Here is a 54833-nt window from a genome sequence, read left to right as displayed (position 1 = left end):
GCGAGCCAGATCATTGGCCCGACTGGTGGCGCGCAGCAGCTCGAGACTCATGTCGCGATTGGCCTGCTGAGCCTCCAGTATCATGGGATGACGGGCCACCCCTTCCGGCTCATCTCGCACCGCCTGGGCAATGGCCTGCTCGGACTGCTCGCGTCGGCGGCGTTCGAGAGCCCTCTGCAGGGCCCGCACCTGGGCCTCGCTCTTCGCCACCCGGATCTGGAGCAGATCGCGACGCTGCTGGGCGAGTTCGCGAAAGCGTGAATTGGTGGCCAGCTCACGCTGGTGCAGCGCCAGGCGCCGCTCGGCAAGCTGCCGCGCGATGCGATGATGCAGTCGCTGCGGATCGTCGTCCGCCGCTTCTCGTACATCCAGCTGCTCTAGTGCACGGCGGTGCTCCTCCATCGCCGCGGTCGCCTCGGCGATGCCTTGCTGGGCGCGCTCCGGGAGGGTCTGGGTGCCCAGCAGTTGGGTCTCCACGTCGGCGAGACGATCCTGGGCCTCTTCCAGGTTATCGCTGGACGTCTTCAGCCGGGACTCCAGTGTATCCAGATCCAGCGCCTGAAGCGCTTCGTCGTCAGGCACCTGTTCCTGCGCATCCTGGGCGGCCGCCAGGGCCCGGCGGGTCTCCCCCAGCTCCTGGGGAGCCCGCTCCGCCCGCGTTTCCAGGTCGGCCAGGCGCGTTTCACTGTCGTCCAGCGCCTCGAGCCCCTTCAGCGCTGCCTGGAGTGCGTCGATATCGGCCTGAGTCGCCTCATCGACCGTTTCCCCCTCGGCGGGCTGCAGGGAGGCGAGCCGTTCCTCCAGCGCGGCGCGCTCGGGCAGCTCGGCGGCCGGCACGGTCATCGGCGCCAGCGTCAGCGCCAGTAACACGAGGCAAAGAATGTGAAAGCGGCCGAACCGCCAGGGACATGGAAAAGCGATCAAGGGCACCTCGTCAGCAGTGTTACCATGGGCTGTGTCCCGGATTCTCGACCGACCGGCGCGGCAAGGCAATCACCGAGTGCCACGCCCCGCCCGTTGACTTGCCCGACGGGCGTGATAGAACGACCTCTCAACCTCGACAAGGTAGCCGAAGCACCATGGCTTCATGCTCATTGCCCCGGCTGTCGGCGCTTGCGCTGACCGCCGCCCTGGCCAGCCAGGGGACGGCCCACGCCCAGACCAACGAACCCCTCGGCGATGCCGAGCGCCAGGCCATTCGCGATCGCATCGACTCGCTCCAGTCCGAGATCGGCGAGCTGCGCGCGCGCCTGGCCCAACAGCCCGCCGTCGAGGCACCCACGCCCGAGGTCGACGACTCGGAGGCCCAGCCCGAACTCGAGGCGTCGGTCGCCGAGCGACGCCTGCTCGAGGAGGAATCGGCCGCCAACCCCTTCGCCATCACCACCCATCACCGCAACTATCTGCTGCCGCTGAGCTATACCACCAACCCCAACGAGAACGGCTTCCGCGAGATCGACAACGATGCCGACCCCGACCGCCTGGAGGTGAAGTTCCAGTTCAGCGCCAAGTTCCAGCTCGCCCAGGACCTGATACTCGGCCACGGCGATCTCTATTTCGCCTATACCCAGCGCAGCTGGTGGCAGGCCTACAATGCCGACGCCTCGTCGCCCTTCCGCGAGACCAACTACGAGCCCGAAGCGTTCATCGACTTCGACAACGACTGGTCGCTGGCCGGCTGGACCAACATCAACAACCGCATCGCCATCAATCACCAGTCCAACGGCCGCTCCAGCAACCTGTCGCGCAGCTGGAACCGGCTGATCCTGACCAGTACCTTCATCAACGACGACTGGGCCGTCTCGCTGGCGCCCTACTGGCGCCTTCCGGAAGCCGAGGGAGAGGACGACAACCCCGACATCCACGAGTATCTGGGTTACGGCGACGTCACGGTGGCACGGCGCCTGTTCAACGACCACGAGGCCAGCCTGCTGTGGCGCGGCAACCCGGACCGCGGCCACATGGGCGCCCAGTTCGACTACTCCTGGCCGCTGTTCGGCAAGGTTCGTGGCCACCTCCAGTACTACCACGGCTACGGCGACAGCCTGATCGACTACAACCGCAGCGTTCAGCGTCTCGGCGTGGGCTTCAGTCTCAACCCACTGTTTTCCACGGGCAGTTTCGAGCAATGATGTGCCCTGGGTCATTACGGTAGGTGGAGACGGCTGCTATGCTGGGGCTGTCATATACCGTCAGAGGATGACCCAATGGCCGACCGTACGCCCCATACCCGTGAGACCACCCAGCAGCTCAAGGAAGACCTGCGTCATCTGTCGCAGACCGTCGAGGAGCTGGTGAACGCCACCGCAGACGATTCCCGCAACAACATCAAGGAACTGCGTGAACGGGCGGAAAAACGCCTCAACGAGACTCGTGCCCGACTCGAAGCCCGCGGCGAACGTGCCTACCACGACGCCCGCGAGACCGTGAACCACCAGGCCGATGCCTGCGACCGCTACGTCCACGACAATCCCTGGACCAGTATCGGCATCGGCGCCGCCGTCGGCGTGGTGGTCGGCATGCTGATCGGGCGGCGCTGATGGCCCAGAGCCAGGGACCGGCTCAGCGACTGTTTGGCGCCGGCAAGCGCCTGCTGGGCAGCCTGCTCGCCACCGGCGAGACGCGACTGCGTCTCGCCGTGCTGGAGCTGGAGGAGGAGCGCGCCAGACTGGTCACCCTGCTGATGCTGGCCGGGATCAGCCTGCTGCTTCTGCTGTTGGGGCTGGGGACGCTGACCGCCCTGGTCATCGTCGCTTTCTGGGACAGCCACCGGCTGACCGCCATCGGCGTCAGCGCCGGCGTGCTGCTGTTCGGCGGCCTGGGGCTCGCGGGCTGGGTGCTCCACCTGGCGAGGCGACGCACCCTGCTGGTCGACACCCTCAAGCATCTGGCGCTGGACCGCGAGCTGTTGGAGACCCACCGCGATGCGCAAGACTGAACGACGGGCACGCAAGGCGGCTCTCGAGGCCGCCATCGAGCAGCAGCGACTCGACCTGCTGGTGGAGGCACGGCGCTGGCAATCCGCGGCCCGTTCGCTGGAGGTCGGCTGGCAGGCCATGCAGCGCTATCGCCTGCCGGCGATCGGTGGCAGCGCCCTGCTTCTCTGGTGGTCTCTGCGTCATCCAGCCGCCGCCAAGCGCATCGCGAAGCGCGGGCTATTTACCTGGGTCACCGCTCGGCGACTTCAGCAACTGCGGCGTGTACTGCCCCTGCCCTGAGCCGACCTCATCATGTCAAGCCACCTGGAGCGCCCTGACCGTCGCGGAGCGCTCGTTATCATCTCGCCGTAACATCCCGATGTGTCAGGCCTGTTATGATCCTGTGTCCCCTCAATGACAGACTCACGACAGGACACCTCTACCATGCGCATGCTGGCGCTCTACAGCATCAAGGGCGGCGTCGGCAAGACCGCCTCGTCAGTGAACCTGGCGGCGGAGGCCGCGCGGGCTGGGCTTCGCGTACTGCTGTGGGATCTTGACCCCCAGGCGGCCACCAGCTTCTATCTACGCGTCAAGCCGCGCATTCGCGGCGGCGTCGGCAAGCTGGTCAAGGGCAAGGCCTCCTTCGACAAGGTGATCCGCGCCACGCAGGTCGAGGGGCTCGACCTGTTGCCGGCGGCCCTGGCCTCCCGCGAGATGGATGCCCTGCTCGCCAAGCGGGGCGCCAGCCACCTGCGCCAGATCCTCAAGCCAATACGCGACGATTACGACCTGGTGATCCTCGACTGCCCGCCGAGCCTCTCGCATCTCTCGGAGAACATCTTCTCCAGCGTCGACGCCCTGCTGGTGCCGGTAGTACCCACCGTGCTCTCGCTGCGCACCCTGGAACAGCTCGAAGACTTCCTCGACGACCGCGACATCGCCTGCCCTCGCTGGCCCTTCGTGACCCTCGCTGATCGGCGTCGCACGCTGCACCGCGAGGTGATGGCCAGCCTGCACGAGCAATGGCCTCTGCGGCTGTCGACGGCCATACCCGCGGCCAGCGTGGTCGAACGCATGGGCCTCGAGCGCGCTCCGGTGCGCGACTTCGCACCGAGAAGCGCCGCTGCCCGCGCCTACGCCACCCTGTGGCGAGAGCTCGACCAGCGCCTGAGTTGACGCTTTCCACTCAGCCACCGCGCATCGCCGCGACGGCCGCGGCCAACGTCTCCGAGAGTGCCGTTCCCCGTCGCGATGGGAGTGCAGCCTCCAGGGCCTGCTCATAGTGAGCCAGCCGCCGCTCGCGATTGCCCCGCGCCAGCCCCAGGAAGCCGCGCAGGTGTCGCGGTGCCGTCGCCCTGACCTGCGAACCGCGAGCCGCCAAGGCCAGGCGCGCCGCCGTCTCTTCCCCGGCATGGGCGGCGGCCGCGGCCTCGAGGGCCGGCTCGCGCACCAGGTCGTCGTGGAGTACGCCGAAGGCATCCTGGAAGGCTTTCATGGCCTTTTCCGCCTCCGCGAATACCTCACCCTCTTGCTGCCAAGGCCGTAACAGGTAACGGATACGCTTGCCAGTGATGCGCGGGCGATGCAGCGCCTCTCGCTCCTCGGGGGAGCCGATAGCGGCGATCTCCTCGTTCAACGTGTCGTGCAGGGTGGCCAGCTCCCGGGCCGTTGCTTCGCCGAAACGCGGCCCGCGGCCTCCTTTCTCGGCCAGCCTGGCGAGCGTCTCGCCGAGCCCACGCTCAAGCGCAGGGAAGCCCTCCGCCAGAGCCCGCCGGGCCTCGGCGTAATCAGTCTCGACCTGCGCCGCCAGCCGCTGGCACCACCAATCAATGGCGCCGCGCTCGGCATTGTCCTGCGCCGGCCGCTCGGCTTCGAGCCAGGCCAGCATCACCTCGCCGTCGCGCGCGTCATTGGTGGCTCTGGCCAGGTCACGAAGTCGACGGCGCTGCGACTTGGGCACCTCTATTCCCGGATGGTCACGATAGGCCTTCAGCCAGGAACGCAGGCGACGCAGCGCCACCCGGAAATCGTGCAGGCCCTCCGGATCCTCCGGGTCATCGATGCGCGGCCAGGCCCGACGCGCCTCTTTCAGCATGTCCAGGCCGACCCGCCCGACCACGCGGTTCAGTCGCTGCTTCCTCAATGGCTTCGGCATACAGGCGTCTCCCTCTCGAGATGAACGCCCCCAGTATAGGCCGGAGCCCGCCTACACCGACTGCCCGCAGGCCACACCGCTGGCCCAGGCCCACTGGAAGTTGTAGCCGCCGAGCTCGCCGGTGACGTCCAGCACCTCGCCGATGAAGCGCAGCTGGGGCAAACCGTTGACCTCGAAGGTCTTAGACGACAGGGCCCGAGTGTCGACACCGCCCATGGTGACCTCGGCGGTGCGCCAGCCCTCGGTGCCGGCGGGCTTGAGCCGCCAGTCATTGAGGTGGGCGGCCCAGGCCTCGAGTTCGGTATTGGAGCGCTCGGCCAGTGGGCCGTCGCCGCCATGCCACTCGACCAGCGACTGGGCCAGGCGGCGCGGCAGCCGCTCGCCGAGCCAGGTGGCGAGGCGACGCTTGGGTGTGTCCCGGCGGGCCGCCGCCAGGGCCTCGAAGGCCGATTCCCCGGGCAGCAGGTCGATGGCAAGCTCGTCACCCGGCCACCAGTGGCTGGACACCTGCAGCATCGCCGGCCCCGACAGACCCCGGTGGGTGAACAGCATCGGCTCCCGGTACTCGCCGTCCCGGCAGCGCGCCACCACTTCGGTGGACACGCCGGAGAGCGCTGCGGCCCGCGCCTTCAAGGCCGAGGTCAGGGTGAAGGGCACCAGGGCCGCTCGGGTGTCGGTCACCTCGAGGCCGAACTGGCGCGCGATGTCATAGCCGAAGCCGGTCGCTCCCATGGTGGGCACCGACAGCCCGCCGGTGGCAATCACCACCGCCCCGGCATCGATGCGCCCGCCGGAAGTCGCGATCCGCATGCCCTCGCCTTGGCGCTCGAGGCTTTCGACGCTCGTCTTCATCCGCAGCTCGACGCCTGCCCAGTCGCACTCGGTGAGCAGCACGGCCAGCAGATCCTTGGCCGATTCGGCGCAGAACAGCTGGCCCGGCGCCTTCTCCACGTACTCCAGCCCGTGGCGCTCGACCAGTTCGACGAAATGCTCCGGCCGATAGCGCTTCAGCGCCGAGATGCAAAAGTGCGGGTTGCTCGAGAAGAAGTTAGCCGGCGTGGCCGCCAGGTTGGTGAAATTGCAGCGCCCACCCCCGGACATCAGGATCTTCTTGCCGGGCCTGTTGGCGTGATCGACCACCAGCACCGAACGCCCGGCATAGCCGGCGGTCAGCGCGCACATCAGTCCGGCGGCGCCTGCGCCGATGACGACCACGTCGTATGTCATGCCTACCTCTCTTGCGGGGAATATACCGGAGCCACGCGTCGCGCTGGCCGGAAAAGGGCGACATGTTAGCAAAGCCAGCCGCGTCTATCCCCCGCGGTTGCAGCATCGACGACGAGGCGTTGCGACGGAGGGAACGAGTTGCGAAAACAATGTGCAACCCCCAGTGTCATAGCCACCCGAGGCTCCGGCTTCAGGCATGCTGTCGCTTTACGTCGACACCCTGCTGCCGAGGGTCACGCTTCCCTCTCTGGACACACGCTCATGAGTCACTCTCTCACCTCGCCTCGCCTCCAGGGTCGACGGCTCGGCCTCGCCGCCATCGCCGCCCTGCTCGGCCTGCTGTCGCCGAACGCGCCGGCCCAGCCGGCCGACGACCGTCCGCTCACCCCGGTGATCGGCGCCCAGGCCGAGCGTAAGGCCTGGTCCGACCCGCTGGAATCGCTGGGCACGCTCTCGGCCAACGAGAGCGTGACGCTTTCGGCCACGGTTACCGATACGGTATCGGCGATCAACTTCGAGGGCGGCGAGCGGGTCAAGCGAGGCGATGTGCTGGTCGAGCTGTCCGATGACGAGGAGCAGGCAGCGCTGCGCGAGGCCCAGGCGCTACGCGTCGAACGCCAGAATGCCGTCGACCGCCTTTCGCAACTGCAAAGTCGCAACCTTGCCCCCCGCGCCGACGTCGAGGACAGCCGCGCGCAGCTTCAACAGGTGGACGCCACCATTCAGGGGCTGCGGGCCCGGCTTGAGAACTACCGGGTCAAGGCGCCCTTCGACGGCGTGGTCGGGGTGCGCGATATCAGCGCCGGCAGCCTGGTGACCCCGGGCACCGAGCTGGCCACCCTGGACGACATGTCGCGCATGAAGCTTGACTTCGAAATCCCCGAGGTGCAGCTGGGTTCGCTGGCCCGCGGGCTTACCCTCAGCGCCACCACCGCGGCCTATCCGGAACGGGTGTTCGAAGGCGAGGTCGCCACCGTCGATTCCCGGGTCGACCCGGTCAGCCGCAGTGTCGCGGTGCGCGCCCTGCTCGACAACCCCGAGCGCCTGCTGCGGCCCGGCATGCTGATGCGCGTCACCCTCGACCGGCGCCCGCGGCAAGCGCTGGTGATCCCGGAATCCGCCGTGGTCGTGGAGGGGCGCTACCAGCGCGTGTGGATCGTCACCTCCCGGGAGGACGGCACGATCGAACGCCGCGACATCACCGTCGGGGCCCGTCGCCGCGGCGAGGTGGAGGTCACCGAGGGCCTGGCAGCGGGCGACCTGGTGGTCAGCCATGGTGCCGATCGCCTGCACGCCGCTGCCCGGGTCCGGCTGATCGGCATCGAGGACGACTCGACCAGCGTCAGCGATATCCTGCGGGCCGACCGCCAGGGAGATGACGCCTGATGCGCCTGTCCGACATCTCCGTCCAGCGCCCGGTGCTGGCCATCGTCATGGCGGCGCTGATCGTTGCCTTTGGCCTGCTGGCCCTCACCCGCCTGCCGCTGCAGGAGTATCCCACCATCGATCCGCCGGTGGTCAGTGTCAGTACCAACTACCCTGGCGCCAACGCCGAGGTGGTCGAGACCCGCATCACCCAGGTGCTGGAGGAACGCATCGCCGGTATCGCCGGCATCGAGGTAATCTCGTCCTCCAGCAGCGACGGCGAATCCGATATCAACATCGAATTCAGCCTCGCCACCGACGTCGACGCCGCCGCCAACGACGTGCGCGACCGCATCTCCGGGGCCGCGGACAACCTGCCCGACGAGGCCGACCCGCCCGAGGTGCGCAAGGAGGACACCAGTTCCGAGGTGGTGATGTGGCTGATGCTCTCCGGGGCGGGTTACACCACCGCCGAGCTCACCGACTACGCCGAGCGCTACCTGGTCGACGGTTTCTCGGTGCAGGAGGGCGTCTCCGGGGTATTCGTCGGCGGCGGCCGGGAATACGCCATGCGCGTGTGGCTCGACAGCGATGCCCTGGCCGCTCGCGGGCTCGCGGTCAGCGACGTGGAGGACACTCTGCGCGAAGAGAACGTGGAGCTGCCGGGCGGCGCCGTGGAATCCGCGGATCGCCAGTTCATTGTGCGCCTGCCGCGCAGCTTCGCCACCCCACAGGACTTCCGTGAACTGGTGCTCGACCGCGGCGAGGACGGCTACCTGGTACGCCTCGCCGACGTGGCCCGAGTCGAGCTGGGGACCGTGGAAGAGCGCTCGCTGTTTCGCGGCAACGGCGAGACGGTGGTGGGCCTGGGCATGGTCAAGCAGTCCACCGCCAACGTCATGGCGCTCTCCGAGGCGGTGCGCGCCGAGATGGAGCGCGTGGCACCGAGGCTGCCCGAGGGCATGAGCCTGTCGCTCAACTATGATGCCTCCAACTTCGTCTCCGATGCCATCCGTCAGGTAGTCACCACCCTGCTGATCGCCATCGGCCTGGTGGTAGTGGCGATCTTCGTGTTCCTCGGCAACCTGCGCAGCACCCTGGTGCCGGCGGTGACGGTGCCGGTGACGCTGATCGGCACCTTCGCCGCCCTGGCCGCCATGGGCTTCACCATCAACCTGCTGACCCTGCTGGCCCTGGTACTGGCGATCGGCCTGGTGGTGGATGACGCCATCGTAGTGCTCGAGAACATCCACCGACGCATGCACCTTTATGGCGAGACTCCACTGGTAGCGGCCTATCGCGGGGCCCGCCAGTTGGCCTTCGCGGTCATCGCCACCAGCCTGGTGCTGATTGCGGTATTCGTGCCGCTGAGCTTCATCCAGGGCGACGTGGGCAAGCTGTTCACGGAGTTCGCGTTGACCCTATCGGCCGCGGTGGCCATCTCTACGCTGCTGGCGTTGACACTGACGCCGATGATGGCCTCCAAGATCCTCTCGCCGCACCTGCACGAGGGCCGCCTGGCCCACTGGGTCGACGACGGCCTGCACTGGGCCCAGGGCCTCTACCGCCGCTGCCTCGAGGCGGTGCTCGCGCTGCGCTGGCTGGTGGTGGCCGGCTTCGTGGCCCTGCTCGCCGCCCTCGCCTGGCTCTACCCCCAGCTCCCCGCGGAGTACACGCCACGGGAGGATCGCGGCACCTTCTTCGTGCTGATCAACGGCCCGCCCGGCGCCACCTTCTCCTACATGGAAGACTACATGGACGAGGTCGAGGCCAGGCTGCTGCCGCTGCGCGAGGACGGCGAGGTCGAGCGGGTGTTGATCATCTCCCCCCGAGGCCGGGGCAATACCGAGAACTTCAACTCCGGTTTTGCCATCGTCGGCCTCGCCGACTGGGCCGAACGCCGCGCGGCCTGGCCGATCATGAACGAGGTGCGCCAGACCCTGGCCGAGCTGCCCGGTATCCGCGCATTTCCGATCATGAGCCAGGGCTTCGGCGGCGGCAGCGAGCAAGGCGTCCAGTTCGTGCTGGGAGGAGGCAGCTACGAACAGCTGGCAGCCTGGCGCGACGCCCTGCTGGAGCACATCCGACGGGACAATCCCGGGCTGCTCAACCTGGAAAGCGACTACGAGGAGAACCAGCCCCAGCTCAGCGTCAACATCGACTACACCCGGGCGGCGGATCTCGGCGTCACCGTCAGCGAGATCGGCAGCACCCTGGAGACCCTGCTGGGCGGGCGCACCGTCACGCGCTTCACCGACCAGGGCGAGGAATACGACGTGATCCTCGAGGGCGAACGCGGCGCCACGCCGACGCCGAGTGCCCTGGAGAGCGTGCGCGTGCGTTCGGCGCGCACAGGCGAACTGATCCCGCTGTCGAGCCTGGTCGAGCTCGAGACCTACGCCGGACCCAGCCAGCTCAACCGCTACAATCGCCTGCGGGCGATCACCGTCCAGGCGGACCTGGCCGACGGCTACTCCATGGGCGAGGCGCTGGCGTACCTCGAGAACGCCGTGGACGAGGTGCTGCCACCGGGCGTGCAGACCGACGTCAAGGGCGCCGCCCGGGACTACCGCGAGTCAAGCGGCGCTACCACCTTCCTGCTGGTCCTCGGCATCCTGGTGGTGTTCCTGGTGCTGGCCGCTCAGTTCGAAAGCTTCGTTCATCCGTTGGTGATCATGCTCACCGTGCCGCTGGCCATCGGCGGCGCCCTGCTCGGCCTGTGGCTCAGCGGGCAGTCGCTGAACATCTACAGCCAGGTCGGCCTGGTGATGCTGGTGGGTCTGGCAGCCAAGAACGGCATCCTGATCGTGGAATTCGCCAACCAGCTGCGCGACCAAGGCACCGCCTTCCGCGATGCCCTGCTGCGCGCCGCCATGACCCGGCTGCGCCCCATCGTGATGACCTCGGCCACCACCATCGCCGGCTCGGTGCCGCTGATCCTCTCCAGCGGCGCCGGCGCCGAGACGCGCCTGGTGATCGGCACCGTGATCTTCACCGGGGTGGCCGCGGCGACCTTCTTCACCCTGTTCGTGGTGCCGGTCGCCTATGACCTGCTGGCTCGGCGCACCGGCTCACCAGGAGACGTGGCCCGCCGCCTGGAGCACGAGATAGGCGAGGCGCCGGCCCGACACTGAGCCGAGCACCGGGCCCGACATCACTCGACGCCGGGCCCGACCCACATGAAGGGGTTGTAGGCCACCTCCCAGAGGTGGCCGTCGGGGTCGGCGAAGTAGCCGGAATAGCCGCCCCAGAACACCGCCTGGCCCGGCTTGACCAGCCGAGCCCCAGCCGTCACCGCCAGGGCCAGCACCTCGTCCACCTCGGCCTCGCTGGCTACGTTGTGAGCCAGCGCCACCCCGCGAAACCCCTCACCATCGGCACTGACGCCGGCATCCTCGGCCAGCGCCTCTCGCCCGTAGAGCCCCAGCCAGGTGCCATTGAGGGGAAAGAAGGCCACACTCGGTGGCGATTCCATCCGCTCCCAGCCCAAACCCTCGGCATAGAAGCGCACCGACCGCTCGAGGTCGGCGACACCCAGTGTGATCATGCTGATGCGCGCTTGCATGGCGTTCTCCGTAGACGTGTCGCTTAGGTTTTGTACGAAAAGTCGGCGAGCGATGGCCAGACAAGACAAAAATCGGTGAAAAGACGGACCGGGCTCGCGCGCGAGTTTACGCGGTGTAAATGCGTACGTTGAGCCGATGTTTAACGCCGTATGGGCAAGCGCAGACAGTTTTCGTACAGAGCCTAGTGTAGGCGTCTCGCGCCATGCGCGATGCCCCAAGAGACTATGCTGCATAAGGAATCATAACCGCCGCATCGAGGAGAACCTACCATGCTCGAACTCCTGCCCTCAGGCGCCGACCATGTGGTGGCCATGAAGGTCAGTGGCCGCGTCACCGCGCCGGACCTCCAGGTGGCCATCGATGCCATCGAGGCCGTCAAGAAGACCCAGCCCCGCATCAGCCTCTATACCGAAATCGACGCGATGCGCTGGATGACCTTCACGGCGTTTCTGCGTGACCTGGGCTATGGCCTGACCCAGGTGGGCGACCTCGATCGTTACTACCGTGCTGCGGTGCTCAGCGACAAGCATTGGGTGCGCCACCTGGCCCGGCTGGAGAACCGACTGTTCAAGCATCTGGAGGTGCGCGCCTTTGCGGTGCGACACAAGCCTGACGCCCTCGAATGGGTTCGCCACCTGCCTGAACATCCCGTTGCCGGCTCCGAACAACCTGGCTCCCGACGCTAGGCAAACGATAAAAAATGCCCCCGGAGCGGGGGCAAAAAAGGGAATGAGCAGGGCCGAAACAACATGAGTGGCGATGGTGGGGAAGTCGCCGTTGCCAGGAGGGAACAGGTCCGCTCGGTCTGGATCTGGAGCGGCTCACGCCCGACAGACCACGAACTCGGCCTCAGGGTCCGGCTCGGATGTGTCCCCGCGCTCTCATGATGTCTCTTCTTGCTGCGGAGAATCGCACGGCATCAACAGCACGCAGGGTAAGAGATCGATGAAAACAGCGTAGACAAACAATGGCTCCGGGGCTGAATGATAGCCAAAGCTCATGGCGCTACATACCGGGAAGCGCGGAAACCATATGCCAGTCAGAATATCTGCATATTCAAATTAAGACATAACGTATAGCGAGGTCAGTACCGTTTCAGGATGATAGGAGGCTCACGAAACGGAGACGTATGAATGCCAGAAATCGAACTGGTGCCTTCCCCGTTAGGCCACTGGATGATGATGTGCTCGTGTGGCGCAACAGAGATACGCTCGCCCAAGGGGCCGAACTGGACAAGTTTCGAGCTCCGGTCCCTCGATGAAACCAGCTACCGGATCACCTGCGGAAGCTGTGGCCGAATGACCCAACGCTACAGCTCCAAGGCAGGGGAAGTCGGCAACCGGCCCGAATAGCCCCCTGGGCAGCAGAGGGGATCGGATTCACCGACATGTTTCACCAAGCGGGACGACTCACGCCACGAGCCACCTTCCCAAGGCATGGGCCCAACGCTTGGTATAAACGCAGAAAAGGGAGCCAACCTCTAGGTTGACTCCCTTTCAAAATTCTTGGCGGAGGGGGAGTCCCCTCGTATTTCTTATAAATCAATATCTTGTTGATGAATTCCCCACATACCCAACAAAGAGCCTCACATTAAGAATGCTATTCCATGATACGGGGAGATACCTCTGGCAAGCACTCTTCACCTCCACTGCGACGGCTCTCATCGTGGCTGGGTCGGGCTCAGATTCCTACCCTTCTGGCGCCTCGATGCTATCCCCGTAGCAACGGGCAGCCAGGTGATAAGCGCGGGATGCTGGCGGTTTCCCGGTTTCAAACCGGAAAACGTGACGCCGAGTCACAATTGCGGGCTCTCGGGGCGTTTGGCAGGCGGTGCGATGATCGTCGCATCGGGGCGGTCAGGCTAGCCGGCTGGGATTCCAGCCAGGGGCGACCGGGGCAGGGTGTCACAGGTCACTCGGTGGGGGAGGCACTCCCCGGTATCAGGGTGGTGCCAACAAAAGGTGAGAGATTCCCACCTTTTCGCCAGAAGCTCGGCAGCGGGCCGCTACCTCGCGGGTGCCTGGTCGTTCATGCAGGCCCAGACCAGGGCGACCACCCAGCCGATGAAGGTCCAGCCGAGGAAGAGATTCAGCATCGAGATGGCCACCGCATTCTCCTTGGACCGCATGACGGCCACGATCAGCGGCAGGAAGTAGACCACCACGGCGACGAAGAGCATCAGCAAGGCTTCCATGTCCTGTTCCTCATAGCTTGTAGTTTCGGCGCAGTATGCCACGGATCTCGGGTTCAGCCTCCTCGAACCCCTTCTCGAGGAAGCGTGGCTCGCCCCGCGGATCCCAGAACTTGCCGTCGTTGGAAGCGAAGGCCTGGCGGCCATCCGAGGTGCCAAAGGCCTGCACCGAGGAGCGTGGCTGTCCTTTCAGCTTGCCAGACGCCTCGTGGACGTAAAGGGCATAGGCGGCCGTATAGCCCGCGATGCCTCGGGTGCCGGTGAGCGTGTTGGTGACTTGGCGGTATCGAGAGTTGATCAGGTTTGCGGTGTCGATCGGCGTCAGCCGGGCGGCATACCCTTCTGCAGTAATGAGGATCTCGGTCATCGCCCGCTCGGTGACACGACCTCGAATCTCCTTCACCAGCCGGCCCATGTTCCGCCTGACGTTCTTTCCTCCGCGGCCAGCCATGCCTCACCCCTCCTCATCGAAAAGCCGGGCGCACAGCACGACGGCATCCCGCCCATAAGCCTCATTGATCTCTGCATCATGGCGCCGCCATAGCGCGTCGTCGTCTTCGCCATCCTGCCTCAGGGTGGTGATTCCTGAACCATAGCGACCATGCAGTGTAGACGCCTGCCAGCCCAGCAACGGCAACGGCTTCGGACCGGTCTCGGCCGGCTCGAGGATGATCCGGCGCACGTGCAAGCCATCACCAGATGATCCGGCATCGCTTTCCAGGGCCTCCAGGCGGCGCTTGGTCGATGCCCTCACCCCATCACCTCCCGATAGACGCGCTCGGCCTCGCTGGGCCCAACCGGGCGCAGCCGGCTTGCCTGAATGCCCCCATCGAGAATGCTTCGATATTGCCGGGCGGCCTCATGGGGGCAAGCAGTGGGCTGATAGACCGGCACTGGCCGACGTTGCCGGCCGACTCCAGCTCGAGCCTCAAGCACATCGAGGCGAGCCGCATTCCTGGATCGCGCCATCTGGAACCTCCTCATTGCTCTAGGTGGGTCGATGTCGAGGGGCCAAGAGTGGCCGCAATGCGCCGGGCCCGCTCCTGTGCCTCTTCCGGAGTATCGCCGCCGATCCGGGCCATGGTCGCGCCGCTCTCGTCTTCGACCCGAGCGAAATAGCGACGCGGCAGGGGTTCTCCCCACCGAAAGTCAGGATTGTGGTCAAGGATCCGCATTTCTCTCTCCTTCCAGGGCCTCAAGGCGCCGAACGATCTCATCGACTTCCTGCACCTTGACCAGGCCGGCAATGGCGGCAATCAGCTCTTTCCCGGTGGCGGGGTCGAGGTCGCCGGCAGCGATCGCAGTCAGCACGCTGTCCGCCTTCTCGGTGAGCGTCTCGCCTTTCAGCTCGAAGCGCACCGGCTCGGCTTGGGGCTTGTAGGCCGGCGTCAGACGTTCGAGACAAAGGCGCAAGGCCTGGGCGTCCTCGGAGAGCGCCATTTCCACGGCTTTGGCCACCAAGGCCTTGCCCTTTGGCTCCAACTCATTACGCCAGGCTGTGCGCCGATCCGGGCGGCCCCTTGGCCGCCCTTTCGGGTTCCCTGACTGCCCCGGCTTGAATGCCATCCTGTTCTTTCCTTGTTCTGTTTAGCGGGACGGCATGGTGCCGAGGTCATCACTGGAGCCCCCTCGGGCGTCGCGGCTTGGCATGGTGTCGTAGAAGCCTGCCTGGCGATTCGCCACAGTAGCCTCGCGCCCCCAGCGGACATGCTTCTTGAGGTCGGCACTGCCAGCCTGGATCGCGGCCAGGCCTTCAGCATCAAGGCTGCCCAGCACCTCTCCTTGCTCGTTCACGATCTCGCCACGCTCAAAGGTGTCGCCGTCCCGGTCGCCGACGTTCTTCTTAAAGACCACGGTTCCCTTCTCGTCATACAGGGTCAGGTAGAGCTTCCCACTCTGATTCTCCAGCTCTTCAACCGGGTCCTTGTCGCTGGACTCGGGTGCAGCTACGTTGCCCTGGAAGGCCGGAAGTAGTTGATTACCGAACATGTCGTTGTCCTCTATCGGTTGGGCTTTTCCCGCTCAGTTCAGGCGCCGGGCACCGTCAGCATCAGCGGTCGCTAGGGTGTAGCTCTCGGACAGGTGCACGCCTTTGCGCAGCTTGCCTTGCTGATAGCTCCAGCGCTGATTGGCGAACAGGGCGGCGTGGAAGGCCTCTACACGGCAACCCTGGACAGCATCTCGCCACAGTGCTGCAAGCTCGCCATACTCCGGCGCTTCAGGATTGGCCACTGGCATATGGGTATGGCCATGGTCGAGACGCACGGGCTCGAAGTTTCTGTATCGATCGTAGGCGTAGCCGATAACGCGCTTCTCTTGCTGGCTCCACCCGGCCTGGATGATTACCAACTCCTCCACGTCACTCGGGATCGTTTCGATCAGACTCTTCAGCATCTCAGGTACCAGGTGGGCGATGTCAGAGATGTCACCATCGGGCATCTCGCCCGCGATCCGCATTGGCCATGCCGCGGTGTGCGTGAAAGCCCCTGAGCCACCGACCAACATGTTTCGATTCGGCAAGCAGGTGATTTTTTCGACCATTTCGCCGGAGAACGGCTCGGGACGTTCACCATTTCCAATAAAGGTATTATGAGCCGCTTCGAGAGTTGACTTGGTAGCGCCCTGGGCGACTGGCTCTAACTTTCCGCCTTGCCACAGCGCGTGGTCTTGGGATAGATAAGCCCGCTCCGGCGTGATGGTTAGGTTCAACGTGGTCATGGTTGGATCTCCGAGTTTATGGATAGTGGACCGGCTATTGTGACGGCAGCAGCAGCGCCTGCTTGAGCAGCCGCAACACCTGCCGTTGACCAACCCGCAGTGCTAGCAGCCGTAGCAGCAGCGCCACCCGTATAGAAGGAAGCGACAGCAATGGCGATCGTCGCAATCGCGCGGCCAATACCGTCGTCCTCCGGGGAGGCGGCGATCAGCACCTGAGCTCCAGCCGACAGAGGCTCCCCCCATCGTTCTCGCGGCCATATCTCGCCATCCACCTGGGCTGTGACGTTATCTGCCATATCCGGGAAGCACCCGGCTAAGGACGACCCTGCCGGGATATCGCAGGTGACAAGGTCATTCCGCAAAGGATGGGGTCGTGCCACCACCCGAGCGGTCTCGTGTACTGGCATAGCGCCTCCTGGTTAGGTGGATTGCCGGCGAGCGCCGAACTTGCGCATCGTGCGGTCCATCTGGCCGCTCGCGAACATCTTGCTCACCGTGCCCTCGACCTTGCGCTCAAGATAGAGATCGAGCTGTCGTGACCCGTCAGCGCCCTGAGATTCGCGGCGCGTGACCTGAGTGTCACCATCGGCATGAATGTTGATCTCCACTCCTGGGGCGGCGCCAATCACACCGGCCGTCCCAGATCCTCCAACGCGACCACCTTTCAGATAGCCGCGAGTGTTCTTGAGCTGCTCGAGCATCGGCAGCATGCCAGGCTGATCGACTACCGCCTTGGGCATGACGAACTCGCCTCGGTGAACGATGCCCGCCACGTCGAACTTGCTTCCGTCGCCGGTGTAGCCGCCATTAGCGAACCCCACTGAGCCAAGAAAGCCCCCGGCCGACGTGTTGTAGGCCCCCGGCCCCGAAACACCTCCGCCCCCGAAGAACCCCCCGATCGAACCAGAGATCGCATTGGCCAGGGGCTCAGAGACCGTCTTGCGCAGGGTGATCCGGGCGATGTCCTCGGCAATGCCCTGGAGTACGCTGCGCAGCCCTTCGCCCTCGAGTACGGCATCCTCGAAGGCCGACTGGAAGGTGAAGCCCAGGTCTCGCGCGGCGTCACTGACCTTGTCCATGGCCTGACTGCCAGACGTGCCATAGGCCTCAGCCACCGTCTTGTTGCTGCGGTAGCTGTCCTCCAGGTCATTGAGCAGCGCCCCCAGTTCGGTCGCGGCCATACCCTCGCGAACGGCGTAGCTGATCAGGGTCAGCTTGTCCTGCATGTACTGCCGCTGAGAGGCTTCGAGAGGGCGCAAGTCGTCGCGCAAGCCGCGATAGGCTCGACCCAGCTCGTCTACGCTTTCCTTTTCATCTTCCAGAGGGGCCCCCAATCCAGGCAGTCGGGTCTTGGGCGGCGTAAGCGGGTCCAAGTCTAGGGTGTCAGGCACAGTGACCCCGGTATCCAGATTCAGCAACTCCTTCTTCCGGTCGATAAGGCGCCCATATTCCTCCTGCAGCTCCTGCAGGGCCTGTACAGCATCCTGGGCCTGAGGCGAGTTCTCCCCGAACAGGTCGATACGCGCCTCGAGCCTGGCCTTGTCATCGAAAAGGCGCTCAAGCTCGGCATTGATGCCGGCAAGCGAGCGCTTGGCCTCGTTATCACGGAAGGAGTCCATGAAGATGTTGAAGCCGCGAGCCAGCGCAGCCAGCCCCTCGCTGGTAGTCTCCAGAGATTCCTTGATCAGGCTGTCGAACTGCAGGACGGCGCGGCTAGTCTCGGTACGGATCTGCTGGCCAAGCTGGTTGAATCCCTGGGCTAGCTCTCTCAGGCGCTCAACCTCCGACTGAGAAAGCACGGCATTGAGGTCACGGGCCTCCTTGGCCATGTCCCGAAGCGCCCGAGCGTTGTTGGTCAGGAGCGGCTGGAGGCGCGATGCTTCATCGGCCACGCTCTCGAGATAGAAGACCTGCTCCTCCATCGAGAGATTGGCCGCGTCCATGCCTTGCTGAAGCTTGATGAGCACTTGGGGGCCGGAGAGATTGCGAAACTCCTCCGCCGTCTGCCCGACCAGTGGAGCGATGTTCTCGAAGTAGTCGGCGAGCTCTCCGCCTCCTGTTGCCAGGAAATCGCCCACGCGGTCCTGACTGTCACGGAAGATGTCGGCGAGCCTCTCCTGCTGGACATTCACGCTCTTGGCCGCGTAGGCCAACTGCTGATAGGCCTCGACTGACACGCCGGCCTGACGGGCCTGGCTGGTCAGCTCCTGGGCCGACTGCGCAGCGCGCTGGGTTAATACCAGCATCGCCGCCGAGAGCCCTGTGAACGCCGCCGTGCCGGCTATGGCCACGGACTTCACGCTAGCGGCAATAGGCCTGAGCTTAGAGAAAGAGCGGGAGACGCGATCGCTCCCATCCTTCACGTCATCCAGCCGGCGCTCCATACGCTTTGAGGAGCGGGACACATCCCGTTCAGCCTCGAGAAGCGCTTCAGTCTGCGCATCTACCGTGAAATGAATCCCGCCGAGATCACCGTCCATACATCACCTCAATCCAGGGGATAGCTCTTGGCGTGCCCCGGCCCCACTGGAAAACCGTTCTCGCCCTGGTGCATGACGACTTCGGCCCGCTCGAACATGCCCTTCCCAACGCTACACACGCGGCGGGAGGTGAAGGCCCCCACATTCGGAACCTCGATGGTGTCCTTGGCGCCAGACTTGTCGATGATCTTGAGCGCGCCGGCATGTACCGCTTGTGCCTGCTCCCGAATCTCGGCATAGCGATCCAGGTGGCTGGCAAGCGTTTTCCAGGCCTCGTCAATGGCTGCCGCGGCCTCTTCTGCTTGCTCTGCCAAAGCGGAATGTTCATCCACCACGCCCTTGAGCTTGGTCTGGGCGTCCTCGGCCCTGGCGATCGGCAGCCGAGCCTCGAGCGCCTGTCGCTCCACTCGCAGTCTCCGCGCCTGGCGCTCGGCCTCCAGGTGCGCGTCCTCGACTGCATCAACGTCGCCGCCATCGGCGATGACCCTACCCAGCTCGGCATCGAGATCCCGGGCATCGAAGGCACGTTGTTCCTCGGTGATCTCGGCCAGGCGCTGCTCGACGGCCTCAAGACTCATGGTGTTGATCATGCTGGTTGCCCTCCGGGGCGGTGTGGTTGAGGGGTCTGCTCGCTGATGAAAACCAGCCAGCCGGCGGCATTTACGTCGCCACGTTCAGCGGCTTGCTGCAGGAGCTGGTAATAGCTGGCGATGGCCGCTTTGCCGGGGCGAATGTTGCGGGCTCCGGCTGGACGGCCGCCTCGCTTCCCTTGGCTCATGACGTATCACCTCGGTGGATGGAATCGCATTTTTGTTGGGTATATTGTTGGTTATTTGTAGTTTATACCCATAAACCATTGTTTTCAAATACTCCGATGCGGACCACATCTCCGCCAAACACCGCGACGTGAACCATGACCGATGTCAGGCAACGGGGTGGTACGGGGTGGAACAACAAAACTCGGTCGGGCACCATCTGGGTGGCCAGCATAGAGACTGGTGGAATAGAGCAAACAGGATCGTAGGGAACCAAAATGAAGAAGATCATTCTTGCCGCGGCCGCATCACTCACTCTTGCGGGGTGTGCGGGCCCCTCAGTGATGCCACCCAACACGTCCACGGGGAACCAAACGGAAGCCTACAGCGCTGACTTTGATAGCGTTTGGGAAGGTGCCGTTGACTGGTTCGCCGTCAACAACATCCCAATCAAAAATATCGAGAAAGATTCTGGAATCATCGGCTCCGAATACACACTTGGGGCAAACTACTCGCAGATTGACTGCGGCACCGTTAATCCAGGTGCGATGCACATCCTGCTCAACCAGAATGTAGTGGCCAATATCAATGTTCTAGTCCGAGAAACAAGTGCCGGCACCACCGTCCAGCCCAACGTTTTTGGACACGGAACAGCAATGCTGCGAGATAACTGGAACGGTATGCCCGTACAGCTCCGGCTTGATAACTGCGTCAGCACTGGCGAGCTCGAAAGAAGCTTGCATCAGTACCTCAGCAGGAGCCTGTAATGCCCCCTTTCGCGGGTTTCATGGTCTTTGAGGAAGGCGTGGGACAAGCGGCCGACGACCTTGTTCTTTCTCTGTTCTGATCAGCAGCAACCAAATCGGCCCCGGCAAGCGACGGGGCCGATGGTGGGCAAGGTTCGGGCAAGGGTCAGTGCAGCGGCTTAGTTGGTGTGGTGCGTAGCTGGTCGGCTATGCCCATCTTCTCGGCATAGGCCAGCAAGTCCTCCTCGCTGGCGCCCAGCGCCTGGGCCAGATCGGCCAGGTTGAACAGGGGGCGCCCCTCCTCATCGACGCCTGACGGCTTCAGGCCTGGAAAGAACTCCTCCATGCCGTCGCGCAGCGTCTCCAGGATTGGGCCGCGCAGGAACATCGGATGATCCTCGTCATGGGCGCGGTGAATCATCGCCTCTGTATCGTTCGGGGACACGCCTCCAAAGAAGCGGTTGCGGGCCATTCGCTCGACGTTCTCCAACAGGGCGGCTATATGTGACGCCAGCGGCCTCTCCAAGCGTTCCGGTGGCATAGCCAGGCGATGGGCGGCCCAAGCCTGGCCGGGCGTCAGGTGTCCAATGCCAAGGCCATGGGTGGCAGCATGGGCCAGAGTGCCGCGGGTGATGGTGTCGGTCATGGGCATATCCTCCAGGTCAGGGCGTCCGGTGGTCGTGCTGCATGCGCCAACTGTCAGGCCGAATGAGGGCCAACAAGGTGCGGTTGGCGGCCCGCCTTCCAGCATTCTCCTGGCGATGTGGCTTGGGCTCAGCTTCGGCGGCCTGCATCCAGGTCTGGATGTACCGCCTGGCAGCTCTCTCCATCGCCAACGGCGGGAGGGTGGCCAAGCGCGACCACACGTATTGTCGATCCTCTCGAAGAAGCGGCACCTGGCCGGCGATCCACTCGAGCCAGTCGGTCCGACTCGCCGCCTCAGGGTCAGGTTCTGATGCAACTCCGGAGGGCTCGCCAGGGGCTAAAAGTTGCACGGTTTCAGGGGTGTCGGTTGCAGCCGAGTTGCAATCACGGTTGCTTTCAATCTCTCGCAACCGCTTGTCTGCCAAGGCTTTGAGTCCGCCGGTTGCACTCCCGGTTGCATCCTGACCCCGCGAAGTTGCCCCCTTGGACTGGGAAAGTTGCGGGTTGCATCCCCTAGGGGGTGCAACGTGCAACTCTGGACGATCGCTCATCACTCACCCCCTCCCTTCTTGGCCAGCAGGCCTTCCCGCTCGGCCCGCTTGCGATACCGAGTGGCCGTGCTCTTGTGGATGTCCAGCTCTCGGGCCGCCTCGGTCGGTGACAGCCCCTCATTGAGGAGGTCAACGACCCGCTGATAGGTGCTCTCCTGGAGCGGGAGCCAGGACCAGGTGGTGCCCCCGCTTGGGGAGCTGACCAGCTCGATCTCTCGCCCCTTGGCGTCGTCACCGTAGAAGCCCCGGTTCTTCTCGAAATGAAGCTCGAACTTGGCGCCCTGGGCGTCGTCGTCCTCGCCTTTCGGGTAGCGGAGCGCGATGACGGTATCCAGCACGTCCTCCCGGCGACTGGTGCCACGCTGCTGGCCGCCTTTGCCGGCGTGGTGGACGAACAGCACCGTCTTCCCCTGGGCCCGCATACGCAGGGCCCATTCCTGCACCATCAGCCAGCTTTCGCCTTCGTTCTCCTTTCCGGTCCGACAAAGGGTCGCGATGTTGTCCACAACGATGAGCTTGGCGGGATCGGTGAAGGGCTCGAGGGCCGTTTGGCCTTCCACGGTCGAGAGGTCCGGCATCCCCCTGGGCTGCAAGTCAGGCGTCAGCAGCTGCAGGGCCTCGGGCGCCGCCTCGTGCTCAGTGCTCTGGATGATGCTTGCGAATCGCTCCTGCAGGGCGATGGCCGGCATCTCCCCGTCCAGGTAGAGCACCGGTGCCGGTGAAGGCGCTTCCCAGCCAAGAAAGGATCCTCCGGCAGCGACAGCGTAGCCCGCATACATCGCGAACCAGGTCTTACCGATGCCCCGAGGCGCGTAGACCATGGCCAGCCCGCTGGTGGGCAGCCAGGGCGCCAGGAGCATGGTTCTCGGCGGGATGTTCAGGCCCAAGAAGTCTCCCAGGCTGATGGACTTCAGCGCCATCGATGCCGCGGTTTCCTCATAAGCACTTGCTGGCGGCGTCGGAGGCCCCTCACTGGGCACCGGCCTCAGCTTGGCCGCGGTGTTGGCTCGCTCATCGAGCCAGCTAGCCCCTGTGTCACGTTCAGACATGGCAACCCACCTCCTCCGCGGCACCGCGCAGGCGCCCGACGGCCTTGGCCAGGCGGTCCAGGTCGGTGCGCTGGAGAGGCTTGCCAGACTGCACCGCCTCCGCCGCCAGCATGACCACCACCGCCTCCCTGGAGATGGCAGCCAACACATCCCGGGGGACCCAGCGCTCGCCGGATCGCTTGCTTGTGCGGAAGGCCTCCTGTTCCCGCTGGGGGAACAGGTCGGCCAAGGACATGCCGACGGCAGCCATCACATCCGCGGTCGGGCATCCGGTGAAGCACTTCACCAGCAGTGTGCCATCCTCGGTCTCTCGGATTGCCAGGCTCGGCGATCGGTCATCATGCGCTGGGCAGCATGCAAGCCACCTGCCCGTGCCATTCACCTTTACCTTGTCCAACCGGGCGAGGAGCCGGTGCACATCGGCCCCGGTCCGATACTCAGCCCTCGGCAGCTGATCAGCTCGCATGGAAGGGCCCTCCTCCGTTGCGGCGGACTTCCTCAAAGCAGCCATGGATCGAGCGGATCGTATCCGCGATGTGCCCCGTGGCATCGACCAGGGGCTGGTGATGAGCCTGGGGATGACCGGCATCGGCCAGGGCATGGGCGACGGCATCCACCCGATCGCCCAGCGCCAGCAGCTCTTGAGTGGCCTTCACCAGGTCGGCAGCTTGCTCATACGTCATAGCCTCAATGCCTCCCCTGCTTGTTCCCTGCGACCGTCTCGAAGGGAAGCGCCTCGATCTCGTCCACCAGCGCGCTGGCTTCTCGCTCGGTGAGCTCGCCATACCACTTCATGATGAGAATGGCGCCACCGCAGAAGAGCTTCCGGCTATTCAGCTCATCCTCGGTGCTGCTCTCGAGCAGCGTGTCCAGGGAAGCCGTGAGAGGATGGGCCCGGTGTCGCCCCATGAACTCGTCGATCCACATGCGAGCGTCCTGCGCCACGTTCAGGCGAATGGTTTTATCCGGCATGGTCACCTCCACTGCCTGCATTGATCTCCTGGATTTTCGCCGTGTGGTAGGCGAGGTTCTCCATCAGCCCGGACATGATGTCGTCGTTCAAGACGTTGTGATCTTCCTGGCCGCCGTAGTGATCAACCAGCAGCTCGGCCAATGCCCAAGCCTGGCGGGCGTGCGAATCGATATGATCAGAGGTGGTGGAGTAGCTCATGCGTCGCCCTCCTCATCCTTCAGCTCGCGGGCGAAGTCGTCGAAGTCGCAGGCAGCGATGTCGGCGGAATCATGGGAAAGACTGGCGATACGCTTGGCGTGCTTGATGGCATCGGGCTGATCCGACTCCATCAGCACCACGATGGTCTTGAACATCGTGGCGGCGTTTTGCAGGTGCTCACTCGCCAGGGTCAGGTTGTCGTAGTGATCGGTGTGATTCATGACGCCACCTCCTGGCCGGCAACGCGGGCCTCCAGGCGGCGAGCTTTCTGGATGTGGTGGTTATAGCGGCGCAGCCGAACGGCGGCGCTTGAATCAGAGAAAAGGGCTGATTTCGCCATCGCTCGATGAGCAGCGGCGCGTGCGGACGCACTTCGGGTAAGGAGGGGGATCATGGGTCTGACTCCTGTATCTGTGGAGTCGTCCCCGGCTGCGGCCAAGCAGCTGATGGGGGCGACTGTACGCGGGTTGGCCGACCGGGGATACAGGATCCCGGCACACCCGAAGGTGTCCCGCGCACAGCCGCCATAACGCATAGCGGACACAAAAAAAGCGCCTGCTATGAGAGGGGCGCTTGTGCGCCTGCATCCTTTCGACCGGCCAAGGTCGGCCACGGAATTTGCCGTGACGCCCCCATGGTAGTGAGACGGGATGATATGCGCAAGCATTAGGCGACCTCCTCGCGGGAGGATTCCCACGCTTCAAGGTCGGCCAGGTTCCAGCGGGTGCAGTTGTCGCCCAGCTTCTTGGGCTTGGGGAAGTCGGCGCGGGCTTTTGACCACCGCCAGATGGTGGCCACTCCCACGCCGTATCGAGTGGAGACTTGCTTTGCCGAGAGCCATGTGCGCTTCTGCTCTTCCATGTAGTATCACCTCATGCTTTTGAGTTGCATGAGATATGCTGGCGCCACAGAAGCCTGTATATAATTACAAGATGGGAAAGTTTATATGCATGCTTTCTAAGGCGGAGGAATTGGAATTCGTTTCATGTCCCCCGGAAAAGCATTCAATTCCCAAGCATCACTTTTGCATGCTATCCATTTCAGCAGCTTTTGAAGTGATGTCATCTAGATAAAACCGGTCTCCTTCAAGGCGCTTGAAAAATCCGCCTACCGTTCTAGAGGGGCGCATGTCGAGCTCGCTGAAGCGACCATCAGGGAAAAGTGCTTGAGCCATGCACTTGGCGGTGATGCTGGATTCGGTTAGACAAGCCCATATCTTCAGATCAGCATATGCCGCTGCCCGATAGTCAAAAAGCTTTCTGACTTCAGACGGGCGGGCCTTTGGCATTGATCCTTCATCGCCGTAATTTTTTATCAGGTAGCGCCTTATCTCTTGGACTTGGGCATCGATCGTTGGGTGGCCTTCGATAATGATGAAACTGCTGCCGTCATCTCCATGCATTGGGATATGCTCAAACATAGCATCACGGACTTCTTCAAAATCCCAGCCATAGCGGTCAGCCAGTGACTGTGCGGACTCCTCGACCCTGCGGATAAGCTCCTGATTCCTTTTCATGAAGTCCATCGCATCCCATAAGGTAACTCGATTTACACCTGCCCTTATTCTTGGGCAAAAATCATCCCCAAGGATGCCCTTAGCGGCCTGCTCCACCTGATCAGATATCTGTTCTTCTTCTCTATCAGCTTCATCCAGCTCCTCAGCCACGTCCTTCTCGTTATAAAGATGTCGCTGGACCCTAAATATCTCCATGATGGGCTTCATATAAAGGCGATGAAAAGGTTTTTTTGCCGACTCGGCAAGGCTATTAAGCGCCGCCTCTATCTCCTCTTCTGAAGCCATATACTTAGCCCCTTCTTCCTTGTACATCATTGAGGCTGCGACCCACCAAAAGAAAAAGCGGTCGCTAACGGCCATGGCGGCCTCATGGGGTTTTTTGTCTTCCCACATCTCGTATGGACGAATGTCGAACCACTCTGGCAGTTCGCTAACGTGGCGAATCATCTTGCTCATCGCGCTACTCCTGCGCTTACTCCATCTATTGAGGAGGCCGGCCAGTGCGGTGGAGTGTGCCGCACGTTCGGGAGCGACCCTAGGCCAGCCAAAAGGGGCAGCGCCGGCTATTCGGCAGACGCCTTGTTCTCGCGAATCGGGGTGACATTCCCAGCCTTGGCGGGCGAGGTGTCGATGAAGTCGGCCCACTGTTCCATCAGCTTAGCCCGCTTGGCCAGCAAGTCGCCGCGCCGGTAGGCCGCTTCGGCGTCGTTCTTGATGGTGTGCGCCAGGGCCATCTCGGCGATGTGGTGCGGGGTGCTGGTGCGCTCGGCCGTCCAGTCACGGAACGTCGACCGGAGGCCATGAACGGTGGTCTTGTCGCTCATGCCCATCCGCTTGAGTACCGCGGACATGCCAGCATCGGAGAGCCTGCCGCCCCGCGGCGCACTGAAGATGAGGCCGCCGCCTTTGTTGGGCATGCCGCGCAGCAGCTCGACAGCCGCGTCTGAGAGGGGCACGCGATGCTCCTTGCCAGCCTTCATGCGCTCGGCAGGGATGGTCCAGACGCGGTTCTCCAGGTCGATCTCTTCCCAGCATGCGGAACGGGCCTCATTGGACCTCACAGCGGTCAGCGTCACCAGTTCGAGGCAGCGGGCAGCCTCGCCTTTACGCTTGCGCAGGGCGGCCATGAAGTCGTGCACCTCGTCGATCGGCAGGGCCCGATGGTGCTTCACCTTGGCGATGCGGGTAGGCGCCGGCAGGATGGCATCCAGGTTGTTCTTCCAGACGGCCACGTTGGGAGCGTCCCGGTAGCCATGCGCCGAGGCATAGGCCAGCACTGTCTCGATCCGCTGGCGAACCCTGGTCATGGTCTCGGTCTTCTCCTCCCAATACGGCTCGAGAACCTGGACGATGTGGGGTAGCTCGATGTCGCCGACCGCCATCTTGCCGAGGATCGGATAGGCGTAGGCCTCCAGGGTGGAAGCCCACTGCTTGCCATGCTTTGGATTGCTGGCCTCAGCCTGCTTCTTCTTGATCACCGCGGCGGCGCATTGCTCAAAGGTGATGGCCTTGGCCTGAGCAGCGATGAGCTCGCTTCGCTTGGCCTGGCGCTCGAGCACGGGGTCGATGCCCTCCTCTCGGATCCGACGCTTGAGCTCGGACGCATCCTCCCGCGCCCGGGCCACGGGCACCTCGCTGGCACTGCCGAGCCCGATGTCCCGGCGCTTGCTGCCCACTGTCGTCCTGAGGATCCAGGAGCGGCCACCGTTCTTGCTCACCTGCAGGTGCAGGCCCGGCGCACCGCCCACGGCGTAGAAGCCAGGATCGACCAGCCGCTTGATCTCCAGGGGGGTGAGTGCCTTCGCAACCTTGGGCATATCCGCCTCTCACATCCTACCCAACAAAAAAGTTTGTGATTGGATGGTAGTAGGTGATACGGGCTAATACAAGGAAATGGCGTAACGGCGGGACCCAGACACGAAAAAGCCGCCTCGATGGGCGGCTTAATCTGCTGTTCTGGCGGAGGGGGAGGGATTCGAACCCTCGAAGCCTTTCGACTTACACACTTTCCAGGCGTGCTCCTTCGACCACTCGGACACCCCTCCGCATTGTGGTTCCCAAGCCTGAGTCGCGCTGCCTTCTCCTCGAGAACGGCGCACATATTATCGGCTTAAGTGCGCGATTGCAAGCCGTTTTTCGGCTTTCCGTTCATTCCCTTCCATGGGTCGCCACCCTACCCGGCCGGCAACACCGCGTAGTCGCCGCGCGCCTCGAGACACAGGGTCTCGTCGCACCACAGGCGTTGGACCAAGGCGATACGCCCCTTGCCACCCTGCGACAGGCGTTCAGCGAGCCTTGCCGCACCTTTATCGGCTTCGGGCGTGCAGACCAGCCGGTAGTCGCCGGTGACCGGCGCCAGGAAACGCTGCTCGGCCTTGGCCACTACCACGTCGCGTTGGAAGCCGTGCCGACGCAGCCAGAGCGTCGTCCAGCACCAGCCGAGCAGGGTGGTCTGAGCGGCCAGGGAACCGCCGAAGCCGGTGCCCTTGTCGTTGAGGCTCGGCGAGAGCCCAAGCCGCCACTCGAGGACATCGCCGTCACGCTGCATCGCCTCGATACCGAGATGCCCGACCATGGGTATCGCCTCGCCGAGCCAAGCCAGGAAGGCCGCCGGATCGTCCTCGTCGCCCAGCGATGGCAGCGGCAGTCGGGGATAGGGAATGCCTGGTTCGCGCACGATCAGTCCCAACGCTCGACGAAGGCATCGATGTCATGCTCGGGCACCGGTCGATGGCGCCCCCCAAGTTGGCCAACATAGAGAAAGGCGACCAGCTCGTCGTCCTCGGCCAGGCCGAGCCCCTTGCGCACCGTGGGATCGAAGGCGTACTTGCCGGTCCGCCACATGGCGCCGAGCCCCTGAGCATGGGCGGCCAGCAGCAAACCGTGAGCGGCACAGCCGGCGGAGATAACCTGCTCCACGCGTGGCACCTTGGGCTCATCGGGAACGACCTTGGCAATCACGGCGATGATCATCGGTGCGCGCTTGGGCTTCTTGCGCGCGGCTTCGAGCACGGCGTCCTTGGCGTGCGGATCCTCTCGAAACTCGGCTTCGGCAAACAGTTCACCGAGCCGGTCGAGCCCCTCGCCGGAGAACTCGATGAAGCGCCAAGGCCTTAGCTCCTTGTGGTCCGGAGCCCGCAACGCCGCCCGGTACATCGCCTCGAGCTGTTCAGCGTCAGGCGGCGGCCCCATCAGCTTGCCCATGGAACTGCGTTCGTGAAGCAGCGTCATCGCATCCATCAAGATCTCCTTGCCAGGATTCAAACGAGAAGAGTTCTCGACACTCTATCAAGCCGCGACATCACTGTCTCGACAAACGAAGAGGCGTCGGCGGTCGCTCCCCGGGGGTGCCGCGCCAAGGACTGATGTCGAGCCCGCCGCGTCGCACATAGCGCGCCAATACCAGCAGCCGCTCGGGCCGGGCCCTCTCCATCACGTCCATGAAGATGTGCTCGACGCAGTGCTCGTGAAAATCCTGATGCTGGCGATAGCCAATCAGGTAACGCAGCAGGCCGTCGCGATCGAGGCGCGGCCCTCGGTAGCGGATCATCACGCTGCCCCAGTCGGGCTGGCCGGTGACCGGGCAGTTGGACTTGAGCAGGTGGGAGTACAGCGTCTCCTCGACGATCTCGTTGCCGACGACCAGGTGCTCGGCGCTGGGCGTGTAGTCATCGACCGCGATGTCGCGATCGTCGATGCACTCTCCGGGCAGGCGGCGCGGTGCCAGCTCAGCATCGTCGACACCGAAAAGCTCAACGCTCACGGCAGCGCCGGCCGCGGCGGAGAGGTCGCACTCCATGATCGCCTGGACCTCGTCCCGAGAGGCAAAGCGGGTCTGGTTGAAGCCGTTAAGGTAAAGCTTCCAGGACTTGGACTCGATCAGCCGCGGCGAGTCCGCCGGCAGCCGGAAACGCGCCACGGCGACGATCGGCTTGCCACGCGCATTGAGCCATGAGACCTCGAAGGCGTGCCACTCGTCCTCACCGACGAACGGCAAGGCTCCCTCCTCGATACCCAGCGGCGCGCGGTTGGCGGCGCGGGGAATAGGGTAGAGCAGCCCGGCATCATACTGCTCGGGGTAGGCAGATTCCCGGCCAAGGGGAGCCTCGGCCAGGGTCTCGGGTCGATCGTGTGCCATCGGTTAACTCCTGATGCCCTTGCCATTGTCGAGCATCCACAGGGCGACGCCGAAGAGTACCACGATGAACGCCAGGATGGCGGTGAGCGCCCAGCCTACGGGAATGTCGGAGACGCCCAGAAAGCCGTAACGAAAGACGTTCACCATGTAGAGGATCGGGTTGAGCATCGAGGCGCCCTGCCAGAAGGCCGGCAGCAGCGAGATCGAATAGAACACCCCGCCCAGGTAGGTCAACGGCGTCAGCACGAAGGTCGGCACGATGGAGATGTCGTCGAACTTCTTGCCCAGCAGTGCGTTGATGAAGCCGCCGATGGCGAACAGCGCCGCGGTCAGTACCACCACCACGATGGTCAACAGCGGATGCGCCACCTCGAGCCGAGTGAAGAACAGCGACACCAGGGTCACGATCACGCCGACGCCCAGGCCACGCGCCATCCCACCCAGCACGAAGCCGGACAGGATGACCCAGTTGGGCATCGGCGAAACCATCATCTCCTCCACGCTGCGCTGGAACTTGTTGGAGAAGAAGGAGGACGCCACGTTGGAGTAGCTGTTGGTGATCACCGCCATCATGATCAGCCCGGGAACGATGAAGTCCATGTAGCTGAAGCCATCCATGGCCCCGATGCGCGAACCGATCAGGTTGCCGAAGATGATGAAGTACATGGTCATGGTGATCGACGGCGGCAGCAGGGTCTGCGGCCAGATTCGCGTGAAGCGCTTGATCTCCTTGACCACGAGCGTCCAGAGGGCGATGGCGATCTGGGTGGCGTTCATGCACTGACCTCCTGGTCCGCTTTCCCTGTTTTCTTCCCGTCTTCCACCATGGAGACGAACATCTCCTCGAGTCGGTTGGCTCGGTTACGCATCGACATCACCTCGATGCCCTGCTCGCCCAGCGCATCAAAGACGGCGTTGAGGCGCTGGCCGCGATGCACCATGACCGACAACTGGGCGTCATCCACTTGCCGGACATCGAAGCCCTCGATCGCCGGCAGCGTCTCGAGCGGATGCGCCAGGTCGAGCAGGAAGGTCTCGGTGTCCAGCTCGGCAAGCAGCTCGCGCACGCTGGTGTCACGGATGATCTCGCCGTGATTGATGATGCCCACATGCCGGCACAGGCTCTCGGCCTCCTCCAGGTAGTGGGTGGTAAGGATGATGGTGGTGCCCTCTTGCTCGTTGATGCGGCGCATGTATTCCCACATGCTGCGGCGCAGCTCGATGTCGACACCGGCGGTGGGCTCGTCGAGAATCAGCAGCCTGGGGCGGTGCATCAGGGCACGAGCGATCATCAGCCGGCGCTTCATGCCGCCGGAGAGCATGCGGGCACTCCCGTTGCGCTTGTCCCACAGCCCCAGGTCGCGCAGCAGCTCCTCGGCGCGTGGCAGAGCCTCGCGGCGCGACATGCCGTAGTAGCCGGCCTGGGCCATCACGATGTCGATGACCTTCTCGAACTGGTTAAAGTTGAATTCCTGGGGGACCACACCCAGATGATACTTGGCACGGGCGAAGTCCTTGTCGATGTCGATGCCGAAGATCGAGACTTTGCCGGCGGTCTTCTGCACCAGCGAGCAAACCACCCCCAGGGTGGTGGACTTGCCCGCGCCGTTGGGCCCCAGCAGGGCATAGAAGTCGCCTCTGGCGACGTCGAGGTCGATGCCCTTGAGGGCCTGGAAGCCATTGCCGTAGACCTTGGTCAACCCACGGATGGACAGAGCCGGTTCGGCCATGAAAGATCCCGTCCAGAAAATGAATGTCGCGCCACGCCTGCCCGCAGCAACAGGCGGACAGGCTCGCCATGCAGCACGTGGGGCGCTATGAGATGGGGGCGCCGCGGCGCAATTCAAGCGATGCCCAGGGCCATCCGCGCCTCCGCACGTCCGTCCCCGAAGGTCGCGCCCGCCCATCTTACGCCATTGGCCTGACGATTCGCATGCTAATCGGGTTGGCGTTCGCCGACCCTGTTGACCCCGCGATGCCGGGTCTCTAGGCTTGATCGCATTCCTGGGGGAGTCCTGACGGACTGAGACTCCGTCGCCGCGCCAATGCCATGCGACGACGGTAACCCTTCGAACCTGATCCGGATCATGCCGGCGAAGGGAAGGAAGTGCCTTCTGCCACGCTTCTCACCCAACGCATTCGCGCCCTCTCGCAGCGGCGCTTGGCATCGTGCCGGGCGTTTCCATGCTGGGGAGAACGCAATGCTCGCAACCGCTAATGCCCTCTGGTGGCTCACCGCCTTCGCCGTCCTGTTTGCCGTGCCGGGTATGCTGTATGCCCGTCGTCACCGGGAGAACCTGGAAGACTTCATCATCGCGCGCAACAGCCAGGGCGCAACCGCCACGGTGCTGACATTGATGGCATCGACGATGGGGACCTGGATCCTGTTCGGCCCTGCCCAGGCGGCCACCTGGGGTGGCCTGGCCGCGATTTCCGGCTATGCGCTGGGCTCACTGGCGCCGCGGCTGGTGATGATTCCCCTGGGCAGGCGCCTGCGCGAGCTGTCCCCTCGCGGACACTCGCTCACCGAATTCGTGATGACCCGTTACGGGCGCCCCATGTACGCCTTCACCCTGGCCATCATGCTGTTCTACCTGTTCATCTCCCTGGCCGCGGGGATCACCGCCATCGCCAGGATGGTCGGGCTGCTGGCACCGGTGCCGCTCTGGGTGACGAGTTCGGCGGTGATGGCCGCTACCCTGCTCTACACCCTCTACGGCGGCCTGCGCGCCTCGATCTTCACCGACAAGGTGCAGATGCTGGTGATCATGCCGCTGCTCGGCACGCTGCTGATCTTCGGCTGGCAGGCCGCCGGCGGCGTCGCTCCCACCCTCGACGGCCTCAAGGCCACCGCACCGCAACTACTGGACATCACCGCTCCGGGCGGGCTCGAGGCCGGCCTCACCTTCTTCCTGGCGGTGATGCTGACCGGGCTCTTCTACCAGGGAAACTGGCAGCGCGTGTATGCCGCCCGAAACGACCGCGCCGTGCGCTTGGGCTTCCTGCTCGGTGGCCTGCTGAGCGCGCCGATGATCTTCGTGATGGGCCTGTTCGGGTTGGCATTCGTGGGACTGGGGCTGCCCGGCGACGGTTCGGTCGCGCTGTTCAGCGTGCTGCTGGCCGATATCCCCGACTGGTTCGCCATTGGCTTGATCGTCCTTGGCCTGGCACTGGTCATGAGCAGCGCCGACACTACCATCAGCGCCGCCTCGAGCATGATCGCCGTCGACGGCGGGCGCCTCCTGCCCAAGGCCAGCGGCCACCGGCTGATGCGGCTGTCGCGCTGGCTGATCTGCCTGTTGGCGCTGCCGGTAACCTTCGTGGCCGCCCAGGGCTACAGCGTGCTGTACCTGTTCCTGCAGGCCGACCTGCTGTGCTGCGCGGCCGCTTTCCCGGTGTTCTTCGGGCTCTTCAACCGCCGCTTCGACGGGCGCGCCGCGGTGCTCGCCACCCTTTGTGGCCTGGTCGCCGGCCTGGCGATCTTCCCGGCTCCCGGTGATGCGCTGGACACGCTGATGGAGTCGTTCCTGCTCGCCACCTTCACCCCGGTGGCGACGGGCCTGATACTGCTGGCACTGCTCCCGGCGAAGCCGCGCTTCGACTTCACGATGCTGAGCGCCGGCGCCCGACGCTTCGAAGGATGATGGTCGCCGGTCGACACGCGAACGCCCCGCGACGGGGCGCTCTTCATGCGCAAGTCAACGGCCCAGCGCCGGAAATCTCTAGGCGTGCAGGTTCGCCGGCCGCTCGAGGCCGAGATGGCCGCGCAGCGTGGCCGATTCGTACTCCTCGCGGAACAGTCCGCGGCGCTGCAGCTCCGGCACCACGTGATCCACGAAATCCTCGATTCCGGACGGCAGTGACGGTGGCATCAGGTTGAAGCCATCCGCGCCGCGCCCGCGGAACCAGCGCTCCATCTCATCGGCGATGCTCTCCGGGGTGCCGATCATGGTGCAATGGCCGCCACCGGCGGCGAGCCGCCCCAGCAGCTCGCGCAGGGTAGGCCTTTCGCTCGCGATAATGCGCAGGATGGTGGCGTAACGTCCCTGGGGTCCACGGAATTCGTCCAGCGGCGGCAAGCTCGGCACCGGCGCATCCAGTTCCCAGTCGCTGCAGTCCTGGTCAATGAACAGCCCTAGCTGACGCAGAGAGGCCGCCACCGGTAGGCAGTCGTCCAGGGCGCGCTGCTTGGCCCTGGCCTCTTGCATGGTGGAGCCGACGTAGGTCACGAGCCCCGGCAGGATCGGCACCCGCGCCTCGCGGCCGGCCGCCTGCACCCGTGACGTGATGTCGCGGTAGTAGTCCTGGGCACTCTCCAGATCGTAGGCGACCGCATAGATGGCCTCGGCGTAGCGCGCCGCCAGGTCGCGCCCCTGCGACGAGGAGCCGGCTTGCACCAGCAGCGGATGCCCCTGGGGCGGTCGCGGCAGGTTCAGAGGCCCGTCCACCAGGAAGTGCTCGCCGTGATGATGAATCTTGCGCACCTTGTGCGGATCGGCGTAGCGGCCCTGCCGATCGCGTTCGATGGCGTCGTCGGACCAGCTGTCCCAGAGCGCCAGTACGGTCTCGACGAATTCCTCGGCACGGGCATAGCGCTCAGCGTGGTCGGGCATCGCCGGATAGCCATGATTGCGCGCCTCGCCGTCGAACATCGAGGTCACCACGTTCCAGCCCACGCGCCCGCCGGAGATGTGATCCAGCGACCCCACCAGCCTGGCCGCGTGAAACGGTGTGTAGAAGGTACTCGAGATCGTGCTGATCAGGCCGATTCGCCGGGTCGCCCGACTCATGGCGGAGAGCGCGGTCAGCGGTTCGAGGTGCCAGTGAAAGCCGTCCTCCACGCTGCCGGCGCTCATGCCGTCGGCGAAGAACACCGCATCCAGCTTGCCGCGCTCGGCAGTGCGCGCCAGCGACTCGTAATAGGCGATGTCGCCGAGCCGCTCGGCGCAGGAGTCGGGATGCCGCCAGGCCGCGCGATGGTGGCCGCAGCCCATGACGAACAGGTTGATGTGCAGGGTCTCGTCGGAACTGCGCGGCATCATCATCCTTTCACCAGCCCGCCGTCGACGATCAGGTTCTGGCCGGTGACCGCCCTCGCCCAGGGCGAGGCGAAGAACAGGGCCGCGTCGGCGAATTCCTCCGGCGTGGTCACCCGGCGCAACGGCGTGTTCTGCGCGATCAGCTCGAAGACCGCTTCCGGGGTCGCGCTCGACGCGTCGGTGGTGCGCAGGAGCCCGCCGGAGATCATGTTCACGGTGATGTTATCGGGCCCCAGGTCATGGGACAGCGTGCGGGTCAAAGAGAGGAGCGCGGCCTTGCCGGCGGTATAGTCGTGATAGGGCACCACGGGGTTCTGGAACAGATTGGTGCCGATATTGAGGATACGGCCGCCACCGCGTTCGCGCATGCCGTCAAGCGCCGAGCGGGTGGTATTCAGCGCCCCGCGGTTGATGCCCTCGATCTGCTGGTTGAGGTGCGCCCAGTCCAGCGCGTCGGCGTGGGGACGCGCATCGCCATTGAAGGTGAACTCGGGCAGCGCGTTGTTCACCACGGTGGTGATCGGCGCGCCGAAGTGGCGACGGGCCCGCTCGAACAGCGCGGTGACCGCACCGGCTTCCCGCACGTCCGCCTGCACGGCCAGGGCCCGCTGCGGCGTCTCCTTCACCAATGTCTCGGCGGCCTCGCGACTCTGGAAGTAGTTGATCACCACCCGGGCGCCCTGGGCGAGGAACGCACGGCTCAAGTGCGCACCGAGGCCACGGGCACCGCCGGTAATGAGCACCACCTGTTCAGCGATCGGAAGGGGAGAATCGGCCATGGGAACTCCTTGGTACGCGGCAAAGGGCGCCGCGCTGGAGCCGGCCGACATCCCTTCGCCAGTGTGAACTGGATCAGGTTCAACGGGTATCATCTCAGCGGCGTCTGCCGCACCCCGTGTCTTGGTCGACCATAGCGCATTCACGTACGCAAGAACAGTCGGCCTCGCTTGGCGGCATCGACGGACGGAAGTGAAAGAACAGGGTAAGGGGTAAGGGGTAAGGGGTAAGGGGTAAGGGGTAAGGCAGACTAAAGCGAGAAAAACGACCCATCAGATCGGCATGCCGGATCGTGATCCGCGCCTGGATCGAGTGGGGAGGGATCGTAAGAATCTTGACATGGAGCGGGAAACGAGATTCGATCGGACCGGCGCCCCGGCTCGCGGCGTGAGCCTTGGCCAGACCGATTGAGGCACTGGAATTGAATGGAGCGGGAAACGAGATTCGACTGGGCCGGCACACCGGGTCGTGACCCGAGCCTTGGCCTACCGGATATTGCTACGTAGAAAATGGAGCGGGAAACGAGATTCGAACTCGCGACCCTCGCCTTGGCAAGGCGATGCTCTACCACTGAGCTATTCCCGCTCTACAGGAAGGAGACGATGCGAAGTGGCGTCCCATAGGGGGTTCGAACCCCTGTTACCGCCGTGAAAGGGCGGTGTCCTAGGCCACTAGACGAATGGGACGCAATCATTGCCCTAATGGACAAATGGAGCGGAAAACGAGATTCGACCGGGCTGGCGCTCCAGCTCGCGACCCTCGACCGCCTGACTTCCTAATCCAATTTCCCGAGGGAAGATTGGAGCGGGAAACGAGATTCGAACTCGCGACCCTCGCCTTGGCAAGGCGATGCTCTACCACTGAGCTATTCCCGCAGGTCTCGCATTGTCAAACATCGGAAGTGGCGTCCCATAGGGGGTTCGAACCCCTGTTACCGCCGTGAAAGGGCGGTGTCCTAGACCACTAGACGAATGGGACGCATCATTGCCCAAATGGACAAATGGAGCGGGAAACGAGATTCGAACTCGCGACCCTCGCCTTGGCAAGGCGATGCTCTACCACTGAGCTATTCCCGCACTCCGATATCTCATCGAGAAGAGTGGCGTCCCATAGGGGGTTCGAACCCCTGTTACCGCCGTGAAAGGGCGGTGTCCTGGACCACTAGACGAATGGGACGCTGTGTCTCGCCTCGTCGAGATGGCGCGTATATTACTGAGCCCCCTGGAAACTGTCAAGCACGGGGTGCTGCGCGACCTCAGCGTTGGTAGCCGAGGTGGAAAAAAACCGCCCTTCGGATGTCACAATGAGGTGCAGGCGCCCGCGACGCGATAAGGAGAAAGTCCATGCGCAAGAAGATAGAGAAGAGCGATGCCGAATGGCGTGAACAGCTCACTCCCGAGCAATATCACGTCACTCGGGAGAAAGGCACCGAACGCCCCTTCTCCGGAGACCACGGAGTCACCGACGAGCACGGCATCTATCACTGCGTGTGTTGTCACGCCCCGCTGTTCGAGAACGAGCACAAGTTCGACGCCGGCTGCGGCTGGCCGAGCTTCGACCGTCCGCTTGCCTCCGGCTGCGTTGAGCAGCATGCCGATTCGAGCCACGGCATGCAGCGCACCGAAGTAATCTGCGCCCGCTGCGATGCCCACCTCGGCCATGTCTTCCCGGACGGCCCGGCCGAGACCACCGGCCAACGCTACTGCATCAACTCGGTCGCCATCGACTTTCATCCCGGGGAATAGTCGAGCCCCGTCCTGAGGCGGCCGGCCATCTGCTATGATGGTCGGCCGTTTCATTTGGCAAGCAGGAGAGATGTGATGCTCGGCTGGTACCCGGGACACATGAACAAGGCACGTCGCCAGATCCTCGAGGCACTGCCGGAGATCGACGTGGTCATCGAGGTGCTCGATGCCCGTCTGCCCTACTCCAGCGCCAACCCCATGCTGGCGGAGCTCACCCGACACAAGCCGGTGCTCAAGATTCTCTCCCGGGCCGATCTGGCCGACCCGGCCCGCACCAAGGAGTGGACGTCTCACTTCGACGCCCAGGCCGACACCCGGGCGCTGGCGGTGACCACCACCCAGGCTCGCGAACTCAAGCGGATCCCCAAGCTGTGCCACGAGCTGGCCGGCCAGGTACGCGCCGACCGCGACGTACGGGTGATGATCATGGGCATTCCCAACGTCGGCAAGTCGACGCTGATCAACGGCCTGGCCGGACGCACCATCGCCAAGACCGGCAATGAGCCGGCGGTCACCAAGCGCCAGCAGAAGGTGCGCATCGGCGGGCAGGTGGCGCTGATCGACACCCCCGGAGTGCTATGGCCCAAGATCGAGGATCAGGCCAGCGCCTATCGCCTGGCCGCCAGCGGCGCCATTCGCGATACCGCCATCGACTACGTCGATGTCGCGGTGGTCGCCGCCGCCGAGCTGGCCAGGCGCTACCCCGAGGCACTCTCTTCGCGCTACAAGCTCAAGGAACTGCCCGCCTATCAGCCCAACCCGGATGCCGACCGGGTCGATGCCGACGGCGACGACCGCCTCGACCTGCTGGCGCTGGCCGGCTACGACGGCCATGCCATCCTGAGCACCATCGCCGGCAAGCGCGGCGGCCTGCGCCCGGGCGGCGAGGTCGATCTTCATCGCGGCGCCGAGGTGTTGCTGCACGAGTTGCGCGACGGCAAGCTCGGCCGGCTGACCCTCGAGACCCCCGCCGACATCCCGGCGGAGCCTCCCGAAGAGGATGCCAACGCCTCTGCGAGAGTCGACGACGAAGCGGCCAGCTGAACAACGCCCACACAGAGTTTCTCTCAGCCCAAAGACGCTATCCCCGCCGCCCCGCGGCCCTGGACCTCACTGGACACGACCCATGGACACTGCCCCGCTCAGGAAATCGCACAAGCTCGACAATGTCTGCTATGACATTCGCGGCCCGGTGCTCGACCACGCCAAGCGCCTGGAAGAGGAAGGCCAGCGCATCCTCAAGCTGAATATCGGCAATCCCGCGCCGTTCGGCTTCGAGGCGCCGGAGGAAATCCTCCAGGACGTGATGCGCAACCTGCCCACTGCCCAGGGCTATTGTGATTCCAAGGGGCTGTATTCGGCGCGCAAGGCGATCATGCAGGAGTGTCAGCGCAAGGGCATTCCCGGCGTGGGCATCGAGGACATCTTCATCGGCAATGGCGTATCCGAGCTGATCACGATCGCCCTGCAGTCATTGCTCAACGACGGCGATGAGGTGCTGATTCCGGCGCCGGACTATCCGCTGTGGACCGCCGCGACCAATCTCTCGGGCGGGCGCGCCGTGCACTACCTGTGCGACGAGCAGGCCGACTGGGCACCGGACCTCGACGACGTCCGCGAGAAGGTCACCGGGCACACCCGAGCCATCGTCATCATCAACCCCAACAACCCCACCGGCGCCGTCTATCCGCCGGAGGTGGTTCGCGAGCTGCTGGAGATCGCCCGCGAGCACGATTTGGTGGTGTTCTCCGACGAGATCTACGACAAGATCCTCTACGATGACACCGAGCACGTGGCCACCGGCGCGCTGGCAGGCGACGACCAACTGGTGGTGACCATGAACGGGCTGTCGAAGAGCTACCGCTGTGCGGGCTTTCGCAGTGGCTGGATGACGCTCTCCGGCGGCATCGCCAAGCAACACGCCCAGGACTACATCCAGGGCCTCAACATGCTGGCATCGATGCGTCTGTGCGCCAACGTCCCGGCCCAGCACGCCATCCAGACCGCGCTGGGCGGTTATCAGTCGATCAATGACCTGGTATTGCCGGGTGGGCGGCTGCTCGCCCAGCGCGATATCACCTTTGAGAAGTTGAACGCCATTCCAGGCGTGTCCTGCACCAAGGCCAAGGGGGCGCTGTACGCCTTCCCGCGCCTCGATCCCAATGTATACAACATCCGGGACGATCAGCAGTTAGTGCTCGATCTGCTGCTGCAGGAGAAGATCCTGCTGGTTCAAGGCACGGCTTTCAACTGGCCGCAGCCGGACCACGTGCGCATCGTCACCCTGCCCTGGGCCGATCAGCTCGACGATGCCCTGGATCGCTTCGCACGCTTCCTGTCGCGCTATCGCCAATGAACAATCGGCAGCGTCGGACTTGAAACCCTCGTCCAAAGGCCGTATCTAAGCAAATGCTTCTACTCGCCGCATCCACACCGGATGCGGCGCCCGCGTGACAACCCTGACGGGAGAGCTCCGGCAATGATGAGAATCCTGCTGTTCCTGGGCACCAACCTGGCGGTGATCCTGGTGGCCAGCATCACCTTGCGCCTGCTTGGCGTCGAACCCTACCTGACCGCGCAAGGCATCAACTTCAATGCCCTGCTGATCTTCTGCTTCATCTTCGGCATGGCCGGCTCCATGGTATCGCTGTTCATCTCCAAGTGGATGGCCAAGCGAACCACCGGCACGGTCATCATCGAGCAACCCTCCAACAGCACCGAACAGTGGCTGCTCGACACCGTCGGCGAACTGGCCCGAGATGCCGGCATCAAGATGCCGGAGGTAGGCATCTTTCCCGCCCAGCAGTCAAACGCCTTCGCCACCGGCTGGAACAAGAACGACGCCCTGGTAGCGGTCTCGGCCGGCCTACTCAACCGCATGAGGCCCGAAGAGATCCGTGCCGTCCTGGCCCACGAGATCGGCCACGTGGCCAACGGCGACATGGTCACCCTGGCGCTGATCCAGGGCGTGCTCAACACCTTCGTGATGTTCTTCGCCCGCGTGGTGGCACAGCTGGTCGACAGCTTCCTGCGCCGGGACGACAACGAGGGACTGGGCTTCTTCGGCTACTTCGCGGTGGTGATCGTCGCCGAGATCGTGTTCGGCCTGATCGCCTCGGCGATCGTCGCCTGGTTCTCACGCTTCCGCGAGTACCGCGCCGACGCCGCGGGGGCCAAGCTGGCCGGCAGCGGCGCCATGATCAATGCCCTGGCCCGGCTGAAAGCCGAAACCCAGATGCCCGACCAGATGCCCGACACCCTGACGGCGTTTGCCATCACCACCGGCCAGACCCGCAAGCTGATGGAGCGACTGTTCGCCAGCCACCCCCCGCTGGACGAACGGATTCGCGCCCTCAAGGAAGCGGCTTACCGGCAGCAATAAGCTGCGGGCTGCGTGCGGGCTGCGACGGTGAGGAATTCATCGCTCGCAGCCCGCAACATCCTGCTCATCACTCACCCTTCACTACTCGCTACTCACCTCTCACCCCGCCACCACCCGAAAACCGGCGGCCGAAAGCGGCCCGGCCAACGCTTCCGCGGCCGGTCGCAGCGTCACGGTCAGCGTCGAGAATTCCCGGCGCAGCGGATAGCGCGCACGACAGTCGTCAAAACCGACCGCCATGCCCTGTCGGCGACTCTCGCGATGCAGGGCGTCGTGGTCGCGTCGCACGTCGTAGACCGCACGCATGCAAAGCCGCAGGGCCTCGTCCACCGACAGTCCCCCGTCGAGGGTCAGGGAAGGCAGCGGAGGCGGCGGTGACAGATCTTCCAGAGTGAGCCGTGCCGGCAACCCGAAGCGATGGGCCAGAGCCTGATAGATGGCGTGGGTACCGCGCAGCTTGCCATCGCGGCTATGGCCGGCGATGTGCGGCGTGGCGATCTCCGCCAGGTCGCATAGCACGGCGTCGATGCCCGGCTCCTGCTTCCAGACGTCGAGCACTGCCGTGATATCACCCTGCCCGGAGAGCCTCGAGCGCAGGGCCTGGCCATCGAGGCAGTCGCCGCGCCCGGCGTTGATCACGATCGTGCCCGGTGCCAGTTCGGCAATACGCCTGGCATCGAGCAAGTGCTGGGTCGCGTGAGGTCCCTCGCGCACCAGCGGCGTGTGCAGGCACAGCACGTCACAGGCGTCGATCAGGGCGTCCAGCTCGTGAAAGCCCGCGCCCTCCGCCTCGATGCTCTCTGCTTCCGCCCTGGGCGGATCGCAGGCCAGGCACTCGACGCCCAGCGCCTCGAGACGCGCCAGCAGTCGGCCGCCGACGTTACCCACCCCGACGATGCCGACCCGGCGCTCGGCCAACCCGAATCCCTGGCGCTCAGCCAGGGTCGCCAGGCTTGCCAGCACGTAGTCGACCACCGCCTCGGCATTGCAGCCCGGCGCGCTGGCAAAGCCGATGTCTCGCGCGGCCAGGGCAGTCCGATCGACGTGATCGGTCCCGATGGTACAAGTACCGACGAAGCGCAGCCGTGAGCCTGCCACCAGGGACTCGTCGACACGGGTGATCGAGCGCACCACCAAGGCATCCGCCTCGCGCACCACCGCGGCATCGATCTCGCGACCAGGCACCGCGACCACCTCACCCAACGGCGCGAAGCATTCCCGGGCCGCCGGAACGTTGGCATCGACGACGATTTTCATGACTGCCTCCTTCACATGACTTGTCCGCGGGACACAAGCCCTTACAATAGCGCTCCATGTTACACGAGCGGAGCGTTCCCGCGCCGCCGCCGACACCGGGAGCCACTGTGATCGTTCGCTGGGAAACCGACCATGACTATGTGCTGGTACATGTCCATCAGGACATGTTCGGCGACTGGATCTTCAGCCGCGCCTGGGGCCAGATCGGCACCCAGTTCGGCGGGCTCAAGCATCAGCTCGCCGACGATCACGCCCAGGCCATGATGTGGCTCGAGGACGAGACGACCATCCAGACGTCTCGCGGCTTTCGCAAGGTGCTGGAAGCCGACGACCACACCCCCGAAGGTCGTAACGCCGTGGCTCAGCTGTCACTGCTGGATACGCCTTGAATCCAAAAACACGGCTACGCCGCTGGAAGAAGGAAGTACGGCGCTTCGCGCCTTGACGCGGAAAGCAGAAACACGCCCCTGACTTCCTTCTTCCCGCTTGCGGCTCAAAGCTTGTCCGGAGAGGAAAGGTAGCGCCGCCCGTCGCGCATCTCGGCTCCCCGGGTCGCCGACCGCGGCTCCTCGCCCTCCTGGGCGGCCCGCCAGGCCACCTCGTCGAGCCAGCCCCGCTCACCCAACCAGGCGGCCAGGCGTGGAGCCTCGAAGCCCCGCTCCAGCTCATCGCCGTCGGCATCGACCAGCACCGGAATCCGCTCCCCGAAGCGCTCGAGCAGGCGATCGTCCTTGCTGATCTCCACTTTCTCCAGGCGATGCTCGTTCGCCGCCAGAACGCCCAACCATGCCTCGAGCTGCTCGCAGAGATGGCAGCCCAGCGTGGTGTAGAGCGTCAGCCGTATCATGCCTCATCCCGGTGCTGGATCAGGAACACATGGTGCAGGTCCGGACGCCGCGAGAAATCGGGATCGAAGGTCCTGGCCGAAATGTCCTCTACCGCGAAGGCCTCGGCAAGATCGGCATCGAGCTTGAAGCGCCGCTGGTTGTTGGAAAACACCAGGATGCCGCCGGGCGCCAGCCGCGCCATGGCCAGGCGCACCAGCCGGCCTTGGTCGCGCTGCACATCCAGGGTATCGGCCATCTTCTTGGAGTTGGAAAAGGTCGGCGGATCCATGAAGATCAGGTCGAACTGGACACCGGCAGTCTCGAGCCACTGGAAGCAGTCATCGCGCACCACGCGATGACGCGAGGGATCGAGCCGGTTCAAGGCGAAGTTGTCCCGAGCCCAGTCCAGGTAGGTATTGGACAGGTCCACGCTGACGCTGTCCGAGGCGCCACCGAGTGCCGCCTGCACGGTGGCCGTGGCGGTGTAGCAGAACAGGTTCAGGAAGCGCTTGCCCTGGGCCATCTCGCCGAGCATGCGCCGCACCGGCCGGTGATCGAGGAACAGACCGGTATCCAGATAGTCGCGCAGGTTCACCCACAGCCTGGCCGGACCTTCCTGGACTTCGAAGCGCTCGCCGCTGGCCGCCTGTTTCTGGTACTGGGCGCGTCCGCTCTGACGCTCGCGGCGCTTGACAACTACCCGGCTTGCCTCGACCTGCAGCTCTTCAGGAATCACCGCCAGCGCCTCGAACAGCCGCTTCTGGGCCTGGCCGGCGTCGATCGACTTGGGCGGCGCGTATTCCTGCACGTGCACGTGATCGCCGTAGACGTCGATGGCCAGAGCGTACTCCGGCATGTCGGCATCATACAGTCGATAGCAGCGCTCGCCGGAGCGCTTGAGCCACTTCCTGAGCCGCTTGCGGTTCTTGGCCAGGCGATTGGCGAACATCTGCGCGCCCTCGGAGCGCGGCGGTGGCGCCGGCGTCGACGACGCAGTCTTGTCTTCGCTGTCTCCCTGCGACGCCTCCGGCACGTCCATCAGCAACAGCTTGGCATCCAGGGGGCCATTCTTCAGCGAATACTGCTTGTAGGCGCGCAGCGCGGTGCGATGGCCAAGATCCGGATTGGCCGTAAACAGCGCCAGACGCCAACCCGGAAAAGCTTGCCGTGCGCGCTCGCCCAGATCGGCATAAAGTCCCACCAGTTCGGGCAGCTCGCCGAGACGCTCGCCGTAGGGCGGGTTAGTGATCACCAGCCCCTTCGCCTCGACATCGAGGTCGTCGGGGCGCATGAGCTCGGTGAGGCTCGCGCCCTTCAGCGTGATCAGCGCCGGGATGCCGGCGCGCATGGCGTTGGCCTTGGCCGACGACAGCGCCGGCGGGCTCTGGTCGAAGCCGTAGAGCCGGCATCGGCAGCGCTTGCGGCCGATGCTGGCGCGCGCCTCCGCCTCACGCTTGAGTTCGCGCCAGCAGATGTCGTCATGCCCGGCCCAGCCCTCGAAACCAAAACGCTCGCGATGCAGGTTGGGAGCCATATCGGCGGCCATCATCGCCGCTTCGATCAGCAGGGTGCCGGCGCCGCACAGCGGGTCGACCAGCGGCGCCCCCTCGCGGGCAAGGGCCGGCCAGCCGGCGCGCACCAGCAGCGCCGCGGCCAGGTTCTCCTTGAGCGGCGCATGCCCCACGTCGCGGCGATAGCCTCGCCGATGCAGGCTGTCGCCGGCGAAGTCGACGCCGAGCGTCAGCCGGCCGCGATGCAGGTGGGCATAGAGCCGCAGGTCCGGCTGGCGCGTATCGACGTTCGGCCGCGGCTGCCCCTCGGCCTGCAGGCGATCCACCACACCATCCTTGACGGTCTGAGCACCGAAGCGCGTGTGGCGAATCTCGGCGGAACGGCCATGGAAATCCACCGCCAGGGTCGCGCCGCGTGGCAAGTGATCGCGCCATGCCACGCCCGCGGCGGCCGCACGCAACTGGTCGGGGGTTTCGATGCCCTCCTCGCGCACCAGGCACAGCACCACCCGGTTGGCCAGCCGAGACCACAGGCAGGCCCGATAGGCCGTCTCGAGATCGGCCTGGAAATGCACCCCGGCCAGGGTCGTCTTGCCTGGCTCGGCGCCCAGCTCCGCCAGCTCCTCGGCCAGCAGCAGCTCGAGGCCCTTGGGACAGGTGGCCAGGAAGGCCTGGGAATCGGAAACTCGTCGTTCGGTCATGAGAAGTCCATCGGATGACATCGGGTCCGCCACACCGTCGTGACGTCTGAGTGTACGCTTTGTTACAAATCACCTGTCGACGGCATCGGTCAGGTTGCGCTATGAATTAGGTGGTAGCTACCAGACAACGCATGCGTTCCTGTCAAAGGGATGCCGACCTGTAAGACACGCAACATGGATGTGTCAACGGGCATCCCCAATAAGCACGGGTGCGACGCCCCCTCGAGAGTCACTGCTTGTGAAGAGTCAAGACTCGAGAATCAGCGTCGTATTCCAACGGTACCTTTAGCAAGAGGTAGTCCAATGAAACGACAGAAACGTGATCGCTTCCAGCGTGCCTATGTCCATGGGTACAAGGCGGGTCTTTCAGGTCGTTCCCGTGATGACTGTCCCAATCAGGATATCAATCTACGCGAGTACTGGATGAGCGGTTGGCGTGAAGGTCGTGGAGATCATTGGTCCGGCATGACGGGCGTCTCCGGTATTCACAAGAACCCCATGGTGGTTTGACCCCGAGACGGCGAGCCACCACTCACGATCCCCTACAAGCCCACGCATACAAGCCCACGCATGACGTGGGCTTTTTATTGCCCCTGCACCTGAAGGGCCCGGGCACACTCACTCACCAGCGCCGGCCCCCGGTAAATGAACCCGGAATACAGCTGCACCAGGTCCGCCCCGGCCTCGACCTTGGCCAACGCCGCCTCGCCGCTGTCGATGCCCCCCACGCCGATGATCGGCAACTCAGGCAGGTGACGACGCAACTCCCGAATCACGGTGTTGGAGGCCTCGAACACCGGCCGCCCCGAGAGGCCGCCCTGCTCTTCACCGTAGGGCAAGCCCTGCACTGCCTCCCGGGACACCGTGGTATTGGTGGCGATCACCCCATCGATGCGATTGGCCGCCAGGCTCCGCGCCACCAGGGCCACTTCCTCGGCATCCATGTCCGGGGCGATTTTCACCGCCAACGGCACCACACGACCGCTATCCCGGTCGAGCCGATCGGCCTCTTCGCGCAGCGTGCCCAACAGCTGGTCCAGGTGCTCGCCGAACTGCAGGTTGCGTAGCCCCGGGGTATTCGGCGAGGAGATGTTGACGGTGATGTAGTGGGCGTGGGCATGCACCTTGCCCAGGCAGTGCAGATAGTCGTCCACCGCACGCTCTACCGGCGTCGTGAGGTTCTTGCCGATGTTGATGCCGATCACACCGTCATAGCGGCTGGCCCGAACCTTGGCGACCAGGTGGTCCACGCCAGCGTTGTTGAAGCCCATGCGGTTGATGATGGCACCGGCCTCGGGCAGGCGAAACAGTCGAGGCCTGGGATTGCCGTCCTGGGGCCGCGGCGTCACGGTCCCTACCTCGACGAAGCCGAAACCAAGGGCCCCCAGAGCATCCAGGTGATCGGCGTTCTTGTCGAGCCCGGCGGCCAGGCCCACCCGGTTCGGGAAACGCAGCCCCATCAGGGTGACCGGATCCTCGACCCGACGGCACAGTGCCCGCGTGGCGCCCAGGCGACCCAGCAGCTCCAGCCCCGACAGCGCCAGGCCATGGGCCTTCTCGGCGTCAAGGCGGAACAGCAGCGAACGGGCAAGGGTGTACATGGCATCTCCTGGGAGGACATCGGCTGGGAATCGGGGCGCGAGTATAGCGCAGCCGCCGCCCGACGACGAACCTCGCTGCCACCTGCCATGACAGGCATCATTTATGATCTACTGACAGCACATCAGGAAGTCCGACAGCGGACACATCGCGGGCGCCCGCCGCCTCGCCAGGGAGATGCCATGACCGATACCACCGAGACACTCGAACACCGCCTGTCGCGCATTCACCTGGCACTGGAAAAGGAACATCTGGAATGGGTCGACGACGTGATCGCCGACCTGGAACCCGCCGAGGTTGCCCTGCTGCTGGAGTCGCTGCCACCCAATGAGCGGATCCGGCTGTGGGAACGCATTCCCCAGGAAGTCGACGGCGAAGTGCTGCTGCACGTCCATGACGAGGTACGCAGCACGCTCATCGATGACATGGATGACGCCGAGATCGTGGCCGCCACCTCCGGCCTCGATACCACCGACCTGGCGGAACTCTTCGAGGATCTCCCCCAGCAGGTCGCGGAAGACATGCTGCGCTCGATGGACGAGCTTCAGCGCATGCGCCTCCAGGAGACACTGGCCTTCGAGGAGGACTCGGCCGGCCGCCTGATGCGCACCGACACCATTGCCGTCCGCGCAGACGTCAGCCTAGAGACGGTGCAGCGATTCCTGCGCTGGAAACAGGACGTGCCCGATAACACCGACAGCCTGATGGTGGTGGACCGCAACGGCCTGTTCATGGGCGTGCTGCCGATGGCTCGGCTGGTGGCCAGCGACCAGGAGCTGGCGGTCGCCGACCTGATGGACAGCGACGTGGACAGCATCCAGGTGACCATGAAGTCGCGTGACGTGGCGACGCTCTTCCAGACCCACGATCTGGTCTCGGCGCCGGTGGTCGATGCCCGCGGTCTGCTGCTTGGCCGGGTGGTGATCGACGACATCGTCGACGTGATCCGCGAGCATTCCGAACAGGCGCTGATGAACATGGCCGGCCTCGACGAGGAAGAAGACCTGTTCGCACCGGTGCTGCCCAGCGCCAAGCGCCGGGCCGTGTGGCTCGGCATCAACCTGCTGACCGCCTTCCTGGCCGCCTGGGTGATCGGGCGCTTCGAAAACGCCCTGGATCAGGTCGTGGCTCTGGCCGTGCTGATGCCGATCGTGGCCAGCATGGGCGGCATCGCCGGCAGCCAGACCCTGACCCTGGCGATTCGCGGCCTGGCCCTCGGTCAGATCAGCCGTACCAATAGCAACTGGCTGCTGCGCAAGGAAGTCGGCATCGCGGTGCTCAACGGGGTGCTGTGGGCGCTGGTGGTGGCAGCACTGGCGGTGGCCTGGTTCGGCAGCTTCGGCATTGGCGTGGTCATCGCCGCAGCGCTGGTGATCAACATGCTCGCCGCCGGCGTCGCTGGCATCGTGGTCCCGCTGGTGCTCAAGCGTCTGGGCATCGATCCGGCACTGTCCGGCTCGGTGGTACTGACCACGGTGACCGACGTGGTGGGCTTCATGTCCTTCCTCGGTCTCGCCACGATCTTCCTGCTGTAACGGCGCCAGACACCGGCCGTCGCCGATCCGCGACGGCCGGCGTCGCCATCGCACCACTCTTGTACGCCCCGGTCACCTCGCTAGCATGGCAACACGACATGCCTGCGAACACCGTGCCCATTCTCGAGGCGGGATGCGGCTTTCACCGCACGGATCGCAAGACGGAAAAGGAGAACCCCATGTTGACCAAGACACTGTTGACCAAGACACGCACCCTGCTCATCGCGGCCGGCGCCATTGCCGTCCTGGGCCTGACCGGCTGCGCCAGCGACAGCGCCTCCATGGAAATGAAGAGCACCGACTACGTGGTGACCGGCCTCGGCGACGATCGCCAGGAGGCCCTGGAAGAAGCCAAGGAACGCGCCCTGGATGTGTGCGAAAACCGCGACCGCGACGAGTTCATCATTCAAGACCAGCAGGTGCTGGGCCCGGACGCCAGCGCGCAGAAACGCCAAGAGGCCGAATCCATGGTGGAAGGCGGCACCGTCAACGAGGACACTAACCTGGCGGCTCTGAACGACGACGGCGAGGACTACAAGGCGATCTGGAGCATCAGCTGTCGCTGATAGAGGCACGACAAGCATGCAAAAGGGCGCCCCTCGGAGCGCCCTTTTTCGTTGCCGATCGATGATTTTGCCGTCGACCATGCCGACCCAGGGTCGGCATGGTCCTGACGCCAGGCACCGGCTAGGTTTCGCTATTGCTCTCCGCCAGGTCCACGAGTTCGCGAACGGCTACAGCAAACAGCGGGAAACCGCCCTGGCTGCCACTGCCCACCTCTTCGAGCAGGCGGCACCAGCGCTGATGCATGCTCTCGTGTAGCGACAGCCAGCGCGTAACCCGCTCGGCGCTGTCACGTGGCCCGCCTTCCATGCCGAGCACACTGCCGGTCAGCGCCAGCTGCTGACGCTCGATATCGTCGCGGAAGGTCTCGCGAGCCTTGACCTGCCAGCCATCGCGGACCTCGAGCTGAGTGACCTGCTGCAGGATCCAAGGCAGCTCGAGCCGCGCACCGATCTCGTAGAAGATCTCGGCGACTCGCTGCGGCTTGTCGTCGCTCTGACGCGCCGTATGGATGATACCCAGGGCCGCATAGAGGCTGTTGGCCGCTGCCACCGTGGAGGCCAAGGCATCGGGCACACCGGCCTCGATCAGTTCCTGACGACGGGTTTCCCACTGAGCCTTCTCTTCTCCCCGCAGGCGCTTGCCGATGCCTTCCTGGAGTTGGGCCAGACGCGGTGCGAAGTAGTCGATGGCGTCACGGGTCGACATGGTGGTGCGATGGCGCAGGAACCAGCGAGTCGCGCGACGCAGCATGCGCATCAGGTCGAGCATCATCGAGTACTGGACACGACTCGGCACCTTGTTGTCCAACGCTTCGACCTGCTCCCAGAGCTTCGGAAGCTGGAAGCTGTCGCGAGCGATCACGTAAGACCGGGCGATATCAGCACGGCCCGCCCCGGTGGAGTCCATCAGCCGCCGGATGAAGACGATTCCCATGTGATCGATGAGATCGTTGGCCACCTGGGTCGCAACAATCTCGCGCTTGAGACGGTGCTCATACATCTCGTCGCGATAGCGCTCGGCCAGCACCGAGGGGAACACACGCTCCACGAAGCGGGTGATGGTCGGATCATCCGGCACGTCCGAGGCGATAAGGTCCCCCTTGAGTACGCTCTTGGCGTAGGAGATCAGCACCGACAGCTCGGGCAACGTCATGCCCAGATCCTGATGGATGCGTTCCTGCAGATCGTCGTCACTGGGCAGGAACTCCAGCTCACGGTCGATCTGGCCGGCGGCTTCCAGCTCGGTGATGAAGCGACGGAAAGGCCCGATGCCGTCTCGCGAGAGCTGTTCGGCCAGGTCCAGCGCCTGGGTCTGGCGATAGTTGTCGCGCAGCACCAGCTCACTGACCTCATCGGTCATGTCGGCGAGCAGCTGGTTGCGCTGCTTCTCGGTCATATCACCGCGGGACACCACTTCGTCGATGAGGATCTTGATGTTGACCTCATGGTCGGAGCAGTTCACGCCGCCGGCGTTGTCGATGAAGTCGGTGTTGACACGCACGCCCTTGGCCGCGGCCTCCATGCGCCCGCGCTGGGTGAGGCCGAGGTTGCCGCCCTCACCGACCACCCGGCAGTTGAGGTCGCGACCGTCGATACGCAGGGCATCGTTGGCCTTGTCACCGACCTCGGCGTCGGTCTCTTCACTGCTCTTGACGTAGGTACCGATGCCGCCGTTCCAGATCAGATCGACCTGGGAGACCAGCATGGCGCGGATCAGCTCGTTGGGCGACAGCTTGTCCTCGCGGATGCCAAACGCCTTCTTCATCTGTGGCGTGATGGCGATCGACTTGGCACTGCGCTTGAAGATACCGCCGCCCTCTGAGATCAGCTCGGCATTGTAGTCTTCCCAGCTCGAGCGCGGCTGTTCGAACAGTCGCTTGCGCTCGTCAAAACTCGCCGCGGCATCGGGGGTGGGGTCGACGAAGATGTGTAGGTGGTTGAAGGCACCCAGCAGACGAATCTTGTCGGACAGCAGCATGCCGTTGCCGAACACGTCACCGGCCATGTCACCGACGCCGACCACGCTGAACTCGTCCTCCTGGGTATTCACGCCCAGCCCGCGGAAGTGGCGCTTGACCGACTCCCAGGCGCCCTTGGCGGTAATCCCCATCTTCTTGTGGTCATAGCCGTTGGCACCGCCGGAGGCGAAGGCATCGCCCAGCCAGTGGCCGTATTCGGCGGAGATCTCGTTGGCAATGTCCGAGAAGGTCGCAGTGCCCTTGTCGGCCGCCACCACCAGGTAGATATCATCGTCGTCGTGGCGCACCACATCCCTCGGCGGCACCACCTCGCCGCCGGCCAGGTTGTCGGTGACATCAAGCAGCGCACGAATGAAGATCTGGTAGCAGGCAATGCCTTCCTTCTGGGTGGTCTCGCGATCCGCGCCCTCGGGCATGCGCTTGCACACGAAGCCACCCTTGGCCCCCACCGGCACGATTACCGCGTTCTTGACCTGCTGCGCCTTGACCAGGCCCAGCACCTCGGTGCGGAAATCCTCGTGGCGGTCCGACCAGCGCAGCCCGCCGCGGGCCACCTTGCCACCGCGCAGGTGCACGCCCTCGACACGCGGCGAGCAGACGAAGATCTCGTAGGCCGGCCGCGGCTTGGGCATGCCGGAGACCCGGGAGGGCTCGAGCTTGAGGGCAATGTAGTCCTTGAAGCCACCCGCCTCGCTACGCTGGTAGTAGTTGGTGCGCAGGGTGGCCTGAATCAGCTCCATGTAGCGGCGCAGCAACTGGTCGTCGTTGAGACTGGGCACCTCGTCGAGCAGCGCCAGGATACGTGCTTCGCAGTCGGCAACCTCGCTTTCCTCGGGGCGCTCGGCGGGGTCGAAGCGCAGCTCGAACAAGGTCACCAGCTCGCGGGTGATCTCCGGGTGATTGACCAGCGTCGTGGCGATGTAGTCCTGGGACATGCCGAAGCGAATCTGCTTCAGGTAACGTGCATAGGCTCGCAGCATCGCTACCTCACGCCAATCCAGATTGGCGGAGATGATCAGCCGGTTGAAGGCATCGTTGTCGGCCTCGCCGGTCCAGATGCGCCGGAAGGCCTCGATGAAGGGTTCACGCATCTCCTGGAGGTTGACCTCCACGCTGGTGTGGTGCTCCAGAGTGAAGTCGTGGACCCAGTAGGAACGGTCGGTGGCCTGCACGCCATAGGGACGCTCGCCCAGCACTCGCAGGCCGAGGTTTTCCATCATCGGCAGCACGTCGGACAGCGGAATGGGCGCATCGCCGTGGAACAGTTTGAGGTTGACCCCGCTGCCCTCTTCCTCGATCAGCCGATACAGTGACAGGCCCAACGGGATGCCGTCATCGAGTGCGCCGAGATGCTGCAGGTCGTAGACCGCAGTTCGAGCACTGAAGTCATCGCGATAGCTGGCCGGGAAGGCATCGCGGAAGCGCGCCATCAACAGGTTGGCCTGCTCCTCGCCGAACCCTTCGATGGCGGCATTGAGCAGGTCGTCGCGCCAGTTGCGGGCCAGCTTGACCAGCTTCTCCTCGAGACGCCGGATGTCGTAGTCCACCGGATGATCGCCGTTGAAGCGCAGGATGAACTGGATGCGCGCCAGCACCGACTCGGAGAGGTAAGTGTTGAAGTCGCCGAAGGTGGCATCGAGCTCCTCGCAGAGCAGCTCCTGCAACCGAACGCGCAACTCGGTGGAGAACACGTCGCGAGGCACGAACACCAGACAGGAATAGAACTTGCCGAAGCGGTCCTCGCGAATGAATAGCCGCACTCGGCGTCGCTCGCGGATGTCGAGAATGCCCAGCGCCGTCTGCGCCAGTTCGTCGACGTCGATCTGGAACAGGTCATCGCGCGGATAGACCTCGAGGATCTGCATCAGCTGCTTGCCGTTGTGGGCCTTGGCGCTGAAGCCTGAAATGTCCATCACCGCTTGAAGCTTGCGACGCAGGATCGGCACATGGCGCGGCGAATCGTTGTAGACCGTAGCGGTGAACAGCCCCAGAAAACGTCGCTCGCCAATGATGTTGCCGTGTTCGTCGTAGCGGTCGATGGAGATATAGTCGGGATAGGTCGGCCGATGAATGCGAGCGTGATGAGCGCTCTTGGCGAAGGACAACAGCTGCGGCACCAGCACGTAGCGATCGCCCTCGACGCCGAGGTCGGTGCGGATGCGCTCGCGATAGCGCGGCTGGTCGAGTCGGAAGACGCCGAGTTCACTGCCTTCAAGCTTGTCCAGGCGCTGCTGGCCGCCTTCCTCGTGGACCACGTACTCGTCGTAACCGAAGAAGGTGAAGTTGTCCTCGAGCAGCCAGTCGAGGAAGGCGATGGCCTCACGATGATCTTCGACATCGACCTGCTCGGGACGGAAGGCCTCGATCTCGGCCTTGGCGGCTCGCACTTGTTCACGCATGGGGTCGAAATCGGCCACCGCGGTACGCACATCGTGCAGCACCTCCTGCAGGCTGACCTCGATCGCTTCCAGTTCGGCCGGGTCGGAATGACGGTCCACCTCGATGGCGATCAGCGACTCACGGAAATCCGGGGCCTTGTCCTCGCCGGGCGACGCCACGCAGCGCAAGCGGTGCTGCTTGTCACGATCCACGGCCAACACGGCGTTGTGGATGGCATGCACGGTCATGCCACGACGATTGAGCTCTACCCGTACCGAGTCGACAAGGAAGGGCATATCCTCGTGAAGCACGGCGATGAACGTATGGGTCGACTGCCAGCCATGCTCTTCGAAGTCCGGGTTGAAGACCCTCACCTTGGGTGCCTTGGGATCAAGCTGCTGGATGAAGTGCCACACCGAGAGCGTCGCGCCGTAAAGGTCGTCCAGACGGCGGTCCGACAGGTCCTCCAGTGGTACGGCGGCATAGAAATGCCGAGCAAAACTCTGCACCGTCTTGGCCTTGTCCTTGTCCAAGCGGCTTTGCAGCCGTTCTTCAAGCTGCTTGAGCAGATCCTGACGGCTCTCCTCGTGTGCGACGTGTAGCATCCATCACCTCGACTGACAGCGACCGCGTCGTGCGGCCGGATCACTTGATCGGATTGTCGGGCCCGGGGCCAGTCCCCGAACCTGCATCCGCGACAGCTTACGCCAATCTCCCAGGCGTCCCCAGAGACATGCCGGTTCCCTCATGGAACATGTCGGTTGCGCATCGCCCTTGACAAGACCAGCCGCATATCCCTTAGCGGCGGCGCTCCAACAGCACGCCGCACTCACAGTGGTGCGTCCAGGGAAACTGATCGAAGAGCGCGAAGCGCACCACCTCATGGGTACGGATCAGTTCATCCAGATTGTCGGCTAGCGTCTCGGGGTTGCATGAAATATAGACGATACGCTCGTAATCGCTGAGCTGGCGACAGCTCTCGTCATCGAGGCCAGCCCGGGGCGGATCGACCAGTACGGTGGAGAAATCGTAGTCCGCAAGGCCCATCTCTGCGACCCGTCGTCCTCCCTTCTCACCCTTTAGCGCCTGGGCGAACTCCTCGGCGGACATGCGCCCTACCGTGGCGTTCGCGATACCGTTGGCGACCAGGTTCTCGCGAGCACTGGCCACCGAAGTACGTGAAATCTCGGTGGCCAGCACCCGGCGAAAGTTCTCGGCCAGGGCGATGGTGAAATTGCCGTTGCCACAGTACAGCTCCACCAGATCACGATCGCCACTATTGGCGGTGACATCCCGTGCCCAGGAGAGCATCGAGCGACAGATCTCGGCGTTGGGCTGGGTGAAGCTGTTCTCCACCTGCTGGTAGACGAATTCGCGCCCGTCGACGGTCAGCCGCTCCCAGACATGGTCCCGAGTCAGCACCAGGCGCTGCTTGCGTGCCCGACCGATGATCATGATACCCAGCGCCTGCTCGAGTGCTCTCGCTTCGTGCTCCCAGGCCTCGTCGAGCTGACGATGGTAGATCAGCGTGACCAGCGCCTCCCCGGACAGGGTAGTAAGAAACTCCACCTGGAACAGCCGATGGCGCAGCGTCGGGCAGTCGAGCAGGCGCTCGCGCAACTTCGGCATGAGCTCGTTGATGCGTCGACCGGCCACCGGATAGTCATCCAGGCGCACGACCTTTTTCTGTTTCGGATCCTCGGGATCGACCTCGAACATGGCGTAGTAGAGGTCGTCACCCTCGTGCCACAGCCGAAACTCGCAGCGCTGGCGATAATGGCTTGCCGGCGAGGGGAATATCTCCAGCGGGGGCGGCGAAAAACGGGCGAAGTCGGCGGTCAGGCGGTCGCGCTTGGCCGCAAGCTGTTCGTCATAGCGGTCGGGGTCGACAACGGGAATGGCCACGGCGGCTCCTGAAAGTAGGGTCGATCGAAGTAGAGAGAGACGGGAAGCGACGAGCCTCACGGCAGCGTCAGGCACCGAGTGTCGACGAAGCCGAAGCCGGCGAGCCCACGAGCCAGCGCCGGATCGGGGCCGGTGACCCAACCCCGTTCAATGGCCGGGCGACGCAGCGGCTCGACGATCACCTGACCGGTACGCCGGGCAATGGCATCACCTGAATCAACCCAGCGTACCGGGTGCGGCACCACCCCCCCGAGCGCCTCGCGCAGCAGCGGAAAATGAGTGCAACCCAGCACCAGGGTGTCCAGATCGGGCCAATTGGCCAGCGGCGCCAACGCCCTGCGCAGGACCTCGGTTTCCAGCGACTCGCCGGCCACCAGGCGCTCGGCCTGGCCCACCAGGGAATCGGCCGCCAGCCGCGTCACTCGGCAGTCGCCGGC

General features: G+C 64.3%; 55 protein-coding genes, 7 tRNA genes and 2 riboswitches (2 of these 64 only partly in view). Of the genes, 18 read left to right on the top strand and 44 right to left on the bottom strand.

Annotation, left to right across the window (positions count from 1 at the left end):
- Window positions 1-843, bottom strand: partial view of a mechanosensitive channel MscK gene (mscK, locus tag ACGTN6_RS01060; protein WP_394589426.1) — the 5' portion only. Its footprint begins 2502 nt before the window's first position; only the first 843 of its 3345 coding nucleotides appear in the window; the start codon lies at window positions 841-843; the stop codon falls past the left edge of the window.
- Window positions 844-1079: 236 nt separating this feature from the next.
- Here mscK and ACGTN6_RS01055 point away from each other — a divergent pair, with 236 nt between their 5' ends.
- The 5 genes from ACGTN6_RS01055 to ACGTN6_RS01035 all read left to right on the top strand — a co-directional run bounded on the left by ACGTN6_RS01055 (window position 1080) and on the right by ACGTN6_RS01035 (window position 4097).
- Window positions 1080-2132, top strand: coding sequence for a phospholipase A (locus ACGTN6_RS01055; protein WP_394589376.1), 1053 nt, complete (start codon window positions 1080-1082; stop codon window positions 2130-2132).
- A gap of 75 nt (window positions 2133-2207) precedes the next feature.
- On the top strand, window positions 2208-2540 hold the full coding sequence (locus ACGTN6_RS01050) for an ElaB/YgaM/YqjD family protein (protein WP_394589375.1): 333 nt from the start codon (window positions 2208-2210) through the stop codon (window positions 2538-2540).
- Window positions 2540-2938 carry a phage holin family protein gene (locus ACGTN6_RS01045; RefSeq protein WP_394589374.1) on the top strand — a complete coding sequence of 133 codons (399 nt, stop codon included), beginning with the start codon at window positions 2540-2542 and terminating at the stop codon, window positions 2936-2938. The genes ACGTN6_RS01050 and ACGTN6_RS01045 overlap by 1 nt, the downstream gene beginning before the upstream one ends.
- Window positions 2925-3218, top strand: coding sequence for a YqjK family protein (locus tag ACGTN6_RS01040; protein ID WP_394589373.1), 294 nt, complete (start codon window positions 2925-2927; stop codon window positions 3216-3218). The genes ACGTN6_RS01045 and ACGTN6_RS01040 overlap by 14 nt, the downstream gene beginning before the upstream one ends.
- A 144-nt stretch (window positions 3219-3362) precedes the next feature.
- On the top strand, window positions 3363-4097 hold the full coding sequence (locus tag ACGTN6_RS01035) for a ParA family protein (protein WP_394589372.1): 735 nt from the start codon (window positions 3363-3365) through the stop codon (window positions 4095-4097).
- A 10-nt stretch (window positions 4098-4107) separates the two neighbouring features.
- Here ACGTN6_RS01035 and ACGTN6_RS01030 read toward each other — a convergent pair whose 3' ends face one another.
- Both ACGTN6_RS01030 and ACGTN6_RS01025 read right to left on the bottom strand, forming a co-directional pair.
- A complete protein-coding gene (locus ACGTN6_RS01030; RefSeq protein ID WP_394589371.1) occupies window positions 4108-5076 on the bottom strand; it encodes a CHAD domain-containing protein in 969 nt (322 codons plus the stop codon).
- Window positions 5077-5127: 51 nt separating this feature from the next.
- Window positions 5128-6303, bottom strand: a complete 1176-nt coding sequence (locus ACGTN6_RS01025; RefSeq protein ID WP_394589370.1) for a BaiN/RdsA family NAD(P)/FAD-dependent oxidoreductase — start codon at window positions 6301-6303, stop codon at window positions 5128-5130.
- Between the two features lie 261 nt (window positions 6304-6564).
- On the opposite strand from ACGTN6_RS01025, the gene ACGTN6_RS01020 reads away from it, so the two are divergent.
- Both ACGTN6_RS01020 and ACGTN6_RS01015 read left to right on the top strand, forming a co-directional pair.
- Window positions 6565-7689: an efflux RND transporter periplasmic adaptor subunit gene (locus ACGTN6_RS01020; RefSeq protein ID WP_394589369.1), complete on the top strand. Its 1125-nt coding sequence runs from the start codon at window positions 6565-6567 to the stop codon at window positions 7687-7689.
- Window positions 7689-10802: an efflux RND transporter permease subunit gene (locus tag ACGTN6_RS01015; protein ID WP_394589368.1), complete on the top strand. Its 3114-nt coding sequence runs from the start codon at window positions 7689-7691 to the stop codon at window positions 10800-10802. Before ACGTN6_RS01020 ends, ACGTN6_RS01015 begins: the two co-directional genes overlap by 1 nt.
- A gap of 20 nt (window positions 10803-10822) precedes the next feature.
- Here ACGTN6_RS01015 and ACGTN6_RS01010 read toward each other — a convergent pair whose 3' ends face one another.
- A complete protein-coding gene (locus tag ACGTN6_RS01010) occupies window positions 10823-11233 on the bottom strand; it encodes a VOC family protein (RefSeq protein ID WP_394589367.1) in 411 nt (136 codons plus the stop codon).
- Window positions 11234-11503: 270 nt separating this feature from the next.
- Between ACGTN6_RS01010 and ACGTN6_RS01005 the strand changes: the two genes are divergently transcribed.
- Entirely contained in the window at window positions 11504-11920 is a 417-nt protein-coding gene (locus ACGTN6_RS01005) for a SpoIIAA family protein (RefSeq protein ID WP_394589366.1), read from the top strand.
- A gap of 1319 nt (window positions 11921-13239) precedes the next feature.
- Here ACGTN6_RS01005 and ACGTN6_RS01000 read toward each other — a convergent pair.
- From ACGTN6_RS01000 to ACGTN6_RS00960, 9 genes are all read right to left on the bottom strand, one after another.
- Window positions 13240-13428 (bottom strand): superinfection immunity protein, encoded by a 189-nt coding sequence (locus ACGTN6_RS01000; protein WP_183386620.1) that lies wholly within the window; start codon window positions 13426-13428, stop codon window positions 13240-13242.
- A gap of 10 nt (window positions 13429-13438) precedes the next feature.
- Entirely contained in the window at window positions 13439-13840 is a 402-nt protein-coding gene (locus ACGTN6_RS00995) for a hypothetical protein (RefSeq protein ID WP_394589365.1), read from the bottom strand.
- A 39-nt stretch (window positions 13841-13879) separates the two neighbouring features.
- Window positions 13880-14179 carry a hypothetical protein gene (locus ACGTN6_RS00990; RefSeq protein WP_394589364.1) on the bottom strand — a complete coding sequence of 100 codons (300 nt, stop codon included), beginning with the start codon at window positions 14177-14179 and terminating at the stop codon, window positions 13880-13882.
- A gap of 226 nt (window positions 14180-14405) precedes the next feature.
- Window positions 14406-14600 (bottom strand): hypothetical protein, encoded by a 195-nt coding sequence (locus ACGTN6_RS00985; protein WP_394589363.1) that lies wholly within the window; start codon window positions 14598-14600, stop codon window positions 14406-14408.
- On the bottom strand, window positions 14587-14991 hold the full coding sequence (locus tag ACGTN6_RS00980; RefSeq protein ID WP_394589362.1) for a DUF5681 domain-containing protein: 405 nt from the start codon (window positions 14989-14991) through the stop codon (window positions 14587-14589). The genes ACGTN6_RS00985 and ACGTN6_RS00980 overlap by 14 nt, the downstream gene beginning before the upstream one ends.
- A 21-nt stretch (window positions 14992-15012) precedes the next feature.
- Window positions 15013-15414, bottom strand: a complete 402-nt coding sequence (locus ACGTN6_RS00975) for a hypothetical protein (RefSeq protein ID WP_183386625.1) — start codon at window positions 15412-15414, stop codon at window positions 15013-15015.
- A 33-nt stretch (window positions 15415-15447) separates the two neighbouring features.
- On the bottom strand, window positions 15448-16143 hold the full coding sequence (locus tag ACGTN6_RS21135; RefSeq protein WP_444875037.1) for a hypothetical protein: 696 nt from the start codon (window positions 16141-16143) through the stop codon (window positions 15448-15450).
- Window positions 16144-16562: 419 nt separating this feature from the next.
- Window positions 16563-18623, bottom strand: a complete 2061-nt coding sequence (locus tag ACGTN6_RS00965) for a phage tail tape measure protein (RefSeq protein WP_394589360.1) — start codon at window positions 18621-18623, stop codon at window positions 16563-16565.
- Between the two features lie 8 nt (window positions 18624-18631).
- On the bottom strand, window positions 18632-19213 hold the full coding sequence (locus ACGTN6_RS00960; RefSeq protein WP_394589359.1) for a hypothetical protein: 582 nt from the start codon (window positions 19211-19213) through the stop codon (window positions 18632-18634).
- 443 nt (window positions 19214-19656) lie between these two features.
- Here ACGTN6_RS00960 and ACGTN6_RS00955 point away from each other — a divergent pair, with 443 nt between their 5' ends.
- The gene (locus ACGTN6_RS00955) at window positions 19657-20145 is read left to right on the top strand and encodes a hypothetical protein (RefSeq protein ID WP_183386629.1); all 489 of its coding nucleotides are present in this window, start codon (window positions 19657-19659) and stop codon (window positions 20143-20145) included.
- Between the two features lie 145 nt (window positions 20146-20290).
- Here ACGTN6_RS00955 and ACGTN6_RS00950 read toward each other — a convergent pair whose 3' ends face one another.
- The 16 genes from ACGTN6_RS00950 to ACGTN6_RS00875 all read right to left on the bottom strand — a co-directional run bounded on the left by ACGTN6_RS00950 (window position 20291) and on the right by ACGTN6_RS00875 (window position 30924).
- The gene (locus tag ACGTN6_RS00950; protein WP_394589358.1) at window positions 20291-20770 is read right to left on the bottom strand and encodes a hypothetical protein; all 480 of its coding nucleotides are present in this window, start codon (window positions 20768-20770) and stop codon (window positions 20291-20293) included.
- A 549-nt stretch (window positions 20771-21319) separates the two neighbouring features.
- The gene (locus tag ACGTN6_RS00945; RefSeq protein WP_394589357.1) at window positions 21320-22240 is read right to left on the bottom strand and encodes an AAA family ATPase; all 921 of its coding nucleotides are present in this window, start codon (window positions 22238-22240) and stop codon (window positions 21320-21322) included.
- Window positions 22241-22361: 121 nt separating this feature from the next.
- On the bottom strand, window positions 22362-22835 hold the full coding sequence (locus ACGTN6_RS00940; protein ID WP_394589356.1) for a hypothetical protein: 474 nt from the start codon (window positions 22833-22835) through the stop codon (window positions 22362-22364).
- A complete protein-coding gene (locus ACGTN6_RS00935) occupies window positions 22825-23052 on the bottom strand; it encodes a hypothetical protein (protein ID WP_394589355.1) in 228 nt (75 codons plus the stop codon). Before ACGTN6_RS00935 ends, ACGTN6_RS00940 begins: the two co-directional genes overlap by 11 nt.
- A 4-nt stretch (window positions 23053-23056) precedes the next feature.
- Window positions 23057-23362: a hypothetical protein gene (locus ACGTN6_RS00930; RefSeq protein WP_183386634.1), complete on the bottom strand. Its 306-nt coding sequence runs from the start codon at window positions 23360-23362 to the stop codon at window positions 23057-23059.
- The gene (locus ACGTN6_RS00925; protein ID WP_394589354.1) at window positions 23331-23540 is read right to left on the bottom strand and encodes a hypothetical protein; all 210 of its coding nucleotides are present in this window, start codon (window positions 23538-23540) and stop codon (window positions 23331-23333) included. Before ACGTN6_RS00925 ends, ACGTN6_RS00930 begins: the two co-directional genes overlap by 32 nt.
- A complete protein-coding gene (locus tag ACGTN6_RS00920) occupies window positions 23537-23761 on the bottom strand; it encodes a hypothetical protein (RefSeq protein WP_394589353.1) in 225 nt (74 codons plus the stop codon). Before ACGTN6_RS00920 ends, ACGTN6_RS00925 begins: the two co-directional genes overlap by 4 nt.
- Before the next feature lie 445 nt (window positions 23762-24206).
- Window positions 24207-24401: a helix-turn-helix transcriptional regulator gene (locus ACGTN6_RS00915; protein WP_394589352.1), complete on the bottom strand. Its 195-nt coding sequence runs from the start codon at window positions 24399-24401 to the stop codon at window positions 24207-24209.
- Between the two features lie 157 nt (window positions 24402-24558).
- A complete protein-coding gene (locus ACGTN6_RS00910) occupies window positions 24559-25512 on the bottom strand; it encodes a hypothetical protein (protein WP_394589351.1) in 954 nt (317 codons plus the stop codon).
- 107 nt (window positions 25513-25619) lie between these two features.
- Window positions 25620-26873: a tyrosine-type recombinase/integrase gene (locus ACGTN6_RS00905; protein ID WP_394589350.1), complete on the bottom strand. Its 1254-nt coding sequence runs from the start codon at window positions 26871-26873 to the stop codon at window positions 25620-25622.
- Between the two features lie 140 nt (window positions 26874-27013).
- Window positions 27014-27101, bottom strand: a tRNA-Ser gene (locus tag ACGTN6_RS00900).
- 128 nt (window positions 27102-27229) lie between these two features.
- Window positions 27230-27733, bottom strand: coding sequence for a YiiD C-terminal domain-containing protein (locus ACGTN6_RS00895; RefSeq protein ID WP_394589349.1), 504 nt, complete (start codon window positions 27731-27733; stop codon window positions 27230-27232).
- A gap of 2 nt (window positions 27734-27735) precedes the next feature.
- The gene (locus ACGTN6_RS00890) at window positions 27736-28296 is read right to left on the bottom strand and encodes a nitroreductase family protein (RefSeq protein WP_394589348.1); all 561 of its coding nucleotides are present in this window, start codon (window positions 28294-28296) and stop codon (window positions 27736-27738) included.
- A gap of 61 nt (window positions 28297-28357) precedes the next feature.
- Entirely contained in the window at window positions 28358-29194 is an 837-nt protein-coding gene (queF, locus tag ACGTN6_RS00885; RefSeq protein ID WP_394589347.1) for an NADPH-dependent 7-cyano-7-deazaguanine reductase QueF, read from the bottom strand.
- Between the two features lie 3 nt (window positions 29195-29197).
- The gene (locus tag ACGTN6_RS00880) at window positions 29198-29971 is read right to left on the bottom strand and encodes an ABC transporter permease (RefSeq protein ID WP_394589346.1); all 774 of its coding nucleotides are present in this window, start codon (window positions 29969-29971) and stop codon (window positions 29198-29200) included.
- A complete protein-coding gene (locus ACGTN6_RS00875; protein WP_394589345.1) occupies window positions 29968-30924 on the bottom strand; it encodes an ABC transporter ATP-binding protein in 957 nt (318 codons plus the stop codon). Before ACGTN6_RS00875 ends, ACGTN6_RS00880 begins: the two co-directional genes overlap by 4 nt.
- Before the next feature lie 266 nt (window positions 30925-31190).
- Window positions 31191-31313, top strand: a riboswitch (TPP riboswitch).
- A gap of 82 nt (window positions 31314-31395) precedes the next feature.
- Between ACGTN6_RS00875 and ACGTN6_RS00870 the strand changes: the two genes are divergently transcribed.
- Window positions 31396-32838 carry a sodium:solute symporter family protein gene (locus tag ACGTN6_RS00870; RefSeq protein ID WP_394589344.1) on the top strand — a complete coding sequence of 481 codons (1443 nt, stop codon included), beginning with the start codon at window positions 31396-31398 and terminating at the stop codon, window positions 32836-32838.
- Window positions 32839-32916: 78 nt separating this feature from the next.
- Here ACGTN6_RS00870 and ACGTN6_RS00865 read toward each other — a convergent pair whose 3' ends face one another.
- The 8 genes from ACGTN6_RS00865 to ACGTN6_RS00830 all read right to left on the bottom strand — a co-directional run bounded on the left by ACGTN6_RS00865 (window position 32917) and on the right by ACGTN6_RS00830 (window position 36186).
- Window positions 32917-34233, bottom strand: a complete 1317-nt coding sequence (locus ACGTN6_RS00865) for an LLM class flavin-dependent oxidoreductase (RefSeq protein WP_394589343.1) — start codon at window positions 34231-34233, stop codon at window positions 32917-32919.
- 2 nt (window positions 34234-34235) lie between these two features.
- Complete coding sequence (locus ACGTN6_RS00860; RefSeq protein ID WP_394589342.1) at window positions 34236-35012, bottom strand: 3-oxoacyl-ACP reductase; 777 nt, start codon at window positions 35010-35012, stop codon at window positions 34236-34238.
- 33 nt (window positions 35013-35045) lie between these two features.
- A riboswitch (TPP riboswitch) is annotated at window positions 35046-35139 on the bottom strand.
- Window positions 35140-35520: 381 nt separating this feature from the next.
- Window positions 35521-35595, bottom strand: a tRNA-Gly gene (locus tag ACGTN6_RS00855).
- Between the two features lie 25 nt (window positions 35596-35620).
- A tRNA-Glu gene (locus ACGTN6_RS00850) sits at window positions 35621-35696 on the bottom strand.
- A 114-nt stretch (window positions 35697-35810) separates the two neighbouring features.
- Window positions 35811-35885 (bottom strand) — tRNA-Gly (locus ACGTN6_RS00845).
- A 27-nt stretch (window positions 35886-35912) separates the two neighbouring features.
- Window positions 35913-35988: transfer RNA gene (locus ACGTN6_RS00840), tRNA-Glu, on the bottom strand.
- Between the two features lie 23 nt (window positions 35989-36011).
- Window positions 36012-36086, bottom strand: a tRNA-Gly gene (locus ACGTN6_RS00835).
- Between the two features lie 24 nt (window positions 36087-36110).
- Window positions 36111-36186: transfer RNA gene (locus ACGTN6_RS00830), tRNA-Glu, on the bottom strand.
- Between the two features lie 167 nt (window positions 36187-36353).
- Between ACGTN6_RS00830 and msrB the strand changes: the two genes are divergently transcribed.
- The 4 genes from msrB to htpX all read left to right on the top strand — a co-directional run bounded on the left by msrB (window position 36354) and on the right by htpX (window position 40137).
- Complete coding sequence (msrB, locus tag ACGTN6_RS00825) at window positions 36354-36755, top strand: peptide-methionine (R)-S-oxide reductase MsrB (RefSeq protein WP_183386645.1); 402 nt, start codon at window positions 36354-36356, stop codon at window positions 36753-36755.
- A gap of 75 nt (window positions 36756-36830) precedes the next feature.
- Entirely contained in the window at window positions 36831-37799 is a 969-nt protein-coding gene (gene ylqF, locus ACGTN6_RS00820; protein ID WP_394589341.1) for a ribosome biogenesis GTPase YlqF, read from the top strand.
- Between the two features lie 82 nt (window positions 37800-37881).
- Window positions 37882-39111, top strand: a complete 1230-nt coding sequence (locus ACGTN6_RS00815) for a pyridoxal phosphate-dependent aminotransferase (RefSeq protein ID WP_394589340.1) — start codon at window positions 37882-37884, stop codon at window positions 39109-39111.
- Between the two features lie 123 nt (window positions 39112-39234).
- On the top strand, window positions 39235-40137 hold the full coding sequence (gene htpX, locus ACGTN6_RS00810; RefSeq protein ID WP_394589339.1) for a protease HtpX: 903 nt from the start codon (window positions 39235-39237) through the stop codon (window positions 40135-40137).
- 99 nt (window positions 40138-40236) lie between these two features.
- Here the strand turns inward: htpX and pdxB are convergent, their stop codons facing one another.
- Window positions 40237-41394: a 4-phosphoerythronate dehydrogenase PdxB gene (gene pdxB / locus ACGTN6_RS00805; protein ID WP_394589338.1), complete on the bottom strand. Its 1158-nt coding sequence runs from the start codon at window positions 41392-41394 to the stop codon at window positions 40237-40239.
- Between the two features lie 107 nt (window positions 41395-41501).
- Between pdxB and ACGTN6_RS00800 the strand changes: the two genes are divergently transcribed.
- Window positions 41502-41783 carry a hypothetical protein gene (locus tag ACGTN6_RS00800; protein WP_394589337.1) on the top strand — a complete coding sequence of 94 codons (282 nt, stop codon included), beginning with the start codon at window positions 41502-41504 and terminating at the stop codon, window positions 41781-41783.
- Between the two features lie 104 nt (window positions 41784-41887).
- Here the strand turns inward: ACGTN6_RS00800 and ACGTN6_RS00795 are convergent, their stop codons facing one another.
- On the bottom strand, window positions 41888-42241 hold the full coding sequence (locus ACGTN6_RS00795) for a glutaredoxin family protein (protein ID WP_394589336.1): 354 nt from the start codon (window positions 42239-42241) through the stop codon (window positions 41888-41890).
- Window positions 42238-44433 (bottom strand): bifunctional 23S rRNA (guanine(2069)-N(7))-methyltransferase RlmK/23S rRNA (guanine(2445)-N(2))-methyltransferase RlmL, encoded by a 2196-nt coding sequence (gene rlmKL / locus ACGTN6_RS00790; protein ID WP_394589335.1) that lies wholly within the window; start codon window positions 44431-44433, stop codon window positions 42238-42240. Before rlmKL ends, ACGTN6_RS00795 begins: the two co-directional genes overlap by 4 nt.
- A gap of 303 nt (window positions 44434-44736) precedes the next feature.
- Between rlmKL and rmf the strand changes: the two genes are divergently transcribed.
- Window positions 44737-44943: a ribosome modulation factor gene (gene rmf, locus ACGTN6_RS00785; protein ID WP_183386653.1), complete on the top strand. Its 207-nt coding sequence runs from the start codon at window positions 44737-44739 to the stop codon at window positions 44941-44943.
- Window positions 44944-45017: 74 nt separating this feature from the next.
- Here rmf and ACGTN6_RS00780 read toward each other — a convergent pair whose 3' ends face one another.
- Window positions 45018-46034, bottom strand: coding sequence for a quinone-dependent dihydroorotate dehydrogenase (locus ACGTN6_RS00780; protein ID WP_394589334.1), 1017 nt, complete (start codon window positions 46032-46034; stop codon window positions 45018-45020).
- Between the two features lie 180 nt (window positions 46035-46214).
- On the opposite strand from ACGTN6_RS00780, the gene mgtE reads away from it, so the two are divergent.
- Complete coding sequence (mgtE, locus tag ACGTN6_RS00775; protein WP_394589333.1) at window positions 46215-47567, top strand: magnesium transporter; 1353 nt, start codon at window positions 46215-46217, stop codon at window positions 47565-47567.
- 179 nt (window positions 47568-47746) lie between these two features.
- Complete coding sequence (locus ACGTN6_RS00770; RefSeq protein ID WP_394589332.1) at window positions 47747-48133, top strand: hypothetical protein; 387 nt, start codon at window positions 47747-47749, stop codon at window positions 48131-48133.
- A gap of 121 nt (window positions 48134-48254) precedes the next feature.
- Here the strand turns inward: ACGTN6_RS00770 and ACGTN6_RS00765 are convergent, their stop codons facing one another.
- The 3 genes from ACGTN6_RS00765 to murI form a co-directional block, all read right to left on the bottom strand.
- Window positions 48255-53096, bottom strand: a complete 4842-nt coding sequence (locus ACGTN6_RS00765) for an NAD-glutamate dehydrogenase (protein WP_394589331.1) — start codon at window positions 53094-53096, stop codon at window positions 48255-48257.
- Between the two features lie 193 nt (window positions 53097-53289).
- Entirely contained in the window at window positions 53290-54396 is a 1107-nt protein-coding gene (gene trmA, locus ACGTN6_RS00760; protein ID WP_394589330.1) for a tRNA (uridine(54)-C5)-methyltransferase TrmA, read from the bottom strand.
- 56 nt (window positions 54397-54452) lie between these two features.
- Window positions 54453-54833, bottom strand: partial view of a glutamate racemase gene (gene murI, locus ACGTN6_RS00755; RefSeq protein WP_394589329.1) — the 3' portion only. It continues 396 nt past the right edge of the window; the window shows 381 of its 777 coding nt (coding positions 397-777); the start codon falls outside the window, past its right edge — the gene reads right to left on this strand; its stop codon occupies window positions 54453-54455.

Origin of the sequence: Halomonas sp. B23F22_20 (genome assembly GCF_043496985.1) — a bacterium.
Classification (GTDB): Bacteria; Pseudomonadota; Gammaproteobacteria; order Pseudomonadales; family Halomonadaceae; genus Halomonas.
Note: the sequence above shows the minus strand (reverse complement) of the source record. Positions and strands in the feature narration are given on the sequence as shown.

What these genes read in the sequence shown, in the direction of transcription:
- ACGTN6_RS01055 (WP_394589376.1), top strand. Translation starts at nt 1,080, where the DNA reads ATGGCTTCATGCTCATTGCCCCGGCTGTCGGCGCTTGCGCTGACCGCC.
- ACGTN6_RS01050 (WP_394589375.1), top strand. Translation starts at nt 2,208, where the DNA reads ATGGCCGACCGTACGCCCCATACCCGTGAGACCACCCAGCAGCTCAAG.
- ACGTN6_RS01045 (WP_394589374.1), top strand. Translation starts at nt 2,540, where the DNA reads ATGGCCCAGAGCCAGGGACCGGCTCAGCGACTGTTTGGCGCCGGCAAG.
- ACGTN6_RS01040 (WP_394589373.1), top strand. Translation starts at nt 2,925, where the DNA reads ATGCGCAAGACTGAACGACGGGCACGCAAGGCGGCTCTCGAGGCCGCC.
- ACGTN6_RS01035 (WP_394589372.1), top strand. Translation starts at nt 3,363, where the DNA reads ATGCGCATGCTGGCGCTCTACAGCATCAAGGGCGGCGTCGGCAAGACC.
- ACGTN6_RS01030 (WP_394589371.1), bottom strand. Translation starts at nt 5,076, where the DNA reads ATGCCGAAGCCATTGAGGAAGCAGCGACTGAACCGCGTGGTCGGGCGG.
- ACGTN6_RS01025 (WP_394589370.1), bottom strand. Translation starts at nt 6,303, where the DNA reads ATGACATACGACGTGGTCGTCATCGGCGCAGGCGCCGCCGGACTGATG.
- ACGTN6_RS01020 (WP_394589369.1), top strand. Translation starts at nt 6,565, where the DNA reads ATGAGTCACTCTCTCACCTCGCCTCGCCTCCAGGGTCGACGGCTCGGC.
- ACGTN6_RS01015 (WP_394589368.1), top strand. Translation starts at nt 7,689, where the DNA reads ATGCGCCTGTCCGACATCTCCGTCCAGCGCCCGGTGCTGGCCATCGTC.
- ACGTN6_RS01010 (WP_394589367.1), bottom strand. Translation starts at nt 11,233, where the DNA reads ATGCAAGCGCGCATCAGCATGATCACACTGGGTGTCGCCGACCTCGAG.
- ACGTN6_RS01005 (WP_394589366.1), top strand. Translation starts at nt 11,504, where the DNA reads ATGCTCGAACTCCTGCCCTCAGGCGCCGACCATGTGGTGGCCATGAAG.
- ACGTN6_RS01000 (WP_183386620.1), bottom strand. Translation starts at nt 13,428, where the DNA reads ATGGAAGCCTTGCTGATGCTCTTCGTCGCCGTGGTGGTCTACTTCCTG.
- ACGTN6_RS00995 (WP_394589365.1), bottom strand. Translation starts at nt 13,840, where the DNA reads ATGGGCCGGCTGGTGAAGGAGATTCGAGGTCGTGTCACCGAGCGGGCG.
- ACGTN6_RS00985 (WP_394589363.1), bottom strand. Translation starts at nt 14,600, where the DNA reads ATGCGGATCCTTGACCACAATCCTGACTTTCGGTGGGGAGAACCCCTG.
- ACGTN6_RS00980 (WP_394589362.1), bottom strand. Translation starts at nt 14,991, where the DNA reads ATGGCATTCAAGCCGGGGCAGTCAGGGAACCCGAAAGGGCGGCCAAGG.
- ACGTN6_RS00975 (WP_183386625.1), bottom strand. Translation starts at nt 15,414, where the DNA reads ATGTTCGGTAATCAACTACTTCCGGCCTTCCAGGGCAACGTAGCTGCA.
- ACGTN6_RS21135 (WP_444875037.1), bottom strand. Translation starts at nt 16,143, where the DNA reads ATGACCACGTTGAACCTAACCATCACGCCGGAGCGGGCTTATCTATCC.
- ACGTN6_RS00965 (WP_394589360.1), bottom strand. Translation starts at nt 18,623, where the DNA reads ATGGACGGTGATCTCGGCGGGATTCATTTCACGGTAGATGCGCAGACT.
- ACGTN6_RS00960 (WP_394589359.1), bottom strand. Translation starts at nt 19,213, where the DNA reads ATGATCAACACCATGAGTCTTGAGGCCGTCGAGCAGCGCCTGGCCGAG.
- ACGTN6_RS00955 (WP_183386629.1), top strand. Translation starts at nt 19,657, where the DNA reads ATGAAGAAGATCATTCTTGCCGCGGCCGCATCACTCACTCTTGCGGGG.
- ACGTN6_RS00950 (WP_394589358.1), bottom strand. Translation starts at nt 20,770, where the DNA reads ATGACCGACACCATCACCCGCGGCACTCTGGCCCATGCTGCCACCCAT.
- ACGTN6_RS00945 (WP_394589357.1), bottom strand. Translation starts at nt 22,240, where the DNA reads ATGGCGCTGAAGTCCATCAGCCTGGGAGACTTCTTGGGCCTGAACATC.
- ACGTN6_RS00940 (WP_394589356.1), bottom strand. Translation starts at nt 22,835, where the DNA reads ATGCGAGCTGATCAGCTGCCGAGGGCTGAGTATCGGACCGGGGCCGAT.
- ACGTN6_RS00935 (WP_394589355.1), bottom strand. Translation starts at nt 23,052, where the DNA reads ATGACGTATGAGCAAGCTGCCGACCTGGTGAAGGCCACTCAAGAGCTG.
- ACGTN6_RS00930 (WP_183386634.1), bottom strand. Translation starts at nt 23,362, where the DNA reads ATGCAGGCAGTGGAGGTGACCATGCCGGATAAAACCATTCGCCTGAAC.
- ACGTN6_RS00925 (WP_394589354.1), bottom strand. Translation starts at nt 23,540, where the DNA reads ATGAGCTACTCCACCACCTCTGATCATATCGATTCGCACGCCCGCCAG.
- ACGTN6_RS00920 (WP_394589353.1), bottom strand. Translation starts at nt 23,761, where the DNA reads ATGAATCACACCGATCACTACGACAACCTGACCCTGGCGAGTGAGCAC.
- ACGTN6_RS00915 (WP_394589352.1), bottom strand. Translation starts at nt 24,401, where the DNA reads ATGGAAGAGCAGAAGCGCACATGGCTCTCGGCAAAGCAAGTCTCCACT.
- ACGTN6_RS00910 (WP_394589351.1), bottom strand. Translation starts at nt 25,512, where the DNA reads ATGAGCAAGATGATTCGCCACGTTAGCGAACTGCCAGAGTGGTTCGAC.
- ACGTN6_RS00905 (WP_394589350.1), bottom strand. Translation starts at nt 26,873, where the DNA reads ATGCCCAAGGTTGCGAAGGCACTCACCCCCCTGGAGATCAAGCGGCTG.
- ACGTN6_RS00890 (WP_394589348.1), bottom strand. Translation starts at nt 28,296, where the DNA reads ATGGATGCGATGACGCTGCTTCACGAACGCAGTTCCATGGGCAAGCTG.
- queF (WP_394589347.1), bottom strand. Translation starts at nt 29,194, where the DNA reads ATGGCACACGATCGACCCGAGACCCTGGCCGAGGCTCCCCTTGGCCGG.
- ACGTN6_RS00880 (WP_394589346.1), bottom strand. Translation starts at nt 29,971, where the DNA reads ATGAACGCCACCCAGATCGCCATCGCCCTCTGGACGCTCGTGGTCAAG.
- ACGTN6_RS00875 (WP_394589345.1), bottom strand. Translation starts at nt 30,924, where the DNA reads ATGGCCGAACCGGCTCTGTCCATCCGTGGGTTGACCAAGGTCTACGGC.
- ACGTN6_RS00870 (WP_394589344.1), top strand. Translation starts at nt 31,396, where the DNA reads ATGCTCGCAACCGCTAATGCCCTCTGGTGGCTCACCGCCTTCGCCGTC.
- ACGTN6_RS00865 (WP_394589343.1), bottom strand. Translation starts at nt 34,233, where the DNA reads ATGCCGCGCAGTTCCGACGAGACCCTGCACATCAACCTGTTCGTCATG.
- ACGTN6_RS00860 (WP_394589342.1), bottom strand. Translation starts at nt 35,012, where the DNA reads ATGGCCGATTCTCCCCTTCCGATCGCTGAACAGGTGGTGCTCATTACC.
- msrB (WP_183386645.1), top strand. Translation starts at nt 36,354, where the DNA reads ATGCGCAAGAAGATAGAGAAGAGCGATGCCGAATGGCGTGAACAGCTC.
- ylqF (WP_394589341.1), top strand. Translation starts at nt 36,831, where the DNA reads ATGCTCGGCTGGTACCCGGGACACATGAACAAGGCACGTCGCCAGATC.
- ACGTN6_RS00815 (WP_394589340.1), top strand. Translation starts at nt 37,882, where the DNA reads ATGGACACTGCCCCGCTCAGGAAATCGCACAAGCTCGACAATGTCTGC.
- htpX (WP_394589339.1), top strand. Translation starts at nt 39,235, where the DNA reads ATGATGAGAATCCTGCTGTTCCTGGGCACCAACCTGGCGGTGATCCTG.
- pdxB (WP_394589338.1), bottom strand. Translation starts at nt 41,394, where the DNA reads ATGAAAATCGTCGTCGATGCCAACGTTCCGGCGGCCCGGGAATGCTTC.
- ACGTN6_RS00795 (WP_394589336.1), bottom strand. Translation starts at nt 42,241, where the DNA reads ATGATACGGCTGACGCTCTACACCACGCTGGGCTGCCATCTCTGCGAG.
- rlmKL (WP_394589335.1), bottom strand. Translation starts at nt 44,433, where the DNA reads ATGACCGAACGACGAGTTTCCGATTCCCAGGCCTTCCTGGCCACCTGT.
- rmf (WP_183386653.1), top strand. Translation starts at nt 44,737, where the DNA reads ATGAAACGACAGAAACGTGATCGCTTCCAGCGTGCCTATGTCCATGGG.
- ACGTN6_RS00780 (WP_394589334.1), bottom strand. Translation starts at nt 46,034, where the DNA reads ATGTACACCCTTGCCCGTTCGCTGCTGTTCCGCCTTGACGCCGAGAAG.
- mgtE (WP_394589333.1), top strand. Translation starts at nt 46,215, where the DNA reads ATGACCGATACCACCGAGACACTCGAACACCGCCTGTCGCGCATTCAC.
- ACGTN6_RS00770 (WP_394589332.1), top strand. Translation starts at nt 47,747, where the DNA reads ATGTTGACCAAGACACTGTTGACCAAGACACGCACCCTGCTCATCGCG.
- ACGTN6_RS00765 (WP_394589331.1), bottom strand. Translation starts at nt 53,096, where the DNA reads ATGCTACACGTCGCACACGAGGAGAGCCGTCAGGATCTGCTCAAGCAG.